Here is a 57,671-nt window from a genome sequence, read left to right as displayed (position 1 = left end):
GGCAGCGGATTGGCAAAACCTGCTTTCCGGAGGCGAGCAACAACGATTGGCGATCGCGCGCGTATTGTTGCAGCAACCAAAATTGGTTTTCTTTGATGAGGCTACCAGCGGCCTTGATCCGGACACGGAGAGGTATATTTATCAGCTGTTATTCGCGCGTCTTTCTGAAAGCGCCATCATCAGCATCAGTCATAACCGCGAGTTGGATCCTCTCTTTTCACACACGCTGGACATCACACCCGCGCATGACATTGGTCCTGCTGCCGACGCGACGACTCATATGTCGGTGCGCCCATGAGCCGGCCGTTGAGCGGTGCCCATTTGCCTGAACAGCGCCCTTCGATAGGAAGGGTTTTCAGCGCGTTCTGGCTGTCCGAGGAAAAATGGCTGGCGGCGGCTTTGTTTGCCGTCTGTGTTTCGATCACATTGGGCATGGTTTATGTTGCGGTCTGGGCAAACCAGGCGGCCGGTAACTTGGTTGATGCGCTGGTCTCAAAGGACTGGCATACATTGCTACCCGTCTTATTGATGAATTTTGCGCTGGCGCTGACCTCGCCATTGCTGATTATCGTCAACCTTGCTGTACGTCAGGTGCTGGAGTTGCGTTGGCGTACTTGGCTTACGCGCAATTATGTAGAGCGATGGACTCAGGGGGATCGCTACCTTGAACTGGAGCGTGAGGGGTCGTTGACCAACGCCGACCAGCGAATCTCCCAGGATATTGCTGAATTCGTCGAAATCACGCTGACCAATGTGCTGAACCTTATTTACATGCTAGTGAGCGCAGTGTCGTTCGGCGCTGTGCTGTGGAGTTTGTCGGGAGAGTTGTCTTTCAGTATTGCCGGTGCAGCCATCGTTATTCCCGGCTATCTGTTGTTCGCTGCGTTGGGCTACACGGTTGGGCAACTGGCAGTTGTGCATTGGGCTGGCAAGGCGCTGGTAGGCCTTAATAGTCATAAGCAAACCGTGGAGGCAGACTTTCGTTTCCTCGGCATGCGCTTGCGTGAAAACGCTGAGCAGATTGCGTTCTATCGCGGCGGAGCAATCGAGCGTGGTCGCTTGTTGGCGGCCTTCGCACGGGTGCGCAGCAACTGGGCAGCCATCATCAAACGCACGTCCAAGCTGATGTTCGCCCGCGATGCGTACCAAGAAACCTTTTCCTTGTTGCCGATGCTACTGGCGGTTCCTCGCTACATGAGCGGGGATATCAGCCTCGGCGATGTGGCGCGTATCCAGGGTGGGCTCGGTGGCCCGGCGGGCGGCGCCTTCGGCGCGATGACCGCAACGTTGAATCTGTTTGTGCAGGTCTACCCGACCTACACCCGCTGGCTGGCGCTGGTGAATCGGCTGCGCGACTTCAGTTGGGCCATGAACAAGCTCGACGCCCGACCTCGTGAGATCCAGTTGCATGCCGGGGGAGATCAACTGGTCTGTACCGATTTGGACTTGCGCAAGCCGTCAGGTGAGGCGCTGGTCCAGGTGCCATTGCTGCAGATTGAAGCTGGGCAACGCTGGGTGATCAAAGGTGCATCCGGACGCGGTAAGAGTACGTTGCTGCGTGCCATTGCCGGTCTGTGGCCCTACGGCAGCGGGACCATTGCGATCCCTGAGGGGTGGAAGGTGATGTTTGTACCCCAACGTAGCTATGTCCCTACCGGCTCTTTGAAGGCAGCGCTGTGCTACCCCTACCAACCGGAAACTGTGACTGACGAGCACTGCCGGCAGGCTTTAATCGATTGCCATATGGATAAATTCGCATTCGATCTGACGCAGGAAGCGGTCTGGCAGCGCAAGCTTTCAGGAGGCGAGCAACAACGTCTCGCGCTCGCCCGGCTGCTGATTCATCGGCCTGACCTAGTGTTTCTGGACGAGGCCACCAGCGCTCTCGATGGCGAGACCGAACAGTCCATTTACCGGCACCTTTTAACCGAATTGGCCACCAGTGCAATGGTCAGTGTGACCCACCGAACGGCACTGGACAGCCTGCACGATCGCGTCCTGGACTTGGACGCTGTGTCGCAGCCCCCCTACCCCGATCCTCATCGCAAAAGCGCTTCGAGATGCCCTTCCTGAAATTGGAGTTATAGATGAATCAGCAGTTCGCTTATACCGGGAAACAACTGGCGGAGATCGCGCAGGACCTCGTCGCCAAGGCAAGACACTTGGGTGCCAGTGACGCCAAAGTTTCCATTTCAGAGATGTCCGGGCTAAGTGTCGAGGTATTGGATGGGCGGGTCACAACCCGCACGGTACATACGCAAAGCAGCATCTCTCTCACGGTGTTCAGAGGCCAGCGTCAAGGCTTCACGAGTTCCACCGATTTCAGCCCCGCCAATGTGCAGCGAATGGTGAGTGCTGCGTTGGACATCGCTCGCTACGCCAGCGAAGACCCCGACGCGTGCCTGGTCGACAGCGCGCAACTGAGCACTGTCGAGCTGGATTTGCAAACGGACAACCCTTGGTCTCTGGATATAGAGCAAGCGGTGCAACACGTCAGACAGGTCGAAGACGGTATTCACCGGTTGGGTGCCGAAGTTCGCAGCGATGGTGCAAGTCTTGAAACCGCTCGCTCGCAAATGCTCCTGGCGACATCTCAAGGCTTTTGCCGTCGTTCACAGCGCACCGATCACAGTGTCACCGCGAGGGTGATTGGCAGCCGCGATGACCAACGCAAAACTGATTCCTGGACTGATTACCGCACCGCACCGCAGTTGCTCATGGCGCCTGAGCAGGTGGGTGAAATAGCCGCACGTAGCGCTATTGAATCGCTGGGCAGCCGCTCAATCAGCTCTCGCAGCTGCCCGGTCTTGCTGGCGCCGCAGGCCGCCCACAGCCTTGTTCATCATTTCCATCAAGCGGTCAGTGGAGGCGAACTCTCAAGAGATGCGTCGTTTCTACGTGACAGCCTCGGACAAAGAATTTTTGCCGAGCATCTGGACGTCTTCGAAAATCCTTTCCAGTTGTACGGGACGGCAAGCGGTTGTTTCGATTCAGACGGTGTAGTAGGCCAGCAACGAGCGGTTGTTGATCAGGGCGTAGTTCGCGGCTACTTCCTTTCTGCCTATACGGCCCGACGTCTTGGCATGGTAAGCACGGGAAATGCCAAAGGCGCATATAACCTTAGCTTGAAAAGCCGCCTTACCAAGGACAGTGATGATCTCACCGCAATGCTCGGAAAATTGAATAACGGACTGTATATCACTCATCTGATCGGGGATGGCGTGCGCCTGGCGACCGGCGATTACTCACGTGCCGCGCAAGGATTTTGGGTGGAAAACGGCGAGATCCAATTTCCGGTCGACCACGTCACGGTGGCGGGAAATCTGCGTGACATTTACGCCGGTATTTTAGCCGTTGGTAGCGACAGCATGACGCTGGGAAAAGTCAGCGGTGGTTCGATTTTGATTAATGACCTGCGCATCGGCGGGCAGTGACTTCTAACGCATTAACACTGGAGTAGCACTAATGAGTGAATTAATTCAAGACCTTTCCCTGAGCACTTTCGACGCACAAGTCACTGACGCTGATCTGCCTGTACTGGTCGATTTCTGGGCGCCTTGGTGTGGTCCCTGCAAAATGCTTGCACCCATTATCGAGCAGTTGGCCGAGGAATACAGAGGTCGCCTGAAAGTCATGAAATGCAATATGGATGAGGTCAATGCCGAAGATCCCGAAGCGGCTAAGACGCGTTTTCAGGTTTCAGGTATCCCGGCGCTGGTTATCTACCAAAACGGCAAGGAAGTCGCACGTCATGTGGGCATTCAGTCCCGACTGCGGTTGCGCGGTTTTATCGACAAAGGGTTGGCGTCCAACGCTGACTGATCATTCATCGCATCTGACGCTTTCAGTCCGGACCTTCAATGAACGCACCTCATAGTAACGTCGATAATTTGCAAGCCGCCAAGAAGCTGTTGCTGGAGCCTTATGGCCTGAATGAACAACACCTGACGCGAGTGCTGGACACAGTCATGGAGCACCGTGTCGACTTCGCCGACCTGTTTCTGCAATCCGTCAAACGCGAGAACTGGAGCATTGAAAGTGGTCTCATCAAGTTCGGCTCCTTCAGTGTCGATCAAGGTTTCGGCTTGAGGGCGCTGGAACACGATCAAAGCGCTTTCGCGTATTCACAGCAGATCACCGAGCGCTTTCTGATGGACGCTGCTCGGTCGGTGCGCACCATAGCAAGCCCGGGTGGATCTCGGGTTCAAGTTGGAACTCCGCAGACCTCACCGCAGAGTGCCTACTCCAGCGCTGACTCCATCGATTCGGTGGGTACCGAGACCAAGATCGCTATCTTGCAAAGCGTTGATCGTATCGCGCGAGCTATGGATCCGCGGGTGGTCGATGTGTTCGCAATGATAGAAATAGAGCACGAGACCGTTCTGGTCATGCGCCATGACGGTCGGCTAGCCGCGGACGTGCGTCCGATGATTATTGTCCAGATGACCGTCATGGTTGCGAATGGCGATCACCGTGAAACGGCCGGTACCGGGCTGGGTGGACGGTATGCATTTGAGTTTCTTGATGAGGACCGTATTCGCGAAGAGCTCAAAAAGCTTGTCGAGGGGGCATTACTTAATTTGGACGCTATCCCAAGCCCATCCGGCAGCATGCCTGTCGTGCTGGGGCCAGGATGGACCGGCATATTGCTGCACGAAGCCATGGGCCATGGGTTTGAAGGGGACTTCAACCGTCTGGGTACATCCGCCTACACGGGACGCCTGGGTGAACGTGTCGCGCCAAAGGGCGTGAACATCGTCGACGATGGTTCGCTGCCAGGCTATCGCGGCTCGCTGAATATTGACGATGAGGGCGAGGCCGGGCAATGCACGACTCTGATCGAGGACGGTGTGTTGTGCGGTTACATGCACGACAGCCTCAGCGCCAGGTTGATGGGCATGTCGCCTACCGGGAACGGTCGGCGACAGTCGTATGCGCATCTGCCAATGCCGCGGATGACCAACACCTTCATGCGCAATGGAAATCTTGGGCCCGAAGAAATTATCGCTTCCGTCAAGCGTGGCTTGTACCTCGCGTTGCCAGAGAGCGGTCAGGTCGACATCGTCAGCGGTCAGTTTACCTTTCAGAGTGCGTTGGCCTATCTGATCGAGGACGGCAAGTTAGTAGCTCCGGTACGGGGTGCCACCCTGACCGGCAATGGTCCGCAGACGCTGAGTCAAATCAGTATGGTCGGCAACGATATGGCGCTGGACCCAGGCATGGCGGTATGCGGCAAAAAAGGCCAGACCGTTCCAGTCAGCGTTGGCCAGCCGACACTAAAAATCGACAACCTTATTGTGGGTGGAACGGCCTGAGCCGTATCCGGAGGAACTAAGTAATGTCACTTGTCAGTTATGAGCGCCGTGGCGCAGTCGCGATCCTGCAACTCAATAACCCTCCGTTCAACGCATTCAGCGAAACGTTGCTGGAGGACTTTTCGCGGGTTCTTGAACGCTACAGCCAAGATCCTCACGCGTTGATCGCGATTGTGTGTGGGCAAGGGGATGATTTCTCAATTGGCGCCTTGAGAAATGAACTAGGGGTGGTTTACAACAGTGATGCCGCAAGGCCCTTGGTCGAAGCGGTGGAAGCCAGTCGCAAGCCGTTGGTTGCGGTAATGCATGGACGTGTCTTCGGCGCGGCATTGGAGCTGGTCTTGGCATGCCAATGGCGCCTGGCAACCGCCGATGCGTTGATCGGCGCTCCCGAGATTCACGTTAGCCTCCCACCGGGTGCCGGCGCGACTCAACGCTTGCCACGATTAATTGGTGTGGCGCCAGCGCTCGATTTGTTGATGTCCGGAAACCCGATCAATGCTGATCGCGCGCTTGAACTCGGTCTTGTAGACGGCCTGCTGAATCGCAATTGGCAAGAGCGGCCGCAAGATATTTTGTCCTGGACAGCCGCTCATCCCAACCCCGTTCCTTGCCGCGATCGTAATTCGTTACATGCGCATACCCCTGTCGATTATTTAAAAGACTTCAAGGCCCTACAGGCTCCAGATTTTTTTGCCTATAAAGGTAAAGCCGCGATTTTGCAGTTGTTGGAGGCCGCACTTGACGGTGACTTCGATAGCGGATACGCACTGGAAGCAGACCTTTATCTGGATGCTGAGCAATCCGGTCAGAGCATGGCGTTGATGGCCGCCGACGATAATGACGACGCAGCCGCATGGGGACCTTTACAGCAGCCGGATGCAAAACCTGTTGAGCTGAACCGCATCACATTTACCGGCGAGAGCTTACCACCGGGTTGTCGCCTCGATGGCCCGGGGCCCCAGCGGCTCTGGGTGCATCAAAATGCTAAATCGGACGACTTCCTGGACAACGTTTCTGCCAGTGACGTATGGCTGGATTTAAGCACCGACAGCCAGCTCTGCCGATTGAAGAAGTACGCCGAACTCGCGGGACAAATGAGAGAGGGAGGCGTCATCGTTTATGGTGTTTGCGACGGTCAATCCGTAGATCTGGATGCACTGCCCGAACAGATAGAGGGCCATCCAATAATAGCCGCGTTCTCCTACGGAGAAGGACCGCAGAGCCTGTTGCAGTTTGTTAAACGGGAAACTAACACCCTTGACTCTGTTCGTATGGCTGTCAAGGGGGCAAGCACCATGGGTTACGCATGCTTGCACTCAACGGGCAAAACTCCCTTGGGCCGGGCATTAATCAACCTCTGGACGGCCGACTTGGAAAGCCTGTGGGCCGGCGGCGTCAGTCACGACGATACAGTTCGTGTGTTAAATAACTTTGGGTTGCCTCTGCCCCCTGACGAGCAGCTTGCAAGATCGTCGATCAAAGGCGTCTCGACCGTGCCGATACTCGACGACGAGTCATTGTTACAGGCAGTACTGGCGTCAATGGCTAACCAGGGATGCAGGCTGTTGGACGAAAGACTGGCAATGCACCCGGATGATATCGATATGATTTTCACTCGAGGTTACGGCTACCCTCCCTATCAGTTCGGGCCGATGGCGCATTGGTCACCGAGCGTGGTGCAACTGCACGACTCATTATTGGAGTTCGCTGAGCGATTTGGTCCCACTTGGGAACCCGCCTCAATGCTGAAACGCATGGCAGCCGAACAGCGTTAAGCAGTTACACCATCCCTCCCATGAGCCCTCCAAAGCCTGACTTTTGAGGGCTTTTTCAATTCTGCCCTCTTCTCTCGAGCGGTTGGCACCGAGCGCTGTTGGTAAACATAAAGAAAATGACTACCCTCTGCGCGAACATCCAACAATGGGTCACGGTGCAACATGATCAGAGAGCTGAAGACATTTATCTGCGTTACGCAGCGGGGTACCTTCGCAGCGGCTGGCCAGCAGGTTGGGCTGACGCAGTCTGCCGTCAGCGCCCAGATCAAAAGCCTTGAGGACAGCTTGGGGGTCAAATTGTTTGATCGTACCGGACGCTCAGCCACGCTCAATTCAGCAGGCCAGCGCGCCATTCCCCTGGCCGAGGAAATTCTGCGGCTTTTCGGTCGAATGGGTGCCGCAGACAGCGGCAATGACTTCCACGGCGCACTGCGAATCGGCGCGATCGGCACGGTTCAGACCGGGATCCTGCCGCAGGCTCTGGTGGCTTTGAAGTCACAGGCGCCTTTCATCGAAACCAACCTAGTGCCGGGTGTGTCGTTGAACCTGCTCAGCCAGGTGGACGCCGGCGAGTTGGACCTGGCCATCATGATCAGACCGCCGTTTTCCCTGCCCAAGGACCTGCATGCCGAAGTCATCGCGCGCGAGGCTTTCGTATTGATCACGTCCAAAGAGGTGGTAGGTGACGACCCGCTGGCGATTCTGGCGGAACAGCCCTTTGTGCGGTATGACCGAGGCTCGTTTGGCGGGCGGCTGGTCACCCAGTTTCTCAAGCAGCAAAAAATCCATGTGCATCAGGCACTGGAGCTGGATGAACTGGATGCCATTGTCAAAATGGTACGCAGTGGGCTCGGCGTTTCGCTGGTACCCAAGGCGGGTTTATGGCTCGAACATGCGGATGATGTCAGGGTGCTGGAGCTGCGCAAGCTCACGTTTTTCAGGGAGATCGTACTGGTCTCGAAATACCGGCAAAAACATTCACCGCTGTTCAACATCTTCCGCACCTGCGTCCTTGATGCAGTGTGATGCCTTTCGAATGCATAGGGGCAGTAGAAAATCAACCGCGGTCACGCAAGCTTTTCAGCCTTTGCACGAACCATCGTGGTGCAGCACGAACAACAATGGTGCAAAATCCTGTGTTACCGATTTACTCATCGAAATTATTCGTGCTCATGACACAGAATTTGCGCTTTTCCCCACCGTGTTTCCGGATAAGAATTGATTCAGATCAAAACAAATCAATAGGAAACCACCGTGAGCCTCTCTCCTTTCCATCTGGCAATTCCCGTCTACGATCTGGCCGCCACACGTCACTTCTACGGTGAGGTGTTCGGTCTTTCCGAAGGTCGCTCGAGCAACCAGTGGGTCGACTTCGATTTCTACGGCCATCAGTTGGTCATCCATGAGCACCCAAAGACTGCTTCGCAAGAAAGCGTGCACAGCAACCCCGTAGACGGCCACGACGTGCCGGTTCCGCACTTCGGCATCATCCTGGAGTGGGCGCAATGGGAGGCCCTGGCCGAACGTTTGAAAGCGCGCGAGACCCAGTTTGTGATCGAACCCTACATTCGCTTCCAAGGCCAGGTCGGCGAACAGGCCACCATGTTCCTGTTCGACCCGTGTGGCAACGCGCTGGAGTTCAAGGCGTTCAAGGATATGAGCCAGCTGTTCGCCAAGTAATACGTTGTTCAAGCGACCGTCGCCATTAGAGCGACGGCGCGCTATCAAGCCGTGAAGCCTTGCTGTGTTGCGCCGGATACCTGTGAGAGCCCGCGCTTTCTCTGTCTCGCTGCACGCGCCTGGTCGATGTTTAGCCTGCCGCATGAGGATAGAGAACACTATGTCCGACCTCAGTCGCATTTTGGATGAGCCGCCAAGGGCGCCTCTCTCCACCGTTAAATGGCACTTTGAGCCGTGCGGTGATCGCTGCGTGGTCCTGATATTTGGCAGCGTATTTTCCATTGAGCTAAACCGCCAGGCCGCCTCGGTCGGCAGTCAATTACGCACCTTGGTCGCGCAGGGACAATTGCCGTGCGTCACCGATGTTGTCTCTGCGATGGTAACCGTCGGCGTTCATTACTCTCCTGAGTCAATTGCCAACCTGTTCCCCGGCGTGTCTCCCTACGAATCGATGTGCACACTGGTGACCGAGCGTCTCATGGATTCGCACAGCGCTGCCGCAACGATCGGCACCCGCCTCGATATTCCGGTGTGCTACGACCCCGAATATGCCCCGGATCTTGAAGACATCGCGCAGGCCTGCGGCCTGACCACCAACGAGGTCATCTCCGCTCACTCGGCCGACTGGCTGGATGTGTTGATGGTCGGTTTCGCGCCAGGCCACCCCTACATCGGCATGCACGACAGCGCTCTGTCGCTGCCGCGTCGCGCCACACCACGCACGCTGGTCAAGCAAGGCAGCATCGGCATCGCCAACCGACAAAGTGTGATTTACCCGGCTGATCTCCCCGGCGGCTGGAATCTCATAGGGCGCACACCGTTGCCCATGTTTTCCCCCTTGAGTGAGCCGCCGTGCCTTTTACAGGGCGGCGACCAGATTCGATTTGTACCCATTACCCGCCATGAATTTGATCTGCTGGCTCGGGAGAACACGAAGTGACCATCAAGGTAATCAAACCCGGCATGCTCTCAACCTTCCAGGACACCGGGCGGCATGGGTTCCAGCATTGGGGCGTACCCGTGACCGGCGTGATGGATGAAGATGCGCATGCCCTGTGTAACTTGCTGGTCGGCAACCCTCGTACTTTCAGCACGTTGGAAATGACCCTGCAGGGCCCGACGCTGCTCTTTCAGGCCAAAGCCGTGATTGCGCTCGCCGGCGCGGACCTCGGCGCCGAGTTGGATGCGATTCCGCTCAAGCCCGGCGTGGCAGCCCTGGTGTCTCCCGGCAGTACCTTGAGTTTCGGCAAACGGCGACAGGGCGCCCGCAGTTACCTCGCGGTAGGTGGCGGCTTTTTGCTGCACCCGTTGATGAACAGCACCAGCACGTACTCCCGGGGCGGGTTCGGCGGGCTGCGCGGCCGTGCGCTGCAAGCCGGGGATTTGATCCCCATCTGTTCATCGTTTGCCAACCCGCCTCGCCTAAGCCCCCGCTCCAACTTTGGGCTCTATGAAGCCGCCGCCTGCGGACCGATCAGAGTGATCGCGGGGCGGGAGTGGAAGGACTTTTCCGCGGAGTCCCAGGAGCACTTCATAAACAATGATTACACCCTGACCGGTGACTCGGACCGTATGGGCTACCGGCTCGACGGCACGTCCTTGACGCTGTCTTCGCCCAAAGAACTGTTATCGGAAAGTGTTGCATTCGGCACCGTCCAAGTGCCACCCAGCGGCAAGCCGCTGATCTTGATGGCTGACCGCCAAACAACCGGTGGCTACCCACGCATAGCCCAGGTGGCCAGCGTCGACTTACCTCGGTTGGCGCAGTTACTGCCGGGCGATAAGTTGCGATTCTCTCTTATAGATTTGAGCGCCGCCGAAGCCTTGCTGCTCACCCGCGCTCGCACGCTCAAAGCGATGGAGGTCTTCAATGCCTGAAATAGATTTCAACAGCGACCTTGGCGAAGGCTTCAGCATTTATCGCGCAGGCGACGATGCGGCGATTCTTCCACACCTCACCTCAGCCAATATCGCCTGCGGGTTTCACGCCGGGGATTCGCGCTCCATGCGCTCAATCGTGGCGCTGGCAGCCAAGTTAGGTGTGGCAATCGGCGCCCATCCTGGCTTTGACGACCTGCAAGGTTTCGGTCGCCGAATGATGACGCTGTCCGAGGACGAAGTGTACGAACTCGTCGTATACCAGGTCGGTGCGTTGCTGGGCTTTACCAAAGCCGCCAAGGTCGAACTGCGCCACGTCAAACCCCACGGTGCGCTTTACAACTTCGCGGCGGTGCACCGGCCCACTGCCGATGCGATCTGCCGGGCAGTCAAAGACATTGATCCGAGCCTGATTCTTTTCGGCTTGTCAGGGAGTGCCTTGGTCACCGCCGGCCAAGCCTGTGGCTTGAGCGTGGCACAAGAAGTGTTTGCCGATCGCAGCTACCAGGCTGACGGTACGCTGACGCCGCGCAGCCAGCCTGGCGCAATGATCGAAAACCTCCACGAGGCCATCGATCAAGTCATGAACATGCTGCATTTAGGCGAAGTGCGCACCACCCAAGGGACCTGGGTACCGGTGACGGCACACACACTTTGCCTGCACGGCGACCAGCCCGGCGCTGCAGCGTTTGCCAGTGCGATCAGGCAAGCCCTGCTCAAAGAAGGCATCACCATTCAAAAACCCGCGCGTGCGCGTATTTGAGTGACACCCACAACGTTTACCCATAATAAAAAGGAAACAACCATGCCTCGTGAATCAACCCCCTCGTTTTAACTGCCGAGCTTAAAACCTCGTCTGAGAGCTGAATAGTCAATGACGGATGCGTCTGGGCGCCTGAATGCCCGGATGAACTGTGCACTGTCGGTTTTCAGTACGTCACTTTCAAGGCAGGCCCCTCTGCCACTTAACTCTTTTGGCCATTGGCCAGAGTGGAAGGTATTTATGTCTCGTGTTCTCTCTGAAAATACGCACTCGCCGCACATCGACGTCGAGGCACACGCCACCGGCGGCACAACGCAGTCGGCCGTGATTGCCAAGCGCGCAGCCATGGCCTCGGCCACCGGCACCGCCGTTGAATACTATGAGTTCAGTATCTACGGGTATATGGCGACCATCATCGCGCCGCTGTTCTTTCCCGGGGACAACCCCGCCGCCGCCCTCCTCGCCACGTTGGCGGTGTTCGGCATTGCCTTTGTTATCCGCCCGATCGGCGGCGTGCTGCTCGGCCGCCTTGCCGACCGCATCGGCCGACGTCGAGTGCTGCTCAGCACCGTGATCGGCATGGGCACCGCCACCGCTCTTATTGGGGTGCTGCCGACCACCGCCCAGATCGGCCTGGCCGCGCCTATCCTACTGGTGCTGTTGCGACTGTCCCAAGGCTTCTTCGCCGGCGGCGAAGTGGTAGGCGCCGCAGCGTTTGTGGCGGAATCTTCTCCCAACGGCCGACGCGGGTTCTTCGGTTCATTCACACCGCTGGGCGTTGCCGTGGGTGGCGCCACCGGCGCGATTGTCTGCGGTATCACCACCGGGTTGCTCAGTGCCGAGCAACTGCAGGCATGGGGCTGGCGTATCCCGTTTTTCTTGTCCATCCCGCTGGTTATGTTCTCGTTTTATATGCGGCACAACGTTGAAGAAACGCCGGAATTCAAAGCTTTCCTTGAGAAGGAAAAGCCACCGGTAGCGCCGGTCAAAGAGGTATTCAGCAAAAACCTGCCGGCATTGCTGCGGGTCATCGTATTCGCGTCGGCACAGAATTCGGGTTACTTCATCGGGATGGTGTTCATGAACATCTACCTCACGACGTACCTGCACTTCGACAAATCCAAAGTCTACTGGGTGATTGCAGTGATCAGCCTGTGCATGGCAGCGATGATGCCGTTCTGGGGTGGTTTGTCAGACCGTATCGGTCGTAGGAAGGCGCTGAGTATCGGCTTTCTGGGCTACGCGATTCTGGTGATACCCATGATGATCCTGATGGACAGCGGCAGCCTCTGGATCGCCGCACTGGCCATGTTCGTCGCGACCCTGCCTATGCCGATCGTTCAATCGGTTGGCTACCCGACTTACGCAGAACAATTCCCGACACGTGTGCGCTACACAGCCATGGCGATCAGCATCAACCTGGGCGCCATCCTGGGCGGCGGCATCACCCCCTACGTGGTCACCTCGATTATCACCAAGACCGGCAATTTACTGGTACCGGGATATTTCATGGCGGGCGCGGCAGTGTGTGCCTTATTAGCGATTCTCACCTTGCGTGAAACCTCCAAGGGCAACCTCCTTAGATAATTCGACGCCACGTTACGCCCCCAACCCAAGCATAAGGTTGCAGCAGCATGGACATTGAAAAAGTAAAAGAACTGGTCAAGTTGATCGAAGGATCAGGCTTGGTGGAGATTGACTTCAAAGAAGGCAGCAATCGGGTCCGTCTTCGTCGAGACAGTAAACCTGCCACTCAAGCTCCTGCGGGGATAACCCCACAAAGAGCCGAACCTCAGCAGGTTCAGGTTCAGCTTGAGCCGGAACCCACCGGCACGATTATCTCGGCGCCGATGGTGGGGGTTTTCTACCGCAAGGCCTCCGCGACTTCGGCAGCGTTCGTTGAGATTGGCCAGTTCGTGGCAAGGGGTGATGTGCTGTGCATTGTGGAAGCCATGAAAATGATGAACAACGTGGAAGCGACCTGCAGTGGCGTCATTGAGGCAATCATGGTCGAGGACGGTCAGCCCGTTGAGTATGACCAGCCGCTGTTCAATATCGTTTGAGCTGCCACGAGGCCACAATGAACTCAATATCCAAACTGCAAAAAGTGTTGATCGCCAATCGCGGTGAAATAGCTTTGCGTATCCTACGTGCCTGCAAAGAATTGGGCATCAAAACCGTCGCTGTTTACTCGACGGCCGATACCGAATTGATGCACGTGAAACTGGCGGACGAAAGCATCTGCATCGGCCCGCCACTGGCCACGAACTCGTACCTGAAAGTCTCGAACATCATCGCCGCTGCTGGAGTGACCGGCGCTGATGGCATCCACCCGGGCTACGGCTTCCTCGCGGAAAACGCCGATTTCGCCGAACAGGTGGAAAAATCCGGGTTTGCCTTCATCGGCCCGAAAGCCGAAACCATTCGCCTGATGGGCGACAAGGTCTCGGCCAAGGACGCCATGATCGCGGCCGGCGTGCCAACCGTTCCTGGCTCCGACGGCCCACTGCCGGAAGACGAGGAAACCGCGCTGCGCATTGGTCGCGAAGTCGGGTACCCGGTGATCATCAAGGCCGCCGGTGGCGGTGGTGGTCGCGGCATGCGTGTGGTGCACAAGGAAGAAGACCTGATCGAAGCCGCCAAGCAGACCCGCTCCGAAGCGGGCGCCTGGTTCGGCAACCCGATGGTCTACCTGGAGAAGTACCTGACCAACCCACGTCACGTGGAAGTCCAGGTACTGTCCGACGGCCAGGGCCACGCCATCCACCTGGGCGACCGCGATTGCTCGCTGCAACGTCGTCACCAGAAGGTACTGGAAGAAGCACCGGCACCGGGCCTCGATGAGAAAGCCCGCGAAGAAGTGCTGGCTCGCTGCGTCAAGGCATGCATCGATATCAACTATCGTGGCGCCGGCACCTTCGAGTTCCTCTACGAAAACGGCCGCTTCTACTTCATCGAGATGAACACTCGCGTGCAGGTAGAGCACCCGGTTTCGGAGATGGTCACCGGTATCGACATAGTCAAGGAGATGCTCAGCATCGCTGCTGGCAACGTGCTGTCGTTCACCCAGGCCGACGTGAAGATCCATGGCCACTCCCTGGAGTGCCGGATCAACGCCGAAGACCCGAAAACCTTTATGCCGAGTCCCGGCCTGGTCAAGCATTTCCACGCGCCCGGCGGCAACGGCGTACGTGTGGATTCGCACCTGTACAGCGGCTACAAGGTTCCGTCCAACTATGACTCGTTGATCGGCAAGTTGATCACCTGGGGTTCCACCCGTGACGAGGCCATGGCCCGCATGCGTAACGCTCTGGACGAGATCGTGGTCGATGGCATCAACACCAACATCGCGCTGCATCGGGATCTGGTGCGTGATGAAGGCTTCTGCGAAGGTGGTGTGAACATTCACTACCTGGAACACAAGCTGGCTAACCAGCATTGATATCGGTGGCCGGGGCCAGTCTGATGATCGCCAGCCCCGACCGTATTCATGTCCTCGTTGCGGTATTTAAAGCCATCCAATCCGTGCTCGGGTATAGTGCTAAAAGGCCATCATCTGTTGTCGCTTTATGGCGGACTAGCCCTATGCCAAATCTTCACTCTTTTCCCACTACACGGTTTATCCGCTGGTTTGTGAAAGACAACCAAAGCATGGATCGGAACATACGCCTAAAGCTACTTGAAGGTCCCTTTACCTCTCGCGCCGCGCTAGTCGTAGCAGGGATGAACACGCTGCTCATATGCAGCGTTGCAGTCATACTTCACCCCACGCCGTTCTTCATCAGTTGGTTAGCCACCGACGTTGTGATTTGGATCACCCGCTGGTTTGTGCTTCAGAGATTTATTGCCGGCGGCAAATCCAGGCCTCGCTACGCAACGGACCTTTCTCTGCTCTTGGGTTTGGTCTGGGCCGCCGAAATAGGCATTGGTACCGCAGAATGCATCATCAGCCAGGACCCGGTACTTCAAGTCCTCGCATGCACATCGACGGTCAGCATGAATGGGGCGATAGCCATGAGAAACCAAGGCATACCCCGCTATGCATTTACACAAATCCTGCTCACGGACATACCAATGAAATTGGCCACGCTGTTCCAACCGGAACCGATGTTGCGGGTGCTGATTCTGCAAGCGCCCATGTACCTCACCGGCTTGTGGGTACTGTTGAACAACCTCAATGAAAACCTGACGAAAGCCTATATTTCAGAAGCACAGAGTACACATTCCGCCACCCATGACAAACTGACCGGCGTGCTGAACCGCTTAGGAATCCTGAATAGGATAACGGCGATATGTGATTCGAAAGCCAATGGCAACAGTGACGTTTGTGTACTTTGTCTGGATTTGGACGGGTTCAAAAAAATCAATGATGCTAATGGGCACGCCACCGGCGACAGTGTATTAGTTTCTTTCTCGGAAATGGTCACCCGGGTGGTACGCAAGGGTGACGCAGTGGCACGCATAGGCGGTGACGAGTTCGTCGTAGTGATGCCCGATACCGACAAGATATCCGCTTCACTCATTGCTGAACGCATTATAAAAAGCCTCGAAGATTACACGAGTAAAGACGCGAAATATCAAGGTCTCGGCGTCAGCATCGGCATTACCGCGACTTACACCTCAGAGCTTGGGTGTGTTGAACAGATTTTATCCAAAGCGGATGTCGCGATGTATAGTGCAAAATCTGCGGGCAAGAACTGTTTCCGATTTGGATGAGTCTCGGGTGGCTAGAGATGAACCGAACCCGTAGGCATTGATGAGTACATCCAGTATGACAATCTATCGCGCGTCAGACTGAAGCTAAGCGGCCTGAGCCTGTTGAATACAGGACTCAAGCCGCTCAGGCGTAGAGAGGCAATCGTCCAACTGTGCGGGGTCAGTTCAAACACAGAAAAAAGAATTCGACTCGGAGAGCACGAAGCTGTGCAGAACAGAATGCAGGCACGGCCGAGCAAACCACCGAAGTTAGTGAAACCGCCACCTACTGTGTCTTGATAAACTCCAGCATCATTTCATTGCCATCGAGAATGTCCGTACAGATCGCCTGCCTGGCGGCAACCCCATCACGGTTCTTCAGGGCCGCCAACACTTCCCAGTGGTGCTCGATCGCCATCTGCTCCGAAAAGTGATCGTAGGCCAGTGCGAGCAGTGGCCCAGTGCGCATCCATAGACTGTCCAGAAAGCCTCGCAACAGCGGCATTTGAGCGATGTCGGCAAAGAAGAAGTGGAACGTCTGGTTGAGGTTCAACGCTTCGCTCATGTCTTCACGATGAATTGCGTCAAGGTTGGCCTTGATGTTGGCCTCAATACGCTCCAAATCCTCATCGGTGACAAGGCTCGCCGCCGTCTCCGCAGCCAACCCCTCAAGGGCAAGCCGCACAGCGCGAATTTCCAAATATTGTTGGCTTGTCAAGATCGGAACGCGTATGTCCTTAGGCGTCTTCATGACTAACGCTTGCTCTTTCGCAAGCTGAAGAATCGCATCGCGCACAGGGGTGACGCTGGTGCCCAACTGCATGGCCAGGTCACGAATGCGAAGTTTGTCATCGGGCTTGAGCTTTCCCGTGACCAACGCTTCCCGTAGAGATGAATAGACGCTGGTGCCGAGATACGCGTGTTTTATTTCACCGATGGGGTAGCTCATATCAGATCCGAATGGAGGGAGAGGCTCTATTTGGCGGGAAACAAGGCCCCGACAGCACAGGGCTGCATCATCGCGGTTTTATGGAGAAAAAACCAGCTACACAACATGATGCATCATGCATTATGCTTCAGTTAGCGGTCCCATAAAACAGCGAGATCATCATGACCACGACACGTTCCTCTCTAGCCGACAAAGACATGCGTCATCAATTGCACCCCTACACAAACGCCAGGGCTCACGAGGAACAGGGGCCATTGGTGATTGATCGAGGGGACGGGGTGTTCGTCATCGACGAAAACGGCAAACGTTACATCGAGGCCATGGCCGGGCTATGGAGCGCGGCCCTGGGCTTCAGCAACAAGCGACTGGTGGCGGCGGCTGAAAAACAGATGTCTACGCTTCCCTTCTACCACCTGTTTGGTCATAAAGCCCACGCCCCCAGCATCGAGCTGGCGGAGAAGCTGATCAACATGGCACCGGTGCCCATGAGCAAGGTGTTCTTCACCAACTCCGGCTCCGAGGCCAACGACACCGTGATCAAGTTGGTCTGGTATCTCAATAATGCCCAGGGCAAACCGACCCGCAAAAAATTCATCAGCCGAATCGGCGGCTACCACGGCATTACGCTTGCCAGTGCCAGCCTCACGGGCCTGCCGGCCAACCAGCGCGGCTTCGACGTCCCGTTGCCAGGCTTCCTGCACGTCGGCTGCCCGCACCATTACCGCCATGCGCTGCCGCATGAGACCGAGGAGCAATTTGCTGATCGACTTGCGGCTGAATTGGAGGCGTTGATCCTGAAAGAGGGTCCGGAAACCATCGCGGCATTCGTCGGAGAACCCTTGATGGGGGCCGGTGGCGTGATTGTGCCACCACGTACGTACTGGGAAAAAATCCAGCGTGTGTGCCGCAAGCACGACATTCTGATTGTCGCCGACGAGGTGATCTGTGGCTTCGGCCGTACCGGTACTATGTTCGGCAGCCAGACCTTCGGCATTGAGCCGGACATCATGATTCTGTCCAAACAACTGTCGTCGTCCTACCAGCCGATATCGGCCATTCTGCTCAATGAGCGGGTGTATCAAGGCATCGCTGACCAGACCAAGTCCTTCGGCGCACTGGGCCATGGTTTTACCGGCGGCGGACATCCCGTGGCGGCAGCCGTCGCGCTGGAAAACCTGAAAATCATTGATGAAGAAAATCTCGTGGCGCATGCCGCGCAGGTGGGTGAACTCCTGCACAGAGAGTTGCAACGTTTCGGCGATCATCCGTTGGTCGGTGAGATCAGGGGGGCGGGCCTGATCGCAGCCGTCGAACTGGTCGCTGACCGCGCCACCAAGGCCCCCTTGGACGCGCCAGGCACGCTGGGACGCTATCTGGCAGGGCGTGCCCAGGCGCATGGCATGATCACGCGCAACATGGGCGACGCCATCGCTTTCTGCCCTCCGCTGATCATCAGTGAGGATGAGGTGCGGTCAATCGTGGATCGGTTCGGCATGGCATTGGACGACACCAGCAAATGGGTCAATGGCTAAGTGAGCATGTCTAGTCCTGAAATAGGTTTACAACTGTTTCAGTCTCAAAACGCCCGATGCATCGCATCGGGCGTTTTGTATTTCAAGGCCACATGCGGCCGCTCTTTGTTGTAGATCAGCACCGACTCGCCCACCATCTTCACTCCTTCTGCCAGATTTTAGGCCGACGGAGTAAAAACTCGGTTTTCAAAATCCCATTTATTCGCTCGCCATAGCGTTCTGATAGCAATCATAGCCATCGGTCATTGAGCACCTGATTCCGTGTTTCGTATGTAGCCGCTGATACAAGTCGGAGCAGTACTGGGCTCCACGATCTGAGTGATGAACCAGCATTTGTTCGGTATCTCGCTCACTCACCGCTTTTTCCAGCGCCTTAATCACTGACTCGGTATGCAGGCTTTCATGCAGATGGTGGCCAACGATTTTGCGTGAGTACGCGTCGGTTACAAGGCTTACGTAGGCCACGCTTTCCTGCGTTGGCAGATAGGTTATGTCTGCAACCCAGACCTGCTCGGGCCCGTTGGCTACAACTTGTTCCGAGCCTGCTTTAAGCAGGTTGGGATGGCGGCGAAAGCGATGATGGCTATGAGTGGCCTTGTGATAAGCCCGCTTGCCCGGGACCAGCTCGCGCGCGTCACGCAGGATGGAAAATAGACGATCTCTGCCCACGCACAATGATGCAGGTGCTTCGGCGCTCATCAAATAGTGCAGCTTGCGCCTGCCCAGCTTGGCTGGCGACGCCGCTTCTCCAAGACGAAATCCACCACCTCCTGATCTTGGATGGCTCGCGCGTCAAAGGCGCGATTACGCTTGTAGTACGCCTGACGCGAAATACCCATGAACAGGCAAACCCTACTGATACTCAGGTCTTGGATTTACCCTTGCGAGAGGACTTGCCGGGTCGCTTTCTTACGACAGAAACACCGCAGTCATTTTCAAAATGTTAACGACGGCTTCAAAGAACTGAGCCTTTTGGTTGCTCAGTGCTAGCTGTTCTTCAAGCTCTTTGATTCGCTGCTCGGGTGTCAGCGGGAGGGTCGGTTCGGTCATGGACCTGCTCCTCGACTCTCGAATTGATGCGCCTTGGATCCAATCCTGCCGACCCTGCTTGCGTAACCACACCAGTACTGTCGACCGGCCCTGGATTCCATAGCGCCGTTGGGCTTATTTATGACCCAACTCGCCTGTTTCAACCTTGTCCACTGATAATTTAAAGGCTAATGTGTAGTCGCGCTGACTGCGCCTTTTGCCCGAATCCATTGAATCCTCCTGACGAAAGGTCAGAAGGTGTAAACCTTATTCAGGACGGGACAAAATCCCATTTACCCGCTTTGCCATCGCGTTCTGATAGCAATCGTAGCCGTCAGTCATTGAGCACTTGATCCCATGCTTGGCGTGCATTCGCTGGTACAGGTCGGAGCAGTATTGGGCCCCGCGATCCGAGTGATGGATCAGCGACTGCATGGATTTTCGCTGGCTAACAGCTTTCTGCAATGCTTTGACCAACGACTCCATATGCAGACTGTCATGCACATGATGACCCACGATCTTGCGTGAGTACGCGTCTGTTATCAGGCTGACGTAAACAACACTTTCCCGCGTGGGCAGATAGGTAATATCTGCAACCCAAACCTGCTCGGGCCTGCCAGCGACAACTTGTTCCGGGCCTGCTTTGAGCAGGTTGGGATGGCGGCGGAACTGATGATGGCTATGCGTAGTTTTATGATAAGCACGCTTTCGAGGAACCAGCTCTCGCGCTTCGCGCAAGATGGAAAAAAGACGGTCTCGACCAACAATTACCTGCGCTTCAGCCTCAGTGCTCATCAGATAATGCAGCTTGCGCGTGCCTAACCTCGGCTGGCGACGCCGCTTTTCCAGAACAAAGTCCACTACTTGCTGGTCTTGGTGAGCTCTCGCATCAACGGCTCGGTTACGTTTGTAATACGCTTGGCGCGAAATTCCCATGAACAGGCAAGCCCTGGTAATCCTCAGGTCTTGGATTTGCCCTTGCGAGAGGAGTTGCCGGGTCGCTTTTTTACGATGGACACACCGTAATCATTTTTCAAGACGTTCACGACAGCTTCAAAGAACTGGGCCTTTTGATTGCTCAGCGCCAACTGTTCTTCAAGCTCTTTAATCCGCTGCTCGGGTGTCAGCGGGAGGTTGGGGTCGGTCATCGGCCTGCTCCGCGGCGCTCGGATTGAGGCGCATTGGCTCCAGTCCTGTCGGCCATGCTTGCGTAGCCAAACCAGTACCGTGGACCGGCCCTGAATGCCAAAGCGCCGTTGAGCCTCTTTATAACTCAACTCGCCTTTTTCGACTTTGTCTACGACCGACAATTTAAAAGCTATCGTGTAATCGCGTTGGCTGCGCCTTTTTCTCGTATCCATTGAGTCCTCCTGAAGAAAGGTCAGAAGGTGTAAACCTTATTCGGGACGGGACAGCACCATGAAAAAGGCCTGGTGTGAACCCGGCCTTTTTTTGCTTCGACAACCCGTCTTCAGTTCAGCTCAGCCAGAAACGCCGGCACCGCGTCAAACAAGTCCGCCACTAGGCCGTAATCAGCCACCTGGAAGATCGGCGCTTCTTCGTCCTTGTTGATCGCAACGATCACTTTGGAGTCTTTCATACCGGCCAAGTGCTGGATCGCGCCGGAGATACCGACCGCGATGTACAGCTGTGGCGCGACGATCTTGCCGGTCTGGCCGACCTGCATGTCGTTGGGTACGAAACCTGCGTCGACGGCAGCGCGGGAAGCGCCGACCGCAGCGCCCAGCTTGTCGGCCAGGGCGTACAGGTGCTTGAAGTTGTCACCGTTCTGCATGCCACGTCCGCCCGAAACGACGATCTTGGCAGCGGTCAGCTCAGGACGGTCCGACTTGGCCAGCTCTTCGCCGACAAAGCTGGAGGTACCAGCGTCGTGGGCAGCGGAGACGGCTTCAACGGCAGCCGAACCACCTTCAGCGGCAACCGGGTCGAAACCGGTGGCGCGCACGGTGATGACTTTGATGGCAGCGGTCGATTGCACGGTGGCAATGGCGTTACCGGCATAGATCGGGCGCTTGAAGGTGTCGGCGCTTTCAACCGAAACGATCTCGGATATCTGGTCAACGTCCAGCTGCGCGGCAACGCGTGGCAGGATGTTTTTGCCGTTGGAGGTGGCGGCGGCCAGGATGTGGCTGTAGCCAGCGCCGAGCTCTGCAACCAATGGCGCAACATTCTCCGGCAGCTGATGCGCGTAAGCGGCGTTGTCAGCGTTCAGGACTTTGCTCACACCAGCAATCTTCGCAGCGGCTTCAGCCACGGCGCCAGCGCCTTGGCCTGCAACCAGAACGTGGATGTCGCCGCCGATTTTGGCAGCAGCAGCCACGGTGTTCAGCGTGGCCGGGGCCAGCACTTTGTTGTCGTGTTCGGCGATTACCAAGATAGTCATGATCAGATTACCTTCGCTTCGTTTTTCAGTTTCTCGACCAGTTCAGCCACCGACTTGACCTTGATGCCCGCGCTGCGTGCAGCCGGCGCTTCGACTTTGACGGTCTTGTTGGTAGAGGCGGTGGAAACGCCCAAAGCGTACGGAGTCAGCACTTCAAGAGGCTTCTTCTTGGCTTTCATGATGTTTGGCAGGGACGCGTAGCGCGGCTCGTTCAAACGCAGGTCGGTGGTGACGATGGCCGGCAGTTTCAGGGAAACCGTCTGTGCACCGCCGTCGATTTCGCGGGTCACGGCAACGCTGTCGCCGCTCACTTCCACTTTGGAAGCGAAGGTGCCCTGGCCGTAACCGGTCAGTGCAGCCAGCATCTGGCCAGTCTGGTTGTTGTCGCTGTCGATGGCTTGTTTGCCGAGGATCACCAGCGAAGGCTGTTCCTTGTCGACAACGGCCTTGAGCAACTTGGCCACGGCCAGGGAGGTCAGCTCTTCAGCGGACTCAACCAGCACGGCGCGGTCGGCGCCCAGTGCCAGAGCGGTACGCAGTTGCTCCTGGGCAGTGGTCGGGCCGATGGAAACCACGACGATTTCAGTCGCCACGCCTTTCTCTTTCAGGCGTACGGCTTCTTCCACGGCGATTTCACAGAAAGGGTTCATCGACATTTTTACGTTTGCGAGGTCGACGCCAGAGTTGTCCGCTTTGACGCGAACCTTGACGTTATAGTCGATCACTCGCTTTACAGAGACCAGGACCTTCATCAATTACCTCAGTAAGCATAGCCAGGGTGGGTCGGGATAACGTGTCAAACGGTACTGCTGCCGCGAAGTTTTTCGTTGCGCCGACGCAACCACTCCATCAGCAGTAACAGCACGGCTGACGCACCTACCATCAAGGTCGCCGCCGCAGCGATGGTGGGATTGAGGTTCTCGCGAATGCCTCCAAACATTTGCATCGGCAACGTGCGTTGGGCGGGGCTGGCCAAAAAAAGCGTCACCACCACCTCATCGAAAGAGGTGGCAAACGCGAACAAGGCCCCACTGATCACGCCGGGCGCAATCAGCGGCAGCATGACCTTGCGAAACGCCAACAACGGCGGTGCCCCCAAACTGGCGGCTGCACGGGAAAAATTCCGATCATAGCCCTGTAACGTCGCCGCCACGGTGATCACTACGAAGGGCACTCCGAGCGCAGCGTGAGCCAGCACGAGGCCAAGGTAGCTGTTGAGCAAATTCAATTGGGCGAAAAAAAAGTAGAGCGCCACCGCAATAATCACCACGGGCGCGATCATCGGCGAAATCAATACGGCCATCACCAGCCCCTTACCACGGAACTCGCCGCGGGCGAGGCCCACGGCGGCCAGGGTGCCGAGCGCGGTGGCCAGCAACGTGGCTGCCGGTGCGATAATCAAGCTATTGCGCAGTGCCCGCATCCACTCCTGGGAACCGAGAAACTCCTGATACCAGCGCAATGAGAAACCGCTCAACGGATAACTGAGAAACGACCCTTCGTTGAAAGACAGCGGTACGATTACCAGGATCGGCACCACCAGAAAAACCAGCAGGCTGAAGCTGAATACACTGAAGATCGGCGACCAGAGGCGCTCGACCACTGTAGAATGATGATTCATCAAACACCTCATGCACGTTGGGCGGGGTTGGCTGAACGGGTGATGCGCGAATACACCCAATACAACAGCAAGACGATGATCAGCAACTGGCTCCCCAGCGCCGCGGCCATCCCCCAATTGATGGTGCTGTTGGTGTAGAACGCGACGAAATAACTCAGCATCTGATCACCCGGCCCCCCCAGCAACGCGGGCGTGATGTAGTACCCAATAGCCATGATGAAGACCAGCAACGCACCTGCCGTAACCCCCGCGAAGGTCTGCGGCACGTAGGCCGACCAGAACGCGCGGAACGGATGCGCCCCGAGTGAAACGGCTGCGCGGACGTAGTTGGGAGAGATGCCTTTCATCACTGCATAGAGCGGCAGGATCACAAAGGGCAGCAGTATGTGGGTCATGGAGATGTAGACCCCCCCTCGGTTAAATACTAGCTGCAAGGGGTGCTCGATGAGCCCGAGACCGATCAGTGAACTGTTGATCAACCCGCCGTTCTGTAGCAGCACGATCCAGCCCGCCGTACGCACCAGCAAAGAGGTCCAGAACGGTAGCAGCACCATGATCAGAAGAAGGTTGGCGCGGCTGCTCGGTTGCTTGGCCAGCCAATAGGCCACCGGGTAACCGAACAGTACGCACAGCAGCGTGACCACGCTGGCCATCCAAAGTGTGCGCATCAGCACTGACAGATACAGCGCCTGCCCCTTGGGCAGCTCGACAATATCACCGCTTTGGGCATCCACCTGATGATCGAACGCAGCCAGCACGTAATACGCCGTGAGCGGGCGCCCTGCGCGCTGGATACTGCGCCAAGTACTCGGCTCCGCCCAAAGCGTCGATTGAGCGATGAGCGCCCGACTGATCGATTCGGCGTCGTTATTCGGCAACTTGCGCAAGGCCATGTTGAGGAGCGTGCGATAACGACCGTCTTCATAACCCAGCCGCTTGATCAAGCCTGGGGTCTGCCCCTCGGCCTTGGCGGTTTTCAGGTCCATCACCAACGACGAAAAGACTTTCTCATCCGGCCGGCTTTCGCCGTCCCAGTCTTGCAACGCCTGCAGCGTCGTGGGTAATGCCCGTTTGACTTCCGGGTTGTCGAGGCTCTTCCACAGTATGTTGCCGATCGGGAACACGAAGCTGATCAGTAGAAATATCAAAAGCGGCGCGATCAGCAGTACGGATCGCTTACGGTAGGCACGTTCGGCATGCAGCAATCGCTGCTTGAGAGAGGCGCCCTTATCGGTTGAATGATCGATAGCCGTCAGGCTGACTTCTGACATGCTGGTCTCCAAGTATAAGGCTGAACCGGCTTCAAACAGATGAGGCCGGTGGTGGCTGATTAGTTCGCCGCCCAGGCGTTGAAGCGTTGCTCCAGCTCTTCACCGTGTTCGATCCAGAAATCGGTATCTACCCCGCGTGCGCCTTTGAGGTTAGCGGGAGCGGTTGGCAAATCGGGGCGCACCGTGGCGTCGATCTGCGCAATGGCCAGCGTGTTGGTCGGCCCGTAGGGAATGGTTTCGGCGAAGACTTTCTGGTTCTCGGGACGGTTGGCGAATGCGATGAACTGCTCGGCCAACGCCTTGTTCTTCGACCCCTTGACGATCGCCCAGCTATCCAGGTCGTAAAGACTGCCATTCCAGACGATCGAGAACGGGTGCCCTTCTTTCTGCGCTGCGGTGACGCGCCCGTTATAGGCGGAGGTCATGACCACGTCGCCGGAAACCAGCCACTGCATCGGTTGAGCGCCGGCTTCCCACCACTGGATACTCGACTTGATTTCATCGAGCTTTTTAAAGGCCCGGTCGACGCCCTCGGGCGTGGCCAGCACGTTGTAGAGTTGGCCCTGGGAAACGCCATCGGCCAACAATGCAATTTCAAGGGTAAACTTCGCGCTTTTGCGTAGCGCACGTTTGCCTGGATAGGTCTTCAAATCCCAAAAATCCGCCCAACCGATGGGGGCCCTGGCGAGTTTTTTGGAATCGTAAGCCAACACCGTGGACCAGATGAAAATGCCTGCCCCGCACTCACTCACCGCCGAATCGACCAGCTGTCTCTTGTCGCCCAGCTTTGCCCAGTCCAAGGGTTCGAACAGCCCCTCGCTGCACCCGCGCACCAACTCCGGACTTTCAACCTCGACCACATCCCAGCCGACCTGACCGGTCTCCACCATGGCTTTGATCTTAGCCATCTCGCCGTTGAACTCACCCGCCTCAATGTTGACGTCGTTCGCCTTGGAAAACGGTTGGTAAAACGCTTTCTCCTGGGCTTGCTTATTAAGCCCTCCGAACGACACAACCGTGAGCTGTTGAGCCTGCACCTGGCTTGCTACGCCAGCCATCAACGCCAATACCGCGATTTTCTTGAACATGGGAACGCTCCTCAGCAGTGTTTTGGGCAACGCTTTTTTCAGTAATGGGCCAATGGATCGAGCGCACTGGCGTCGTGACTGAACCAGCCGACAGGCAACGTATGACCGGTCAGCCAGTCATCGTGCATTTCAGCGATAGGGACTTTTGCGGTGAACGCCTGGTGCCCGACAACGTTGAGCCGCACCCGAACGTGATCGCCCAGATAAATCAGCTCCTCAATGCGTCCCGGCAGGCTATTGGCGGACGGTTTGTTCAGCCCGACCCGTTCAGGACGGATCGACAACGATGTGGAATCACCGGCAGACAGAACAGTCGTAGCGCGGGCGCCGACCTCGGAACCATCCGCCAGGCGCACGCGACACTCTGCACCGGAAACCGAAACAACCGTCCCCGGCAGCGCGTTGTTTTCACCGATGAAGTGAGCCACGAAAGAATTGTTGGGGTGCTCATAGAGCGCTTTGGGCGTGTCGATTTGCTGAATCACACCATCATTGAAAACCGCGACACGGTCAGAGAGTGTCAAGGCTTCCGCCTGATCATGGGTGACGAACACTACGGTCAAGCCCAACTGGCGATGCAAGCGTCGGATTTCCAACTGCATCTGTTCACGCAGCTGTTTATCCAGCGCCCCCAAGGGCTCATCCATCAGCACCAGACTGGGCTCGAACACCAGCGCACGCGCCAGTGCGATGCGTTGCTGTTGCCCACCGGATAACTGCGCCGGGTAGCGTTGCGCGAGGTGACCGAGCTGGACCATTTCCAAAGCACGCTTGACCTTCACGTCGATATCGACGGCACTCATTCGCCTAACTTTAAGAGGGAATGCGAGGTTGCCCGCCACCGTCATGTGGGGAAACAGTGCGTAGTTTTGAAACACCATGCCGATCCCACGCTGATGCGGCGCCACCGTATGTAACGGCTTGCCGTCGAGCAGAATTTCGCCTTCGGTGGGCGTTTCGAAGCCTGCCAGCATCATCAGGCTGGTGGTTTTTCCAGAGCCCGAAGGCCCGAGCAAGGTAAGGAACTCACCCCGCTGGATGTCGAGGTCAAGCTTTTTGACCACCAACTGTTCGCCGTCATAGCTCTTCTGCACGCCTCTGAAGCGTACATAAGGGGGGGCAATGCTCATGGCTGCACCTGCTTATTATTGTTTTGGATATGTCGTTCAGGGTTACACGGCTTCATTTTAAGCACATCTTCAATGATGATGCATCATGTTTTATATTTCAGGATTTCAGCATAAAGAGTGCCAACGTGGCCACAGATGTTAGGTGCGAAAAACACTTGAACGCTGCCGTAACATCCAAGGGGCCTGGCACTCGCACGTGCAATGAAAGGCGTGTACGCACCGCTTAGGCGCGCCGTGCGAAGCATAGAAGAACCGGTTGACAGTACAGATTTTTTTAAACATGATGCATCAAACATCAACAACCCGCACCGATTGAGGACGTCCCATGAGTGAGAAAAAAACCCTGCTGCTGACAGGCGCCAGCAGAGGCATCGGGCATGCAACGGTCAAACACTTCAATGCAGCGGGCTGGCGCGTTTTCACCGCCTCCCGCCAAAGCTGGGCGACCGAATGTCCCTGGGCGGACGGTCAGGAGAACCACATCCATCTGGATCTCGAGGACATTGGCAGCATTGAAGCCAGCATCGACCTGATCAAAGAAAAACTCGGTGACGGCAAGCTGCATGCACTAGTCGATAACGCCGGCATGAGCCCTAAAGGACCGCAAGGCGGCCGACTCGGCGTGTTGGAAACCGACTATGCCACCTGGCTGCAGGTCTTCAACGTCAACCTGTTTTCCACCGCGCTGCTCGCTCGGGGTTTGTTCGCTGAGCTGAAAGCGGCGCAAGGCACCATCATCAACGTCACCTCGATTGCAGGCTCAAGAGTCCACCCGTTCGCCGGGGTCGCTTATGCGACGTCGAAAGCAGCCTTATCCGCGTTGACTCGAGAAATGGCTTACGACTATGGGCAGCACGGCATTCGGGTGAATGCTATCGCCCCTGGGGAAATCGATACGTCGATCCTCTCCCCCGGCACCCAGGACATTGTTGAACGCAACATTCCAATGCATCGGCTTGGCAAGCCGGAAGAAGTGGCGTCTCTCATTCATTTCCTGTGTACCTCAGGTGCCTCCTACATCAATGGCGCAGAGATCCAGGTCAACGGTGGCCAGCACGTTTGAGCGGGTCATTCCTTTCCCTTTTGCAAAACGTCCAACCGGAGTTTTTATGAAATTGCGTGATAGCCGTCTGTTCCGCCAACAAGCCTATATAGCCGGCGTCTGGACCGACGCGGACAATGAACAGCACGTGGACGTAAACAATCCGGCGACGGGCGAAATACTCGGCCAGGTACCCAAAATGGGCGCCGCCGAAACACGCCGCGCCATCGAAGCCGCCGAACAGGCACTGCCGGCCTGGCGCGCACGCACCGCCAAGGACCGCGCCACCGTACTGCGCCGCTGGTTCGACCTGATCATCGCCAACCAGGACGACCTGGCCTGCCTGATGACGCTGGAACAGGGTAAACCCCTGGCCGAAGCCAAAGGCGAAATCGCCTACGCCGCATCCTTCATCGAATGGTTTGCCGAGGAAGGCAAACGCGTCTATGGCGACATCATTCCAGGCCACCAACCGGACAAACGCCTGCTGGTGATCAAGCAGCCTATCGGCGTGACGGCCGCGATTACACCGTGGAATTTCCCATGCGCCATGATCACGCGCAAAGCGGGCCCGGCGTTGGCCGCGGGCTGTACCATGGTGATCAAACCGGCGAGCCAGACGCCTTTCTCCGCTTTGGCCCTGGCAGAACTGGCCTCCCGCGCCGGCATTCCTGACGGCGTGCTCAGCGTGGTGACCGGTTCTGCGGCGCAAATCGGCGCAGAACTGACCAGCAACCCGATTGTTCGCAAACTGTCATTCACCGGCTCGACCGAGATTGGTCGTCAGTTGATGGCCGAATGCGCCCAGGACATCAAGAAGGTTTCGCTTGAGCTCGGCGGAAACTCGCCGTTCATAGTGTTTGAAGACGCGGACCTGGATGCGGCCGTCGAAGGCGCCATGTCGTCCAAATACCGCAATGCCGGGCAAACCTGCGTGTGCGCCAACCGCCTGTATATCCACGACAGCATCTACGATGCCTTCGCCGAAAAACTGCAGGCTGCCGTCGCCAGGCTGCGTCTGGGCAATGGCCTGGACGAAGGCACCACGACCGGCCCGCTGATCGATGAAAAAGCGGTGCAGAAGCTTCAGGAACATATTGCCGATGCAATCACCCAGGGTGCACGTGTGATCCAGGGCGGCAAACCCCATGCGTTGGGCGGCAACTTCTTCGAACCGACCATCATGGTGGACGTGCCCAAGACCGCCCTGGTTGCACGCGAAGAAACCTTTGGCCCCTTGGCACCGCTGTTTCGCTTCACCAGCGAAGCGGATGTTGTTGCACAGGCCAATGACACCGAGTTCGGCCTGGCGGCGTATTTCTTCGCTCGCGACCTGTCGCGGGTGTTCTGCGTGGCCGAAGCGCTTGAATACGGGATCATCGGCATCAACACCGGGATTATCTCGACTGAAACCGCGCCTTTCGGCGGTATGAAAGCGTCCGGCCTGGGTCGTGAAGGTTCCAAATACGGCATCGATGATTATCTGGAAATCAAATACATGTGCCTGGGCGGCATCTGAGAAGGAGTCGTGACGTGAGTGTCGATATTGATTGCGTAGTCGTAGGCGCTGGCGTGGTAGGGCTTGCCGTGGCACGCGAAATGGCCCGGGCCGGCCATGAAGTGCTGGTGATAGAAGCTGGCGAGGCAATCGGTATCGGCACGAGCTCGCGCAACTCGGAGGTTATCCACGCGGGCATCTACTACCCGCCCGGGAGCCTGAAAGCCCGATTCTGCGTCGAGGGCCGACATGCCCTCTACGCGTATTGTCTCAGTCATGGGGTCGATACGCGCAGAACCGGAAAGTTGATCGTTGCCAATACGGAAGCGCAAGTCGCTCAGCTGGAATGCTTGCTCAAGCGTGGGCTTGAAAACAGTGTGAATGATTTGCGCCTGCTTGATCGCAGCCAGGCCACTGCACTGGAGCCCGCGCTTGAATGCATCGCGGCGTTGTATTCGCCGTCCACCGGCATCGTCGACTCCCATGCGCTGATGCTGGCGCTGCAAGGAGATGCCGAAGCGGCCGGCACCAGTATCGCGTTTCACGCGCCACTGATCGGAGCCAAAGTCACAGCGGACGGTTTCTTGCTGGACATCGGTGGGGAGTCCCCCATACAGCTCTCCTGTCGCAGGCTGATCAATTCGGCGGGGCTTCATGCGCCGGCACTGGCAAGATCCATCGAAGGGTTGGCGCCAGACAAGGTGCCACGCGACTATTTGTGCAAGGGCAGCTACTTCAGCGTTTCAAAGCGCGTGCCCTTCACGCACCTGATCTACCCGGCACCGGAAGCAGATGGTCTCGGCGTGCACATGACGGTCGACCTGGGTGGCCAGGCGCGCTTCGGCCCGGACACCGAATGGGTCGACACCGAGGACTACCAGGTCGATCCGGCACGCGCGGACGGTTTCTATTCGGCCATCCGCAGCTACTGGCCCGATTTGCCGGATAACAGTCTGCAACCGGGCTACAGCGGGATTCGTCCAAAAATCTCGCCACCGGGCGAGCCGGCCAGCGATTTTGTGATCAGCAGCCAGCGCGAGCATGGTGTACCGGGGCTGATCAATTTGTTCGGCATTGAGTCACCGGGCCTGACGTCGTGCCTGGCGATTGCCGAGCATGTGCGCGAGCTAATTGATATTTAGTGCGTATTTCCCGAGAGTGGCTACAGTCGCACCACCATGTCGGCGAGGCCGCGTCCCCTCTCCTTGCAGGTGAGCATTGCCGATGAAATTCAGTCATAAGATACTGCTGGCCGCCGTCTCGGTCGTCACACTGGCGTTTGCAGCCTTTTCGACTTACAGCTTGCAGCTTCAAGAGCGCTACATCATGAACACCCTGCAGGCGCGCTTGAACGATAGCGGCCAAAGCACCGCCAACCATGTGCAAAGCTGGTTCGAAGGGCGCTTGCTGATGATTCAGAACCTGAGCCAGAACATCGCCCTGAATCCGCACCCGGAACATATCAAGGCGTTGATCTCGCAAAAGGCACTGGCGAGTGAATTCCTGCAGAACTTCATTGGCTTGGCCGACGGTAGCGTGGTCATGGAACCGGTGACCGCCCTGCCCGACCAATACGACCCACGCACCCGCCCCTGGTACAAAGATACGGCGACGAGTAATACCCTGAACCTGAGCGACCCCTACGTCAGCCAATCCACCCATCAACTGGTGCTTTCAATCAATACGCCGTTGAACAGCGATGGCAAACTGATTGGCGTCGCCAGCGGTGACCTTAGCCTGGATGCCTTGACCAAAATGATCGGCGGCCTGGACCTCAATGGGCTGGGCTATGCCTTTATGGTGAACGCCCAGGGCAAGATCCTGGTCAGCCCAAACCGCGACCATTTGATGAAAACCCTCCCTGAGGTGTTTGGCGACCACCCTCCCCGGTTGGAGCACCCCTTCAACACCGTCATGCTCGACGGCCATGAACAGATCATAGGCTTCACCCCGATTCGCGGGCTGTCGGGCGCGCAATGGTACATCGGCATTTCCATCGACCACGACAAGGCGTATGCGGCCCTGGGCGAGTTGCGCAGGTCCGCCGTGTTCGCGACGCTCATTACCGTCGCTATCATCGTGGGCTTGCTCGGCAGCCTGATGCACATCTTGATGAGGCCCCTGCGAACCCTGGGCAAAGCGATGCACACAGTCGCCGAGGGTGAAGGTGACCTGACCTTGCGCCTGTCCGCGCAAAGCCGCGACGAATTCGGTACCGTCGCCCAATCCTTCAATACCTTTGTCGAGCGAATCCATCGCTCGATGCTCGAAGTCGCCTCCACCATTCGACATTTGAAGCAGATGGTCGAACAGGTGCACAGCAGTTCCATCGTATCGCTGAGCAGTTGCGACGAACAGAACCAGCGCAGCAACAGCATCGCCACCTCGCTCAATGAGCTGGGCGCCACCGCCCAGGAAATCGCCAGGAATGCCTCCTCCGCCTCCGTGCAGGCGTCAACGGCGAAGTCCCAGGCGATGGAAGGCCAGATCGTCCTAAGTAAGACGCTTGCCGCGATCAACGAACTGTCTGAAAAAATACACACGTCCTCCGGCCGGCTCGAAGTCCTGAGTGGCAGGACTGTCGATATCGGCAAGATCCTCGAAGTCATCAAAAGCATCTCCCAGCAAACCAACCTGCTGGCTTTGAACGCAGCCATCGAAGCCGCCCGTGCGGGAGAAGCCGGCCGCGGTTTCGCCGTGGTCGCCGATGAAGTCCGAAGCCTTGCCCACAGGACACAGTCTTCGGCAGAGGAAATCCAGCAAATGATTGAAGAACTTCAATCGGACTCCCGTTCATCCGTGACCACCATGAATGAAAGCCAGCAGTACAGCGCGCAGAGTATTTCGATCGCTACGCAAGCCGGTGAACGTTTTGATGCGGTGACCCAGGGCATCACGCTCATCGATGGCGTGAACCAGTCAGTGGCGGCGGCGACCGAGGAGCAGACATCGGTGATCGAGTTGCTCAACGTCGACATCGTTGAAATCAATACGCTCAACGGCCAATCCGTCGACAGCCTGAATGCCACACTGACGGCCTGTGAACAACTGCGGTTGCAGTTCTCCGGTCTGTCTCAGCTCGTTGGTTCTTTTCGTGTCTGAACAATTCAGCCTTAGGAATTTCGGCTGCGACAATGATCACACCTAACGCCCAGATCCTGGTTAATTACTGGCAAGACGTTCATGTCACCTCAGGACTTGCCGTAGAACGATCATTTCAGTTGCACCTTGCATAGGCGTAATAATGCCAAAGAGCAACCCACCAATGGTGCAGATTATCTCTACTCGGACCCCAAACAAACATATTATCATTAACAAACCAAGCACCAGCAGATCTAATGCTGTTTCTTTCTGATGAAAAAATTAACCATTCGCTTAATTCCTCCACTCTAAATCACAACAGCGCCACGAGATTGAGCACAACAACGAAAATATTATATCAACCAAAAAGCGCGCTAGACACTACAGATACTCGAAGTAGCCCAATACTCAATGTAAAACGGTCTGCCCGCGCTTTAAAAACTTCCTTTTCCATTGTTGATCAGGGTGATTAGGTGCGAGTAGCACCTTTGAACTTGAGAGCTCAATATCATGCATCATGAATCTATGCATATTAAATCAGTACACTTATTCATTCATCCGAGACTAAATCTTCTTGACATGGCAGGCCTGATCGAGGTGTTTTCGGCAGCCAATCGCTTAGCCCGCCTAGGGCACGAACCGTATACAATTTCAATACTAGCATTAAACAAAAAAACTGACGTATGGAATCATACCTCAATGGAGACTGAAACTTTACAACCAGACACTTCCACTCCGCACACTTTAATCATACCCGGAGGACCGGGAATACAGAATTTCTGTAAAGACCCTAGGTTTCATACCCACTTTGTAAAGCATGCGAACAAAGCCGAGCGTTTGATATCCGTCGGCACAGGAGTACTCGCACTAGCCCGCGCGGGAAAAATAGATGGACGAAAAGTAACTACTCACTGGTCCGCCTATGACGAACTTGAGGAAATTTGCCCCTCAGCATTAATACAACGCGGACCTATATATATCAATGATGGCCCCATTTGGACATCCGCGGGTATTGCATCAGGAATTGACTTAGCGCTATCAATCGTCGAGGAGGACCTAGGGTATTCAGTCGCGCTTGAGATTGCACGCCATCTGGTAATTTTTCTCAAGCGCCCAGGAAATCAAAATCAATTTAGCTCTTTGCTTAATCTACAATCAAAAAGTAGTCAATTCTCAGATTTGCATGCATGGATTCATGGGAGTTTGAGCACTAACTTATCAGTGCCAGCACTCGCAAATTTTATGAAAATGAGTGAAAGAACCTTTACACGCAAATACACAGAGTCAACTGGTAAGACGCCAGGAAAAATGGTAGACATAATACGGCTAGAAGCAGCCCTTGACATACTTGCATACTCAAACAGCCCACTTAAAACAATAGCCCAACATTGCGGCCTGGGAAGCGAGTCGACGCTTATTCGAAAATTTGCAAGACGCTTTGGCATTACCCCTAAGAAATTTCGCTCACATTTAAAATCAACACAGTAACATTTTCAAATTTCAGAATCTCTCATATCGCCCTCTCTAAAACGACGAACTGAAAAACGACCAAAAAGATATACGTCCATACCAGGCGCTAAAAGATTGGTAGCCGTAGGCCAAGCCCAGTTATCCCCTTGGCTGAAACCATCAATATTTTGTCATTTCTCCTCGAGAATTTTCCTTATATTATCCATTGTTCTCACTAAATTTTTTTACCGGGAAATTCCCCGTTAGCACTTAGGCCCATGGTTGCCGAATGACGAATAATTTTCAGCAATATTGATGACGACATTCGCATTTAACTATCTACCTGCACGCGTAAAAGCAACGTACTCACTACTCATGGAGCAAAACAACCCAAGGGAGTGACTTTTCATGCATACAACCAACGACTACAACCCTGATGCAAAGCTATTTTACAGACCTGTAGAAGCTGCATTGCGCTGGTGTAACTTAATGAATTATGAAACTGAAATACTCGAGGCAATGCAGCAATTCCCGAACAAGCTCAAGGAAAAATTTCCGCAGTGGCCATGTCTACATATGAATATCGAAAAAATTCTTGATGCTATTCGACACGGCGAGCTCGCCTATGGTTGTTTCGGCGCACCTGTGATCATGGGCACTCCGGTTGAACTCGACCATATAACCGTTCGCCACATTGATCTAAAAATCTGGATGTCGCGGTTTTATCCCGAGCAACGACCAACGTTTCTTTTTGAGAGGATTCCCAATCAGCAAGAAGGTATCAGCATTAACACATACTTAGAATTGCAAGCGGATCGAGAAGCATTGCAAGTAAAGCTAAAGGCTTTGGAGGCAGCTCATGAGCAATTACTTAGCGATCTGGAAGCCATCGGACTAGAAAGAAAAAATATTCATAATTTGCTCAAGACCAATAGCAAAGTCAGCGATCGTAGCGAATCCATTTACCTACACATAATTGGAGCGATGGTCAATCTTTTTCTCAATGAATCCCCGTCTGGAAAACCGTTTTCAGTTTTCCGCTCGCAAGCAGCCATCGTTGACGCGCTAACCGCTCACCATAAAAATATTCCCGGAATAACCAAACGTACGTTGGACGAAAAGTTTGCTGCCGGTAAACGAAGCCTCCTTATGCAATGAGGCAATTGCACCGCAAGCATTCCTATTGCGGCGCAATGACTCGTGGCCATTTTTTGTTATTCAATTCTGATCACTTCCCACTACGCGCCAATCGGCGCCAGGAGTGACCAGCATGCCCAGCCAATCCTTACCCATCGTTGAAGCACCTCAACTGCAGGTGGAGCGTCACATCATGCGGCGTGACGAGGTGGAGCGAAAAACCGGCTTCAAGCGTGCGCACATTTACAACCTGATGAAGGAAGGAAAATTTCCTCAGGCTAAACGCATTGGATTGCGCGCTGTGGGCTGGGACTCGCTGGAGATAGAGCAGTGGGTCGTTGATCGCTTGGACCAACAGGCCTGATGCCATGCGCGTAGTCACGGTGGTTTCTACCAAAGGCGGAGTCGGAAAGACCACTGTTACAGCCAATCTCGGCGGTCTGCTGGCGGATGCGGGCTTACGCGTCCTGCTGCTCGATCTGGATAGCCAACCGACCCTCTCCAGCTATTACGCCTTGAATCACGAGGCTATCGCCGGTGCGTACGAACTCATCGCGCTCAACCAAACAGATCCCACGCAGATAATTTCCACGACGGCGGTCGCCGGACTCGACCTGATCTTCTCCAACGACGATCAAGGTCGACTAATCACTTTACTGCTCCACGCCGCGGATGGGCGATTACGGCTGAGAAATGTGCTCGACCATTTCCGCCCCCGTTACGACCTGTTGTTGATCGACACCCAAGGCGCACGTAGCGTGCTGCTTGAAATGGCCATCCTAGCCTCCGATCTTGCCGTTTCTCCCATTACCCCGGAAATGCTCGCCGCCCGCGAACTGCACCGTGGGACCTTGAAGCTGCTCAGCGAACTCGAACCGTTCCGCCACATGGGCATTCCACCACCCTCCTTGCGACTGCTACTGAATCAGGTGAACGCCATTAGAATTGACACCAGGATGATCATGAGCGGTCTGCGCGATACCTTCGCTGGAGCTACCAATATCTCGGTGCTAGATACCGTAGTTCCAGACGCAGTGGCGTATCTCAATGCTGCCTCCCTCGGTCTGCCAGCCCACCGGATCGAGACGCGCCGGTCCCATAAACGACGCTCGCCATCGGCATTGGAAACCATGCAAGCACTGGCCATCGAATTGTTCCCGGAATGGCACACAGCAATCTCTACTGTAAGCAAGCGCGCGGAGGCTCAATGAAATGAATCACCAAGCCGTAGTTCTCGAGAGGAGATTCTGTTCGATCAACATTGAGGGCCAACAGCGTTTGGCGAGGAGTCTTTTGTTGGATCAGTTTCCCACCATCGTTCAGCCCGCCAGTCGACAAGATCATCTACCTAGCGAGGAATACTGCACCGTGGTCTTTCGCCTAGAGCGCGGGCGCTCGGCCATGAGTCGTTTTCTCGCGGAACTTTCTGGGCACGTCGAAGGTTCGGGTACAGCCGAGATCGTTAAGTTCGAGGTCGGTGACCATTTGCGTAACCGGCGTTAACTGAGGCTATTCAAATGAAGAAGCTCAGCCAGGAGGAGATCACCGACAAACTTCACCAGGACCACTTCCCTCGTGGGCCGGAGTTGGAGCGGCTGTCCGATCCACTTACAGACACGCCTATGTTGGTCACGCTGGAGGAACTGCGGCCCTACGAACACAACCCGCGCTTCATCCGTAATCCGCTCTACGACGATATCAAGGCTTCGATCCGTGAACGGGGGCTGGATCAACCGCCACCGATTACCCGCCGCCCGGGTGAAACCCACTTCATCATCCGCAACGGCGGCAATACACGATTGGCGATTCTCGGCGAGCTGTGGCAGGAAACCCGCGACGAGCGTTTCTTCCGCATCCATTGCCTGTTCCGTCCCTGGACCGATGAAATCAGCGCCCTCCTCGGCCATCTGGCCGAAAGCGATCTGCACGGTCAGCTCACCTTCATCGAGCGTGCTCAGGCAGTGGCCAAACTCAAGACCATGCTTGAATCAGATGGCGCAACACTCTCACAACGTGAGCTGGCGCGACGCCTAGCTGGTGGGGGCTACCCCATTTCACAGTCGCACATCAGCCGGATGCTGGACACTCTTCAACATTTATTGCCCGCCATTCCACAAACCCTGTATGCCGGGTTGGGGAAACCAAAAATTGAACGCCTGATTGGTCTGCGTGGCCAGGCTGAAAGAACCTGGAATCGTTATCCAACCGACGCCATCGCTTTTCCCGAGCTTTGGCTCGACACCTTGGGCCAATTTGATACCGACGCCGAGTCATTTGATCTTGAGCGAGTCCAAGATGAACTGCTCGAACGCATGAGCCGCTTACTCGGAAAGTCCTACCGCATGTTGGCCCTCGAGCTGGGCGATACCCAACGGGTTATCCAGACGCCCGGCGTGGTCGTCACGCCCCCGCAGAACAACCTTCTGACGACCGTCGTTGAGCCCGCGGCCGAGCCTCCCCCTTCCAAGCCGCATTCCAAATCAACTGATACCAGGACGCAGATCGGAACAGAGCGAGAGGAGCAGCTCACGCTGCCCGAAACGACCCTGGTATCAGCAGCCAGCCCTCCGTCACGTGTCCAGCAGATCCGCGAACAGATTGATCGCGCCACTGCCTCCGAACCAGCACAGACCGTCGCAACCTGCCCGATCGAAGACATCTGGATCATCGCACCAACACTGGATACCCCCGAACAACTGCGTTTAGCCATTGCCGGCCTGACTAGGGAAATGGCGGCCTATGCTGGACATCCCGAGAGCATCATCGACCAGAAAAATGGCCTGGGCTTTGACCTGAACATCGAGCAACTTGATCTTTCAGAGCCTCGTGCGGCCGGCGTTCACCTATTGCTCTTGGCCCTGCTGCGTGCCCAAGACGAAGTGAACTGGGAGGATCGCAAGCAATTTCCCTCAGCTCTGTTCGGGCAGCTGTTATTGGGGGTCTATCAACTCCCGCTGACAGATCGTCCCGCCATGGACGTAGGGCTGGAGCGACTGCCGGACGGTCTGCTAATCAAACTGTATCGCCTCATTCGCTTAGCCCGGCGCCTGATCGACTTGACGCTCCCCCCTGAAGACGATTCACCAAGGGAGCTGCCATGAACCTGTCCTTCAACGTGCTCAATCAGGCCATGCTGACCCAGGTCCTTCACGAGTTGCGTTTGGGTAATCTGCAGCGCTGCAAAGCACTCGGACTGGGTGAAGAGGACATCTACCTGCTGCAATCATTACCACCGACCACATTGTCACGCCTGGCCCATGCCACCGTCCCCTGGGTTGAGGTCAAGATTGATTCGCCGGTGTTGCATCGGTTGATCGACCAGGCCGAACGTGACGAACAGAACGAGCGCCTGATCAACCGAGCGCTCAAGCTCGGTGCCAGCAGTACCATCATGTATCAGTACTTCGGCTTGGCGCATTCGGAAACCGCCCTGCGCCGACGTCTGCTCAAGATAGAAACCCGTAAGGGCCGCCCTCAGAACTTGAGCGAAGCGCAGGAACATGCGCTCTGGCAGCGTTGGTGCCAACTACGCGCTGAGGACGGTGCTGAGGATCAGCTCGACGCCATGATGATGTTGGCAGAGGAGCAACAGATCAGCTTGACCATCGTTTGGCAGCAGATCGACCATTACAGCAACGGAACATGAACACTGCCCCTTCCAGTCGCTGGCAGCGTGTTCTGCTGCAATGCACCCAGCAACTAAGTGAACGTTGGCCCGCACGCCCCACCACTGAACATCCTTCCAACCAGGCCCTGCAGGCGGGCTTTTTGTTCAGTGGCCAATCACACGAAGTCGTGCCGCGTCGCTTGCTGCTGGATTGTCGGCTGACGCCATTGGAGCGTAATGCATGGCAAGTATTTCGACTCATGCTGCAAGGCCAGGGTGTGGTCACGCCGCGCTATGAAGATCTGCAACCTTACTTGTCGAGCGTGCCCTACGGTGCGTCAGCCTCTCGTGAAACCATCGCTCGCGTTTTGACGATGCTCCGGCTGACCCGCTGGCTCAGCTTGGTAAGTCGTGGCCGCGATCAGCTCAGCGGGCGCCTGCAAGGTTCTCTGTACGTACTGCACGATGAACCGTTAACCCCCGCCGAAGCCATGGAGCTGGATCAGGATTACCTGGAGCTGGTCGGACACGCCCTCGATCATGCAACCAAGGCTGTGCGAATTGTCGCTCGGCATGTTTTGGAAGAAATTCGTCAGGACACCAATATCGATTTGGGTCGGCTCCCCACCCGGCTCGACAGTTGGGGCGACCACTGGACAAAACAACGATTGGATAAGGCGCCCGATGAAGCGCTGCACGATTCCGAACTGGGTGGCGACCACCCCGTTCGGAATCGTGCGGGACCTCGTTCGGATTCCGAACCGGGTCTGAACCCCCATGTTTCCGGCACCGTTCGGAATCCGAATGCCGCCTGTACTGTATTAAAAGAAAGTATTTGTACGGTACCGCGCGCGACCCCAGCGGTGGATAACCTGCACTGGCCTGATCCGCTGCACCTGAGTCCGAGCGAGCGGCAGGCCGTCACCGTGACGCTAAACAAGCTAAAACCAGCAGATCGGCAGGCGGTGCTCAACGAAGCGGGGGCGCGGTGTGCGGCAGGCAGCGTCCGCAAACCGGCGGCGTATCTGATGGGCCTGATCCAGCGGGCGCTCAAAGGCGATTTCCACCTTTGGGCAGGTCAGGCTGAATCGTTACCCATGGCAGAATCGCTACCCACCCCTTCACGCCCACCTAGGAAAAAGGGTGAACCCGCCTCTGCCCTCGCCCAAGCGTGCCTGGATGAGTTGCGCCAGCTGCGCAGCAAACGCCCTGGACGTCAGTAAATTTGATGCCACTGGCATCACTGTCGAGCGTGTCGAAAATCAACCGTCTCGAACCAAACCGAACACACCGCATTCAACTTTTCGGCTGTCCTTGACCTTCATCTGTCGCAACGTTCCCGTCCAAGCCTATGCGAGGACGACACCGTGGCCGATCACTATCAGCTCAACCTGGGCTCATTACGCAGCAGCATCACCCTGACACTGCATACCCACCACGCCGCCCGAATCTGGCAGGGTCGAACCGCACGCGAAGGCGTCCACTCGATCATGGGCATGGCGGGCTACATCAGCGTCACTAACCTGATCAAACAGGCCGCAGCGCAGGACGATCCTTATGCCGACTGGGCGATCGTGCAGCTCGAAGAAAAATTGATGCAGGCCAAGGCTGGGATGCTGGAACTGACCCAGCAGTTGGACCGGATCAGACAAGAGCTGCCGACGCAGATCGACATGGGCGATAACCTCAACATTCACCCCGTCACCTTACCCTTGTACATCGGCAGCCAGCTGGGCTTCCTCGCCGTCTACCTGCTGACTGACTACGACACCTTGGTGCGCCATACCCTGTTGGCCCATCACACCGCTTTGATCGGTCGCCGGGACATGGAAGCCTGGATCGACGACGGCGCCCATTTGCTGCGTAGCCTGTTCGGCCAGGCCCAGCGCTATCGGCATGCTGGCGTCACCCGTGATGACATGGCGGCGAACAACGCTCGTGCTCTGGCGGCCATGGAGAAGTTTGGATTACCCCCTATGGACATCCTTGAGGGGCATCGCCGCTCCCAGTTCGCGCCACCCATCGTTCGTCATGGTGCTGTGGCGGTGGATGATGCTGAAGCGTTGGCGGAGAACGCGGTAGAGCCATCTGCGACAGTCGATGAGTCGGAAGACGAAGCATGAAGCCCTTTATCTCGACTCAGCCAATCCCCCTCGAAACACTCACACCGGAAGCCTATCGCCAGCTCGAACATTCTGCCTCCCTAAAAGGCCTTTTAAAACCTTTTAAAGGTAAGGGGGAGCTGGACTACCTGGCGCAGGTGGCGAGGGAAACCGAGGCGCAGTTACGTCGCCTGATGGACGCTGTGGCGCAGCAGGCCGGACAACCGCCTTACTCGCTGCTGGATATTCGATTGGTGCTGCAGAACGCCAGTGCGGGCAGCACCTTTTTGCGATGGCGCACCCGTGACTTCGCCCGCATGGGCGTTGCGGTCTGGGAGCGCCAGGCCCACAACAACGCCCTGCCGCAGGCCGTACGCGAGGGATTGCACCGTTTCGAATGCGAGCGCATTGCACTGAACCTGCAGATGAGCGTGGTGCATTCGCTCTACCGCCAGGCCAAGACCTGCGCGATCAAAATGGCCAGCGCCGAACAACTGCTGCGCCAGTTCACACCCGCAGTGGAGGTATCACCATGAGTACTTTTTTCGTTGGCGAAGGCAATATCGGCAGTGCGCCAGAGTTCCAGGAGTTCGCCTCAGGTAATGACGAGCCACGGCGCTTGCTGCGGCTGAATGTGTACTTCGACAACCCCATCCCACGCGATGGCAGCTACGAAGATCGAGGCGGCTATTGGGCGCCGGTCGAACTCTGGCACCGCGAGGCTGAACACTGGAGCACGCTCTACCAGAAAGGCATGCGCGTGTTGGTCGAAGGCCGCACCGTGCGCGATGAGTGGGAGGACAGTGAGGACAATGCACGGGTGACCTTCAAGATCGAGGCACGTCGTGTCGGCATTCTGCCTCATCGCGTGCAGAACGTGATCATGCGGGAGCGCTCCAGTGAATCAGCCTCGTCTGCGGCTCCCGTCGGGCAGGCTACAGACCAGGCCAGCTTGCCTGCGTCGAAGTCCAAAAAGCGCAGAGGGCAGCCACCATCGGCATGACGGACATGAGGCATAAAAAATGCGCGTTTGCGCGAAGTTCCTGGCCTGTCATTACTCGCTGCTCGTGAAGCACTGTCGTCCACATGACTGCAACCTAGCAGCCTCGCCCCCATTCAAGACTGCCCTCACCGACTAATATGAGAGACCTGCCATTCAGGTTTCTCATAGCTCGCCATTGCTGTTTCCAACAACGCTGCTCCGAACTCAACACGGAGCAGTTCTATGCGTCTCTTTCTCTGCGAGAAACCCTCCCAAGGTCGTGACATCGCCAAGGTTCTCGGAGCCAGCCGACGTGGCGATGGTTGCTTGATTGGTCCCGAGACAACCGTCACCTGGTGTATCGGTCACCTGCTGGAAACGGCCCAACCTGAAGCCTATGGCGATCAGTACAAAACCTGGTCGTTGGACCATCTACCGATCATTCCCGCGCAGTGGAGAGTTGAGGTCAAACCCAAGACTGTCGCGCAGTTCAAAATCATCAAACACCTGCTCAGCGAAGCTACCACCGTCGTCATCGCCACCGACGCCGATCGCGAAGGTGAAATGATTGCCCGCGAGTTACTAGAGCTCTGCAACTACCGTGGTTCTGTTGAGCGCCTCTGGTTATCCGCACTCAACGAGGCGTCGATTCGCAAAGCACTGTCGTCGCTGAAGTCTAGTCAGCAGACCTTCCCGCTCTATCACTCAGCCCTCGCCCGCAGCCGCGCCGATTGGCTGATTGGTATGAATCTCAGTCGTTTGTTTACCCTCCTAGGACGGCGGGCGGGCTATGACGGCGTGCTGTCGGTTGGACGCGTCCAAACACCCACTTTGCGCTTGGTGGTTGAACGAGACCGCGCGATTGCCAGCTTCGTCTCTGTGCCGTACTGGGTGGTGGAGGTGCGCCTGTCTTCAATGGGGCAACCTTTCATCGCGTCGTGGATACCGCCAAGCTCAGGACGTGACGAAGCCGGTCGCTGCCTGCATCAGGCGCTTGCCAGTCAGACCGTCCAAGCGATTTTTAGCAGCAACACCGCCACCGTAGTCTCGCTGCAGACTGAGCATTTGCGCGAAGCGCCACCCCTGCCCTTCGACCTGAGCACACTGCAAGAAGTCTGTTCACGCAAGTTGGGACTCGGCGCTCAGGAAACCCTGAACATCGCCCAAGCCTTGTATGAAACCCACAAAGCCACCAGCTATCCGCGCAGCGATTGCCGCTATTTGCCAGAGAGCATGTTCAACGAGGTCGGTGCGGTATTCGATGCCCTGCTCAGAATGGATCCCGCGTTACGCTCAGCGCTCGGAAGCATCGATCGATCATTGCGCTCACGAGCATGGAATGATGCGAAGATTACCGCGCACCACGCCATCATCCCCACCACCGAGCCGGCGAACCTTGGGCGGATGTCTGAACAAGAGCGCCAAGTCTACGAACTGATTCGTAGCCACTACCTCGCGCAATTCCTACCGCATCACGAGTTTGATCGAACCGAGGTCGAACTGGAGTGTGGCGCCGAGCGTTTGACTGCTGCTGGCAAACAGATCCTTGTCCAAGGCTGGAAAAGCTTGCTCTCCGACAACGCCGAAGACGATGAACCCAGTCAAAAGTCCCAGGTGTTGCCCGCCCTACAACAGGGTATGCAGTGCGCAGTGGACGACGTCGGACTCAAGTCGAAGCGCACCGCTGCGCCCAAACCGCTCACCGAGGGTGATCTGATCAGGGCGATGAAAAATGTGGCCAAGCTGGTCAACGACCCGCGTCTGAAACAGAAACTTCGGGACACCACCGGTATCGGCACCGAAGCCACACGTGCCGGTATCATTAAGGGGTTGATTGATCGCGGTTATTTGTTGAAGAAAAAACGAGCTTTGATGGCCTCCGCAGCGGCCCATACCCTGATCGAGGCGGTGCCTGCTGCAGTCGCGGATCCGGGTATGACCGCGATCTGGGAGCAAGCTCTGGACGAGATCGAAGCGGGACGTCTGACCCTGGATGCGTTCGTCGCCAAGCAGGCGAATTGGATTGCGCAGTTGGTTGCACGCTGCAGCTCTCTTACTTTAGCCATGCCTATCGAAGCCGGTCCGGCCTGCCCCATTTGCAACGCCTTAATGCTCAGGCGAAAGGGGAAATCAGGGCCGTTCTGGTCATGCTCCCACTACCCGGGCTGCAAGTGCACTGTGCCAATCAGAAAAGATGCGCGTAGCCTATGACGCGCCATTGGAGATCAATATGAGATTGGGGACGATGTACTGGTCAGTGCATCATCAACGGCGACTGATCCCTCTCCAAGTCGCTTAGCGGTTGTCCGATTTCACGGGCCAAGGCGATGCCTGTCGAAATCCATATCTGCCCCAGTTCGTTGAACGCTTTCAGGTGAGCAGGATCTTCGTTGAGCCAATGGACAAGATTGTCGAAGTGCTCGGGATTCTCCGGGCAATCATGAATCTTGATGAACAGCTCCAGTGTTCGATCCCAAATCAGATCCATGACGTTCTCGCTCTCCTCTTCCATGCTCAACCGTTCCTCAGCTTTATCCTATCAGACCATTCATTCTCACTGACCATCTCGGACTCTGATTCCTGGGGGGAATAGAAGCCACGTCGCATTACACAGCGATTTCAGTCAATATAACAACCCAGTCAGTCGATACTCAACCGTAAAGGATGTTCATGTCAATGGGTCTTTGCTCAACCATTCGGGTTGAACTGGAGAACCCATCACTTGGCACATAAACATCCAACCCAAGCCCAAATCGGGCGCATGATCGCGAAACACCGCACTCAGCGTAATCTGACCCAGGAAGAGGTGGCTGAACGCCTGGGAATCGGCAGTGAAGCCATCTCGCGCCTGGAGCGGGGTGTGGTGGAGCTTTCCGTGGTCAAGCTGATGCAACTGGCGGACATTTTCGACTGCCGGATGGATGAACTGCTGACGGAGTCGAGCAATCGCCCCCATGACCAAGGCCAGATGATTGCGGGCTTGCTGATCGGACTGAAAGAAAACGACCGTGCCTTTATCTTGGCAACCGTCGAACAATTGGCGGCTCATCTCAGCAGTAAGTAACCTCTTTCATCGCGCTCACGTAGCGTCCTATGCGGGGTGGCCCGCTGGCTTGACGTGCCCCACCCTCTCTGCTGTAGTGCCTCAGGATCATCGCCAACAGCGACCCAAGACCGATTCGCTCCGGGCAGCTCGGTCGAACTCCTTGAGTTCGGAGCCTTCTCTTCTGCGGGATTTCATTCCCGTTTTGTGCTCGACTTGATCGTGGTGGCGGATGACCACTGTTGCCTCTGCCAGGCAATAGCGGTCATCCGCCTCGGCGATCGTATTCAGCCCCGGAGCCCACCGGGGAAACACTGGGCACCCTTTGTGCGCGGATGCGTGCCAGCATGTTCCGATCCAGGCCACGACAAGGGTCGGTTGGCGAATCAAAATGCAGTTAAACCAAGTTTTGCGAGAGCTTGTCGACTGCGTACGACCGTCAAAGGTGGCTTTTCTCTTCTTCGCCTGGCACCCCGTCAGGCCCACTCTTCACTTTCTTCAGTCCAGTGACCACCACTATATTCCGGCCATAAAAAATCGGGTCGCAGCGTCTTGACGCTCCCCTATGACAGGCTTATACAAAGGGCGTGGTTCGCTGTCGTTGACAGCCCAGCCCAGGTAGCCAGAACCTTCAAGGCTACGCCACGTTCGTGGTGGTTTACCCAAGTGCGATCAGCGTTCGGAGGCTCGCACGATTACCGCTTCAGCGGTGATGAATGCCCACTACCCTAGGTCCGCAGATATGCTGCGGATTTCTCCTCTGCTGCCTCCCTATTCTCCAGGCGCATCGTTCTGATCATCATCGGCTTGCCGGTGCCGAGTCGTTTATCGCTCGCCTTCACCTTACCCACCCTGACGGGGGCTCACTTCCCCGTCAGGGGCTGTGCGTCGCCGTTTTCCCTTGAAACAGGAGAACCACCATGGCCCACCCCAACCAATCCCAAGAAGCGACCACTTACTTCAATCTGCACACCGTCGGTATCGGCTACCTCAACCGTGTTCGTGAAGTACAAGTCCGCCGCGGCCAGCCGTTCATGGCCTGCGATATCGCGGCTCTGCACGGCGCCACTGATGCAGTCGAGTACACCCGCTTCGACTGCAAAGTCGCTGGGGGCGAAGCTGAGCGCTTGATCCGCCTCTATATGGATGCCGTCAATGCCGAGAAAAAGGTCTTGCTGTCATTCCGTATCGGCGACCTGTGGATTGACCCATTTCTCTATGAGAAAGGCGCTAAACAAGGCCAACCGGGCGCCAGCCTGAAAGGTCGTTTGCTCTTCATCGACTGGATCAAGGTCAACGGCGTATTCGAGTACAAAGCGCCTGCCAGGCAGGAGGCAACAGCACCTGCTGAGCCAGCGCCAAACAGTGAGCCACCCCCAACGTCGGCTGATGCCGAAGCTGAGGATACCCACAACCCAACAGAGACCAGGATCAAATCTGAATCTGCACCCACTCCCCGCATGGCCCGCCGTGTTGCCACACGTACTGTTCAGTCCGCCTGAATACAATCCACGATGTTTACATCAAGGCGCTCAATCGAGCGCCTTTCTTCAATCCGCACAGGAGAACCTACATGGAATTCTTCTGGCTTTGCGACGACTGTCTGTTCGCTGCGGCTTACGAGGACTACAGCACGTTATCGCTCTACTACACGACGGATGAAATCGAGAAATGCATCGCCGGCCTCCATCGCGGGCTGGTTCGGCTAATGCCCATCAGTGCCGACTTCGACCCCGAAACTGGCCGTGGAATACGAACCTGCTCCCCATTGACCTGCGACGGTTGTGATTCACACCTGCACGGACAACGACACCGATTCACTCGGCTGTAAACAGCGCGTCATCGGGCAATGTCCCTGACTCTATATCCATCTCGGGGACACCACTCCCCTGGGTGTGTACCCCGGATTGTTCCCTTCGGAGGTATCCCATGAGCACCCCACTCACCCTGATCGAAACCTCGGATGGCGAGGCTGATCGTATCGCCCAGGAAAACCAGCTGATCGACGAAGCGTTGCACATTCTGGATCGCCGGCTATTCACCCGCGGCCCGAATCTGACGTCACCTGACGCCGTGGCCTCATATCTGAAACTTCATCTTGCGCAACAAGAGCATGAAGTTTTCGGTGTAATTTTTCTCGATGCCCGCCATCGCGTTCTAGCGTTCGAGATCCTCTTTCACGGCAGCATCGATGGCGCCAGTGTTTATCCCCGCCAGGTCGTCAAGCGCTCCCTAGCGCACAACGCAGCAGCCGCCATTTTTGTTCATAACCACCCCTCGGGATGTACGGAACCCAGCCAGGCAGATCGCGTCTTGACCGCACGCTTGAAGGAGGCCTTGGCGTTGATCGAGGTTCACGTACTGGATCACTTCATCGTGGGTGAAGGTCGCCCACTTTCTCTTGCCGAGTACGGTTGGCTTTAACCCTTACAGGCGCCTTCGGGCGCCTTGTTCATTTTCATCCTGGAGAATACTCATGAACTCCACTACCCAAACCCCAGCCATGCTAGGGGCCTCAAACCCATTCGTTCGCGGCTATGACAATCTATCTATCGAACGGCTGCTGCTGATCACCTACGCGAACGACTGCCCTCCCTGCTTTCGCTCCGTACACGACTCTCAAGCTTATCTGCCCGACGATGCGCTAGAACTGTTCCCCTGCCTGTTCTGCGATGATTTCGCCATAATCAGCGAAGACCAATTGATTCCGGATGAGTTGGATGAACGTTGCCAATTCACCGGGCTGGTGCGCCAAGTGATCTACGCCGTGAATGGTGAAATGCTCAGCGAGCTGCATCACGTCGGCGATCTGTACTCCCTCGAAGAAGCCCAAGCCATGGTCCATCGCTTGAACTTCGAAACGGGACACTACAGTCGAGCCTGGGAAATCAGTACCGCACACCTCACTGAAGATGCATTGCGCTACTTGGAACACCGAGCTGGCAGTTTCAACACTGGACCAACCGGTCTGCTGTTTGAACCCTTCGCCCTGAGAGACTGCAATGGCTTCGGATGTAAGCTGATCGGCACGCCCTGGACTGACGATAACTTGGTTAAGATCGAGGGCAATCCTTACTCGGCGTTGAGGCAAGAACAGCTCGACGCCGGTACGCCGGAGGCTTTGGTCAACGTACTGTATCTGGCGGCATTGGCGGATGTGAGGTTGTTGATTTTCGACCCCGACGCTGCCTTCTTGGATGGGCTCGCCATTTATGACGAAATAGCAACGCGTTCAACTTAAACACGACCCGTCTTGAATCAACTTACTCACTGAATCGCTCCTTCACCTCATGTCAGGTTCTGCACTGAATCTGACATGAGGTTTTTTTCCATGGAGCGTTTTTTCACGCCTGTCTGCCTGCTGGGTTTATTGAGCGCCTGCACGGCGCAGATCCCCACCCCATTGCCGACTAGTCCAGAGAATGCCGGTAGTTCCAATCGGGCCCAGCTTTCGAGGAGTACAGCCGAAGAGAGTCACCCGACAGAGCTCCGCTATGGCCGCTATACGCTGGTCAGCACCGAGCCCACGGCAGAGCAACGTAATCTTCTCGCTCAAATCATTGAGGTGAGCATTCCGTCCAACCTGAATCCTTCGGTACAGGAAGCGATGCACTACGTGCTGCAGCGCTCAGGTTATTCGCTCTGCCCTGCTGCCGAACCAGTAAAAATACTGTTTACCCGGCCTCTGCCCGCCGCCCATTACCGGCTCGGCCCGATCCCCTTGCGCAGCGCGCTACAAGTGCTGGCTGGCCCCGCCTGGCAACTCACAAGCGATGAAGTCAGTCGTTCGGTCTGCTTTGAACAGCAGAACAATGATGCAGGCATGGTACGGGTCACACCAACCTCGTCCCATCAGCCGGAGGCACGCCTATGAAAGCCTCGACGTTTCAAACCCTTATTGTTGGCTCACTTTGCCTGGCGGTCTCCGGGCTGAGCGGTGGTTTGTATAACCAGTATCAACGCGTGACCGAGCTACAAGACGCGAATGCCCAGCACCTCCAGACGCTAGACGCCCTGCAACGTGATTCGAGCGCTATCAAGGATGCACAGGAGAAGCTGCAGTACGCACTGAAAGATCTCAAGCAGATGGTCGATACCGGTGAGCAACAGGCCAATACCCTCGATCCGATGTTGGATCAATGGGCGCAAGAGTTACAGGAGCTACGTGACGGTCTGGCAGCCCGTGCCACCGAAGCCGACATGATCGCGCTACCCGCACGACTTGAGCACGTCGAGCAGCAACTCCTGGACCTCAAAAGCCAGCCACCACTCCCACCACCGACGCCTTCCTCGGCCAAGCCGAAAAAAAACGCTCAGCCCAAGCCTGCCCCGCTCCTGCCTCCATTTTCAGTGTTGAGCGTCGAGTACCGCGGTGGCGAGCGCTTTCTGGCGGTCGCACCTCCTGACAGTCGCTCGCTCAATGATATCCAGTTGCTGCACAACGGCGAGCAGTTCGGCACATGGCAACTGAAGGTGCTGGAGCCGAACGCGGCTATCTTCGCGGTGAACGCTCACCCAGATCAGACCGTGCACCTCCCTTGAGAAGCGATCATGAACAGAGCGCTGCTGAGCCCCATCGTCTGTTTCGTTTCATTGCTGAGCACGGGCGCTGCGCTGGGCAACCCCGTCACGACACCGTCACGGACCCAGGACACGCAGTCTGCTCCGCTGGAGCGTTCGCACTCCGAACAGGCGGCAAGCTGGGGTCTGACGGAGCAGGAGTGGACACGCTTCGAACAGATCCAGGCAGGCCCGCGTGGTTTTTGGAGCCCGAATCTCGATCCGCTGACTGCACTCGGCGTCGAAGCAGAGAACGACCAAGAGCGTCAGCGCTATGCCGAATTGCAGGTAGCGCTGGAAGCCAAACGTGCCCAGCGCGAGCTGGCTTACCAAAACGCCTACACCGCAGCTTGGGCCAAGCTGTTTCCGGGGCTGTTGCCGATTCAGGGTATGGCATCCCCGCCCGCTGCTAGCTCACCGGTAGAGCCGCGCCGTGCTCTGTTTGTCGAAGACCATTGCCCTGCGTGCACCGCTGAAGCGCAGCGTCTGCAAAGCAGTGATACGGCGTTCGATATCTATCTGGTGGGCAGCCAGGGCAAGGATGAACGTGTCCGTCGCTGGGCTCGGCAAGCAGACATCGATCCGGCCAAGGTCCAACGCCGGCAGATCACACTGAACCATGACCGTGGTCGCTGGTTCAGCCTGGGAGCCCCGAGACCGTTACCCGTCACATTTCAGCAGGTGAATGGACAATGGCAACGTCTCGATTGATTGCTATTGCGCTCCTGCTGACGGTGCACGCCGTCCGGGCAGACGAACTTCCGCCTCCGGCTTATCAACTGGCAGCGCATGACGCCAACGTCCCTTCCACGGTGTTGTTCGCGATTGCCCTGCAGGAGAGTGGCGCCCGCCTCCGTGGTCGACTGCTGCCCTGGCCCTGGACGCTGAATATTGCCGGTAGCTCTTACCGTTTCGCCAATCGTCAGACCGCCTGTCACGCCTTGCTTCAGGCGCTTGCTCGGTATGACGCCAAGCGGGTCGATGCCGGGCTTGGGCAAATCAACCTGGGTTATCACGGACAGCATTTTTCCAGTCCCTGCGAAGCCCTCGAACCCTACCGCAATCTGGCCGTAACTGCCGCGCTGCTGCAAGGGCATCACGCCGTCACCGGTGATTGGGTGTCAGCTGCTGGCCGATATCACCGCCCGGCAGGAGGAACGCCGGCCGCGCGTTACCGCGCCGGCTTTTCCCAACTACTCGACGGACTACAGGTTTCCTTTAAACAGGGCACACCACCATGAAGCATATTCCCAATGCGTACTACTTCGCCATGCTCTTGGCTGCGCTCGCCCAGCCTGGACTGTCATTTGCAGACGGTCAGCCTGGCGGTTTCACCCACCCCCAGTTTGAAGCTTCCAGGCCGCCAATAAACAACAAGACCCGGCCTGCTCGGGCCATACATGCAGACCTATCTGCATTTGCCGATGAAACCTGGATACTGCCCGTGCGCAGCTCTCACTTGAGCCCAGGCCAAATCACAACTCGCACTCTGGACATGCCGGGCTTGCAGCCATTTTTTCTTGTCGGGGAGGATCCCCAATCGTTGGCTTGGCTGCATCAGCGTGCGACTGAACTGCAAGAAATCGGGGCGGCCGGCCTCGCCGTCGAAGTGACCGATACTGAAGCCCTGGCCCGAATTCGAGCAGCCGCGCCGGGCATCACCATCCTGCCGGTCAACGGCAACGACATCGCCTCTCGCCTGAAAATTGAGCACTACCCTGTCTTAATCACAGCCACCTCACTGGAACAGTGAGTCTGGGTCATGGCCGAGCATGCGATGGAGTCCAAACTCCGGCCCGCAGTCGAGCTGTATACCGTGGCGATCTGCGTCGCCGCGGCGGTGTTATGCGTGTATTCGCCCTGGGCCGTGGCCCTATCACCCGAGATCGGTCTGATTGCGGCTCTGGCCTATGCCCTGTTCGGTTTGATCCGCCTCCGACAAGCCTGGGAGGTGTTGCGCTATCGGCGCAATATCCGCCGGCTGCCGCGCTACGAGCTGACCAGCCGGCAGATTTCGGTGAGCCGCAAACGTCTGTTCATGGGCCGCGGCTTTCGCTGGACCCGCCTGCACACCCAGCGCTTGGTCGAGGCCCAGGATCCGGCCGTCGCTCACTACGTCGACCAACCGACCCGTTACCGCCTGGCACGTGGACTCGAACGTCGCCTGGAACATGCGCCATTTCCGCTCTCGACACTGGCCCGTGTCACGGCCTGGGATAGCGTCTTTAATCCATTGCGCCCTTTACCCCCAGTCGGTGGCTCACCGCTGTTGCATGGGGTTGAGCCCGACGAAACGGAAGTCAGTCTGCCGCTGGGTGAACGAGTCGGGCATACCCTCGTGCTGGGCACGACCCGTGTTGGCAAGACGCGGCTCGCCGAGGTGTACATCACCCAAGACATTCATCGCGTTGAACACGAGGTGGTGATCGTCTTCGATCCGAAGGGCGATGCCGATTTGCTCAAACGCATGTACGTAGAAGCCAAACGCGCCGGTCGAGAAAATGAGTTCTATGTTTTCCATCTGGGCTGGCCGGAGATCTCCGCACGCTACAACGCAGTGGGACGTTTTGGACGCATTTCGGAAGTGGCGTCACGCATTGCTGGACAGCTCAGTGGCGAGGGAAACTCCGCGGCTTTCCGTGAATTCGCCTGGCGTTTCGTCAACATCATCGCCCGGGCGTTGATCGAGTTGGGACGACGTCCGGACTACCTCCAAATCCAGCGGCATGTGGTCAACATCGACGCATTGTTCATCGAATACGCGCAACAGTTTTTCGCCAGAACCGATCCGAAAGCGTGGGAAGTGATCGTACAGCTTGAAGGCAAGCTCACCGAGAAGAACATCCCCCGGCATATGGTGGGACGCGAAAAACGCGTGGTGGCCATCGAGCAGTACCTGGCGGTGAAGCGGGTATTTGATCCAGTAATGGACGGGCTGCGTTCGGCGGTACGCTACGACCGTACTTACTTCGACAAAATCGTTGCGTCGCTACTGCCGCTGCTGGAGAAACTCACCACCGGCAAGACCGCCCAGTTACTGGCTCCCAACTACACCGATTTAGATGACCCGCGGCCAATCTTCGACTGGATGCAAATCATCCGAAAACGCGGCATCGTTTACGTTGGCCTGGATGCGCTGACCGATGCCGAGGTGGCTGCCGCTGTGGGCAATTCCATGTTCGCCGACTTGGTCTCGGTGGCGGGACACATCTATAAACACGGCATTGACCATGGCCTGCCCCAATCGAGCAACAACAGTGACAAGTTGCCGATCAATCTGCACGCTGATGAGTTCAACGAGTTGATGGGCGACGAGTTCATCCCGCTGATCAACAAGGGTGGCGGTGCCGGCGTCCGGGTAACCGCCTACACCCAGACCCTTAGCGATATCGAGGCACGTATCGGCAACCGAGCTAAGGCTGGCCAAGTGATCGGCAACTTCAACACCCTGCAGATGCTCCGCGTGCGCGAAACCGCCACCGCTGAACTGCTCACCCAGCAGTTACCCAAGGTTAACGTGCTGACCAAGACCCTGGTGTCGGGCGCGACTGACACCTCCGATCCGGAGGCCAACACGGACTTCACCTCGTCCTCACAGGACCGTGTCAGCAGCACCAGTGTGCCGTTGATCGAGCCTGCTCATATCGTCAGTTTGCCCAAGGGGCAAATGTTCTCCTTCCAGGCCGGTGGGCAGCTCTGGAAAGTCCGCATGCCTTTACCCAAACCCTCCAACGACGACGCCATGCCCAAGGACCTGCAGGAACTCACTCAACGGATGCGGGCGGCATACAACGCGCAGGCGGGACAGTGGTGGAGCGCAAGCGGTGGCGGCCCAACTACCAACTTCGATTTGGATCAGGTGGGTAGCCCTACCCCACCACAGGTTTCGATTCACCAAACACGTATTCGGTGGGCGCCGTGGCGGCATCCACTTGACGGCGCGCGATGGAGTAAACGATGGCAACTTCCGTACAGAACACGCCGCCACAACCGATCCAGCGCCCGGGATTAATCGTCTCGGCGATTGGTTTGGTTTTACGCATCATCGGCTTGCTGATCGCCTCATTGCTGTTTTCCATCCTCATCGAGTTCGCTGGTTTGCTGCTGTTCTGGGGCGATCAGGGTTGGCGGCACAGCCAAGCCATGTTGAATAGCGAATTGGGATGGCTCAGCGAGCACTTCAAAGCTTCACTCATTCTTCGACAACCTGAAAAGGCGATTATCCAGTGGCTGGACGTCCTCAATCAGTGGTTGGTGGTCAAGACTGGCTTTGCGGATTTTGCCCAGCAGGCACGCGCGTCGAGCCAGAGTAACGGCTTCTGGAGTTGGACCAATCAGCTCTACGTAAGCATTGAGGATTTCATGCTGGCAGCGGTGTATGTCACCTTCACCTTCGTGGTGCGCCTGACCATTCTGGTTCTGGCGACACCCTTGTTTCTGTTGGCCATGTTCACTGGTTTTGTAGATGGTTTGATGCGCCGTGACCTGCGCAAATTCGGCGCGGGGCGTGAAAGCAGTTTTGTCTATCACCGCGCCAAGCGCGCAGTGATACCACTGCTGATCGTGCCCTGGATCATTTACCTGTCACTGCCCTTTTCGCTCAATCCGATGGCCGTTTTTTTGCCTTGCGCGGTGTTGCTCGGAGTAACGACAGCTATCACCGCAGCGACGTTCAAAAAATATATTTAAGTGCAACACAAGTGCTGATTTTTTATTTCAGTCGATACGATGATACGCGTGCTTGATGGCCGCAGCCCTCCTAGCTAAGCGTACCGCACATCTTGCGAGGCCACGACCTGATTGACCCCATAACCGGTTCGAGCATCGGATGTGCTGATCAAGCGCTCGACGGCCTTTGCCAGATCAGGATTTACCGTTGCACTCTGGCTATCCCTGAAGTAGCGCATCACCGCCCCCGCCACGACATCCGCTATCTGCAGGCCAATGCCCTCGTGCGACTGCGCAAACGTGAAAGTAGCCATCTCTTCGAAAATAAAGTCCGAGTGTGGAGTGTATGGAACCTGGCTTTGGTCCTTCTGGGCTTCCACGGTCGCTTTCCCCAGATGCAGGATATCCTCGAGTTCCAACTGCTGATCGTGAACGATGTGGACACCTTGCAGATTTCGTCTGAAGTAGAGATTCAGGCGCGCGTAGATGTTGGCAAACGAGGTCAGATTGGGAAGCATCCAAACACGCTTGCTGCGCTTGTTGTGATCAGGTGGCGGAAGGAACTGGAGAAATGCGTCAGGATCCTGCTCCTTGAGTTCCAGATACTCGTTACGGGCATCTTCCACCATCATGACTACGCCTCGGGCAATATCTTTCTTCCCTGGGATGTCCAGAAGGCGCACGCCCAGATCCTGAAGCAATGAAAGAGACTGCAGCAGGTGCGCCTCAGAAGGCTCTAGGCAGGCTTGGACAAATGCGTGGAGCACCTGATCCGGAGCTTCAGCATTCAGAAAGTCCGCAACAGTATTCCTAAGGAAGGCCATGGGTGCGCCTTTGGGGAACCCCATGCAAGATGGTAGCAACTGAAAACTCGTGATATGCACGCAAATGAAATAGCGTTTATCCACGAGTTCGACAAACAGAGGCGCACCGATAGACTCCAGATAGTCTATAACCTCCAAAACAAATTTGGGCTTGGCCATCAGAGACTTGGACTTAAGTTCACCAGGTGAAATCCTGTGCAATACGCGCAGCTCGTCGATTCGAGTGACAACTGCCGACTCGTCACTCACCCCCACCGCAGCCAGTACGAAGTACGGTTGCCCTTTGAAGTCGAAGCCGTCGCCGCTGTTGACTATGTCACCGCTATGACCACTCTCGTCGAGATAGAACGTCATGCTCAAGGTTGGTCTCCCCACATTGTAAAATGCCTCCAGGCCCTGCCACATCATGCGCGTGCCAGAATACGGCCCAGGGGACTATTGATTGCCGTGAAGGCGTCGATGACGCCATCTAGGACAAAGTCGAGCGCACGACCATAACCTTGATGCAATGTAGCCGTGTCGAAGTCTTGATCCTGCAACCTCTCGATCTTGCTCACGGCGTCATGGGCATCGGCAATGCGAAGATCGTAGGTGACGAACAGCATTGCAATGTCGCTGTTTTTCGCATTCCAGCCTTCTGGTTCATCCTTGCTTTTTAGTGCGTCCGATGCCTCGCAGTTTTCGTCGAACCTGGTCAGGATGTTCAGTAAGCACTGCAGAAGCTTTAGCTTCCCCAAAGTTGCGATCAACTTTCTCGGGACCCCCATAGCTTCCAGAAGCTGTTTGAGGAAACCGTCGGGCAGCTTCTGCCAAATTTCATGGATGGATTTGCATCGAGCGAGAAAGGCCTGCTGGGTCATGTCCAAGGGCGCGAACTGAGCGAGTTTTGCAACCTGCGGATAATGTAGCCAGCCATCGGCTGCAACTTCTTCCCGTGAGAACCCGAGCAGTTCGACAGCCGGTTTTTCGATGCCCAGCGCGGTCCCAAGCCGAGAAAGGTTTTCTCCCAAGGACAGCATTTGCGTGAGGAACCGATCAACTTTGGAAACGATGTGTTCTTCAGTCAGGTCGCACTGTTTCACGATCGCAGGATCCAGGGCGTGGACATGAGCATGCAATGTTTCCCGCTCCGGGACGCCTTTATACAGATCCCGTAGATCCACCTCGATTAGGTTTCGCCCGATTCGCCGGCACCGAGTGAAAGACCACTGCCCAAGATAAGATGGACTGCAATACCAGCCACCATGCGCGTCTACAGGTGTGCTTCCGTACAAGCTGTTTTGTTCATAGCGTTCGAGAAATCTGTCGTCGAGATAGACCGTCGTATCATTTCTCATGATGTCATTGGCACTAGCGTGCGTAACCTTTCCAGCAACACCTGGCCAAGTCAGCCCATCAGCTGTCTGCTGAGGGCAGAGGTTGCAGGAAACTGCCACTACTGTCGCCCATACCTGGAGCAGTAAGCCGTTCTCTGTTTCCCGAAGATCGCCATCAAGCCAGCTTCCCGGCTCGCCAAGAGAATGAAAACGTTCCCCGTTCATCAGCTTGCGCAGTTGCGGGCTGTCTGCGAGCGTCGCCTGATAGAAGAAATGGCGAACGCCGCGTCCCCCCCTCAACCACAGATACTTGCGCAGATACTCGTTTGACATGAACCAATTAACATCCCGGGACGGCTTGAAGTGGTATTGCAGCGAAACCTCACCTTCAGCGACTCCGAACTCTGGAAGGCTCAAATCGTCGTAAACCAAACGCTGATGCTCATTGCCAATGCATCGTGGCGTTAAACCCAACGCCATCCATACCTTCTCGGCCAAGGTGTATGTGAAGAACAAGCTGCTGCCCCAGGAGGCAACGATGTAGTCATACCCACTCACATTCGGTGTGAAGTCTTTCACGCTCCCTTTCTCACTTGGAGTCGGAACCCCGTGCGCCACCGCACCCTGACTATGTAGAACGGGTATCGCGTTACCGTCATCGGGAACGACAGCCATCAACATATGAACCGTCTCGCGGTTCGACTCTGAGCGTTCGGTTTCCGTGAAACTACTCACCTCGACTCTCTGCAACGGATCAGTCCCCACTGGCTCTAGCAGTGAGCGCAACCGCTGCGGTAGCAAGTCGGCCGGAATAGGAAATCTTCCCACGTAATCAAACATCGGTCCTTCTCCTTGAGTGTCGCAAACAGCCTATCAGTCCACTCCCCGAAAAAGCGATTGATCACACCTCAAGTTTCTTAATGAACAATTCGACCTCTGACTTGATTCTGTTCCCAGATCCATATGGGCCAGCATCATGCCAACTACCCCCTTTCGCTGCTTGTTACTGTTCTCGCTTGCTATCGTCGATGACAACAGTTATGCCGCATCTGCTCATGAGCAGGAACAGCTCAGCCTAGTGCAGCAGCAACTCGACACTCTAGAACGTCTAGCGGCACGAGCCGAGACAACCAACAGGTCTGAACCCGACGAACGCTATCGCTTCGACTATCCCCGGCTGACTCGAGACATCCAGCGCATCCGCCACGGAGTTCGGGACTACCTGTCCC

Annotated in this window: 53 protein-coding genes and 4 pseudogenes (2 of these 57 cut by a window edge); 45 read left to right on the top strand and 12 right to left on the bottom strand. The window is 56.4% G+C overall.

The genetic code is table 11. The annotated features are described in order from the left end of the window. The 15 genes from KUA23_RS14475 to KUA23_RS14405 form a co-directional block, all read left to right on the top strand. Positions 1-298 carry the final stretch of an ABC transporter ATP-binding protein/permease gene (locus KUA23_RS14475; RefSeq protein ID WP_052211109.1) on the top strand. It extends 1,448 nt beyond the left edge of the window, so only the last 298 of its 1,746 coding nucleotides appear in the window; its start codon lies beyond the left edge, outside the window; it ends in the stop codon at positions 296-298. Next, entirely contained in the window at positions 295-2,073 is a 1,779-nt protein-coding gene (locus tag KUA23_RS14470) for an ABC transporter ATP-binding protein/permease (protein ID WP_080758282.1), read from the top strand. The genes KUA23_RS14475 and KUA23_RS14470 overlap by 4 nt, the downstream gene beginning before the upstream one ends. A 14-nt stretch (positions 2,074-2,087) precedes the next feature. Beyond that, positions 2,088-3,434, top strand: coding sequence for a TldD/PmbA family protein (locus KUA23_RS14465; protein ID WP_252994206.1), 1,347 nt, complete (start codon positions 2,088-2,090; stop codon positions 3,432-3,434). 31 nt (positions 3,435-3,465) lie between these two features. Continuing rightward, positions 3,466-3,822: a thioredoxin gene (gene trxA, locus KUA23_RS14460; RefSeq protein WP_252994205.1), complete on the top strand. Its 357-nt coding sequence runs from the start codon at positions 3,466-3,468 to the stop codon at positions 3,820-3,822. Positions 3,823-3,860: 38 nt separating this feature from the next. Continuing rightward, a complete protein-coding gene (gene tldD / locus KUA23_RS14455) occupies positions 3,861-5,315 on the top strand; it encodes a metalloprotease TldD (protein WP_252994204.1) in 1,455 nt (484 codons plus the stop codon). A gap of 23 nt (positions 5,316-5,338) precedes the next feature. Then, on the top strand, positions 5,339-7,093 hold the full coding sequence (locus tag KUA23_RS14450; protein ID WP_034105546.1) for an enoyl-CoA hydratase/isomerase family protein: 1,755 nt from the start codon (positions 5,339-5,341) through the stop codon (positions 7,091-7,093). Positions 7,094-7,255: 162 nt separating this feature from the next. Continuing rightward, on the top strand, positions 7,256-8,119 hold the full coding sequence (locus tag KUA23_RS14445) for a LysR family transcriptional regulator (protein WP_252994203.1): 864 nt from the start codon (positions 7,256-7,258) through the stop codon (positions 8,117-8,119). A 228-nt stretch (positions 8,120-8,347) separates the two neighbouring features. Beyond that, a complete protein-coding gene (locus KUA23_RS14440; protein ID WP_034105497.1) occupies positions 8,348-8,773 on the top strand; it encodes a VOC family protein in 426 nt (141 codons plus the stop codon). Positions 8,774-8,933: 160 nt separating this feature from the next. Then, positions 8,934-9,713 (top strand): 5-oxoprolinase subunit B family protein, encoded by a 780-nt coding sequence (locus KUA23_RS14435; protein ID WP_252994202.1) that lies wholly within the window; start codon positions 8,934-8,936, stop codon positions 9,711-9,713. Next, positions 9,710-10,651, top strand: coding sequence for a 5-oxoprolinase subunit C family protein (locus tag KUA23_RS14430; protein WP_252994201.1), 942 nt, complete (start codon positions 9,710-9,712; stop codon positions 10,649-10,651). Before KUA23_RS14435 ends, KUA23_RS14430 begins: the two co-directional genes overlap by 4 nt. Further along, positions 10,644-11,414, top strand: coding sequence for a LamB/YcsF family protein (locus KUA23_RS14425; protein ID WP_252994200.1), 771 nt, complete (start codon positions 10,644-10,646; stop codon positions 11,412-11,414). The genes KUA23_RS14430 and KUA23_RS14425 overlap by 8 nt, the downstream gene beginning before the upstream one ends. A 240-nt stretch (positions 11,415-11,654) precedes the next feature. Beyond that, positions 11,655-13,001, top strand: coding sequence for an MFS transporter (locus tag KUA23_RS14420; RefSeq protein ID WP_034105559.1), 1,347 nt, complete (start codon positions 11,655-11,657; stop codon positions 12,999-13,001). A gap of 47 nt (positions 13,002-13,048) precedes the next feature. After that, positions 13,049-13,477, top strand: a complete 429-nt coding sequence (accB, locus tag KUA23_RS14415) for an acetyl-CoA carboxylase biotin carboxyl carrier protein (protein WP_252994199.1) — start codon at positions 13,049-13,051, stop codon at positions 13,475-13,477. Between the two features lie 17 nt (positions 13,478-13,494). Next, a complete protein-coding gene (accC, locus tag KUA23_RS14410; RefSeq protein ID WP_252994198.1) occupies positions 13,495-14,856 on the top strand; it encodes an acetyl-CoA carboxylase biotin carboxylase subunit in 1,362 nt (453 codons plus the stop codon). 23 nt (positions 14,857-14,879) lie between these two features. Beyond that, positions 14,880-16,130 (top strand): GGDEF domain-containing protein, encoded by a 1,251-nt coding sequence (locus KUA23_RS14405; protein WP_241770412.1) that lies wholly within the window; start codon positions 14,880-14,882, stop codon positions 16,128-16,130. 265 nt (positions 16,131-16,395) lie between these two features. Here KUA23_RS14405 and KUA23_RS14400 read toward each other — a convergent pair whose 3' ends face one another. Beyond that, positions 16,396-17,058 carry a GntR family transcriptional regulator gene (locus KUA23_RS14400; RefSeq protein ID WP_034103253.1) on the bottom strand — a complete coding sequence of 221 codons (663 nt, stop codon included), beginning with the start codon at positions 17,056-17,058 and terminating at the stop codon, positions 16,396-16,398. Positions 17,059-17,219: 161 nt separating this feature from the next. Between KUA23_RS14400 and KUA23_RS14395 the strand changes: the two genes are divergently transcribed. Continuing rightward, a complete protein-coding gene (locus tag KUA23_RS14395; RefSeq protein ID WP_034103255.1) occupies positions 17,220-18,590 on the top strand; it encodes an aspartate aminotransferase family protein in 1,371 nt (456 codons plus the stop codon). A 44-nt stretch (positions 18,591-18,634) separates the two neighbouring features. On the opposite strand, the pseudogene KUA23_RS14390 reads toward KUA23_RS14395, so the two are convergent. The 8 genes and pseudogenes from KUA23_RS14390 to KUA23_RS14355 all read right to left on the bottom strand — a co-directional run bounded on the left by KUA23_RS14390 (position 18,635) and on the right by KUA23_RS14355 (position 27,133). Continuing rightward, positions 18,635-19,850: pseudogene (locus KUA23_RS14390) on the bottom strand (IS3 family transposase). A 51-nt stretch (positions 19,851-19,901) separates the two neighbouring features. Further along, positions 19,902-20,980 (bottom strand): annotated as a pseudogene (locus KUA23_RS14385) (IS3 family transposase); the annotation flags it as partial. A gap of 110 nt (positions 20,981-21,090) precedes the next feature. Then, positions 21,091-22,023, bottom strand: a complete 933-nt coding sequence (locus tag KUA23_RS14380; protein WP_034103259.1) for an electron transfer flavoprotein subunit alpha/FixB family protein — start codon at positions 22,021-22,023, stop codon at positions 21,091-21,093. Between the two features lie 2 nt (positions 22,024-22,025). Continuing rightward, positions 22,026-22,775, bottom strand: coding sequence for an electron transfer flavoprotein subunit beta/FixA family protein (locus tag KUA23_RS14375; RefSeq protein ID WP_252994197.1), 750 nt, complete (start codon positions 22,773-22,775; stop codon positions 22,026-22,028). Positions 22,776-22,819: 44 nt separating this feature from the next. Then, entirely contained in the window at positions 22,820-23,647 is an 828-nt protein-coding gene (locus KUA23_RS14370) for an ABC transporter permease (RefSeq protein WP_241770413.1), read from the bottom strand. Positions 23,648-23,652: 5 nt separating this feature from the next. After that, complete coding sequence (locus KUA23_RS14365) at positions 23,653-24,915, bottom strand: ABC transporter permease (protein ID WP_346356409.1); 1,263 nt, start codon at positions 24,913-24,915, stop codon at positions 23,653-23,655. Between the two features lie 59 nt (positions 24,916-24,974). After that, positions 24,975-26,003 (bottom strand): ABC transporter substrate-binding protein, encoded by a 1,029-nt coding sequence (locus KUA23_RS14360; RefSeq protein WP_052211074.1) that lies wholly within the window; start codon positions 26,001-26,003, stop codon positions 24,975-24,977. Between the two features lie 38 nt (positions 26,004-26,041). Next, on the bottom strand, positions 26,042-27,133 hold the full coding sequence (locus tag KUA23_RS14355; protein WP_034103268.1) for an ABC transporter ATP-binding protein: 1,092 nt from the start codon (positions 27,131-27,133) through the stop codon (positions 26,042-26,044). A 325-nt stretch (positions 27,134-27,458) separates the two neighbouring features. Here KUA23_RS14355 and KUA23_RS14350 point away from each other — a divergent pair, with 325 nt between their 5' ends. The 16 genes and pseudogenes from KUA23_RS14350 to KUA23_RS14280 all read left to right on the top strand — a co-directional run bounded on the left by KUA23_RS14350 (position 27,459) and on the right by KUA23_RS14280 (position 44,242). Next, positions 27,459-28,196, top strand: coding sequence for an SDR family NAD(P)-dependent oxidoreductase (locus KUA23_RS14350; RefSeq protein WP_034103269.1), 738 nt, complete (start codon positions 27,459-27,461; stop codon positions 28,194-28,196). A 46-nt stretch (positions 28,197-28,242) separates the two neighbouring features. Then, the gene (gene gabD / locus KUA23_RS14345) at positions 28,243-29,694 is read left to right on the top strand and encodes an NADP-dependent succinate-semialdehyde dehydrogenase (RefSeq protein WP_252994196.1); all 1,452 of its coding nucleotides are present in this window, start codon (positions 28,243-28,245) and stop codon (positions 29,692-29,694) included. 14 nt (positions 29,695-29,708) lie between these two features. Next, positions 29,709-30,815, top strand: coding sequence for an NAD(P)/FAD-dependent oxidoreductase (locus tag KUA23_RS14340; RefSeq protein ID WP_034103271.1), 1,107 nt, complete (start codon positions 29,709-29,711; stop codon positions 30,813-30,815). 82 nt (positions 30,816-30,897) lie between these two features. After that, positions 30,898-31,917, top strand: a pseudogene (locus KUA23_RS30320) (HAMP domain-containing protein); the annotation flags it as partial. 18 nt (positions 31,918-31,935) lie between these two features. Next, positions 31,936-32,775 (top strand): methyl-accepting chemotaxis protein, encoded by an 840-nt coding sequence (locus tag KUA23_RS30315; RefSeq protein WP_428847460.1) that lies wholly within the window; start codon positions 31,936-31,938, stop codon positions 32,773-32,775. A gap of 489 nt (positions 32,776-33,264) precedes the next feature. Next, positions 33,265-34,242, top strand: a complete 978-nt coding sequence (locus KUA23_RS14330; protein ID WP_252994194.1) for a GlxA family transcriptional regulator — start codon at positions 33,265-33,267, stop codon at positions 34,240-34,242. Positions 34,243-34,611: 369 nt separating this feature from the next. Continuing rightward, on the top strand, positions 34,612-35,361 hold the full coding sequence (locus KUA23_RS14325) for a hypothetical protein (RefSeq protein WP_034103275.1): 750 nt from the start codon (positions 34,612-34,614) through the stop codon (positions 35,359-35,361). Positions 35,362-35,473: 112 nt separating this feature from the next. Next, positions 35,474-35,704, top strand: a complete 231-nt coding sequence (locus tag KUA23_RS14320; protein WP_034103277.1) for an AlpA family transcriptional regulator — start codon at positions 35,474-35,476, stop codon at positions 35,702-35,704. A 4-nt stretch (positions 35,705-35,708) separates the two neighbouring features. After that, positions 35,709-36,551 carry a ParA family protein gene (locus KUA23_RS14315; RefSeq protein WP_034103278.1) on the top strand — a complete coding sequence of 281 codons (843 nt, stop codon included), beginning with the start codon at positions 35,709-35,711 and terminating at the stop codon, positions 36,549-36,551. Positions 36,552-36,857: 306 nt separating this feature from the next. After that, complete coding sequence (locus KUA23_RS14310; RefSeq protein WP_252994193.1) at positions 36,858-38,441, top strand: ParB family protein; 1,584 nt, start codon at positions 36,858-36,860, stop codon at positions 38,439-38,441. Then, complete coding sequence (locus tag KUA23_RS14305; protein ID WP_068934431.1) at positions 38,438-38,986, top strand: DUF2857 domain-containing protein; 549 nt, start codon at positions 38,438-38,440, stop codon at positions 38,984-38,986. Before KUA23_RS14310 ends, KUA23_RS14305 begins: the two co-directional genes overlap by 4 nt. Next, positions 38,983-40,170 (top strand): STY4528 family pathogenicity island replication protein, encoded by a 1,188-nt coding sequence (locus KUA23_RS14300; RefSeq protein ID WP_080758239.1) that lies wholly within the window; start codon positions 38,983-38,985, stop codon positions 40,168-40,170. The genes KUA23_RS14305 and KUA23_RS14300 overlap by 4 nt, the downstream gene beginning before the upstream one ends. A 144-nt stretch (positions 40,171-40,314) precedes the next feature. Beyond that, on the top strand, positions 40,315-41,070 hold the full coding sequence (locus KUA23_RS14295; RefSeq protein WP_034103286.1) for a PFL_4669 family integrating conjugative element protein: 756 nt from the start codon (positions 40,315-40,317) through the stop codon (positions 41,068-41,070). Next, on the top strand, positions 41,067-41,585 hold the full coding sequence (locus KUA23_RS14290) for a DUF3158 family protein (protein WP_034103288.1): 519 nt from the start codon (positions 41,067-41,069) through the stop codon (positions 41,583-41,585). Before KUA23_RS14295 ends, KUA23_RS14290 begins: the two co-directional genes overlap by 4 nt. Next, positions 41,582-42,052, top strand: coding sequence for a single-stranded DNA-binding protein (locus KUA23_RS14285; RefSeq protein ID WP_034103290.1), 471 nt, complete (start codon positions 41,582-41,584; stop codon positions 42,050-42,052). Before KUA23_RS14290 ends, KUA23_RS14285 begins: the two co-directional genes overlap by 4 nt. 222 nt (positions 42,053-42,274) lie before the next feature. Then, positions 42,275-44,242, top strand: coding sequence for a DNA topoisomerase III (locus KUA23_RS14280; RefSeq protein WP_252994192.1), 1,968 nt, complete (start codon positions 42,275-42,277; stop codon positions 44,240-44,242). Between the two features lie 43 nt (positions 44,243-44,285). On the opposite strand, the gene KUA23_RS14275 is transcribed toward KUA23_RS14280, so the two are convergent. Next, positions 44,286-44,543: a hypothetical protein gene (locus KUA23_RS14275; RefSeq protein ID WP_034103294.1), complete on the bottom strand. Its 258-nt coding sequence runs from the start codon at positions 44,541-44,543 to the stop codon at positions 44,286-44,288. 210 nt (positions 44,544-44,753) lie between these two features. Here KUA23_RS14275 and KUA23_RS14270 point away from each other — a divergent pair, with 210 nt between their 5' ends. The 12 genes and pseudogenes from KUA23_RS14270 to KUA23_RS14215 all read left to right on the top strand — a co-directional run bounded on the left by KUA23_RS14270 (position 44,754) and on the right by KUA23_RS14215 (position 54,323). Beyond that, complete coding sequence (locus tag KUA23_RS14270) at positions 44,754-45,095, top strand: helix-turn-helix domain-containing protein (protein ID WP_034103296.1); 342 nt, start codon at positions 44,754-44,756, stop codon at positions 45,093-45,095. Positions 45,096-45,994: 899 nt separating this feature from the next. Continuing rightward, on the top strand, positions 45,995-46,576 hold the full coding sequence (locus KUA23_RS14265) for an STY4534 family ICE replication protein (protein ID WP_034103298.1): 582 nt from the start codon (positions 45,995-45,997) through the stop codon (positions 46,574-46,576). Between the two features lie 71 nt (positions 46,577-46,647). Continuing rightward, entirely contained in the window at positions 46,648-46,905 is a 258-nt protein-coding gene (locus KUA23_RS14260; RefSeq protein ID WP_252994191.1) for a hypothetical protein, read from the top strand. Positions 46,906-47,003: 98 nt separating this feature from the next. Further along, positions 47,004-47,498 (top strand): RadC family protein, encoded by a 495-nt coding sequence (gene radC, locus KUA23_RS14255; protein WP_034103303.1) that lies wholly within the window; start codon positions 47,004-47,006, stop codon positions 47,496-47,498. Between the two features lie 52 nt (positions 47,499-47,550). Beyond that, entirely contained in the window at positions 47,551-48,315 is a 765-nt protein-coding gene (locus tag KUA23_RS14250; protein WP_252994190.1) for a DUF5983 family protein, read from the top strand. A gap of 90 nt (positions 48,316-48,405) precedes the next feature. Then, positions 48,406-48,948 carry a PFGI-1 class ICE element type IV pilus protein PilL2 gene (gene pilL2 / locus KUA23_RS14245; RefSeq protein WP_034104192.1) on the top strand — a complete coding sequence of 181 codons (543 nt, stop codon included), beginning with the start codon at positions 48,406-48,408 and terminating at the stop codon, positions 48,946-48,948. Next, positions 48,945-49,616, top strand: a complete 672-nt coding sequence (locus KUA23_RS14240) for a chemotaxis protein (RefSeq protein WP_252994189.1) — start codon at positions 48,945-48,947, stop codon at positions 49,614-49,616. The genes pilL2 and KUA23_RS14240 overlap by 4 nt, the downstream gene beginning before the upstream one ends. A gap of 9 nt (positions 49,617-49,625) precedes the next feature. Next, entirely contained in the window at positions 49,626-50,345 is a 720-nt protein-coding gene (locus tag KUA23_RS14235) for a TIGR03759 family integrating conjugative element protein (protein WP_252994188.1), read from the top strand. Then, positions 50,327-50,875 (top strand): lysozyme family protein, encoded by a 549-nt coding sequence (locus KUA23_RS14230; RefSeq protein WP_252994187.1) that lies wholly within the window; start codon positions 50,327-50,329, stop codon positions 50,873-50,875. Before KUA23_RS14235 ends, KUA23_RS14230 begins: the two co-directional genes overlap by 19 nt. Further along, positions 50,872-51,387, top strand: a complete 516-nt coding sequence (locus KUA23_RS14225) for an integrating conjugative element protein (RefSeq protein ID WP_034103314.1) — start codon at positions 50,872-50,874, stop codon at positions 51,385-51,387. Before KUA23_RS14230 ends, KUA23_RS14225 begins: the two co-directional genes overlap by 4 nt. 9 nt (positions 51,388-51,396) lie before the next feature. After that, positions 51,397-53,499 (top strand): annotated as a pseudogene (traD, locus tag KUA23_RS14220) (type IV conjugative transfer system coupling protein TraD); the annotation flags it as partial. A 92-nt stretch (positions 53,500-53,591) separates the two neighbouring features. After that, positions 53,592-54,323 (top strand): TIGR03747 family integrating conjugative element membrane protein, encoded by a 732-nt coding sequence (locus KUA23_RS14215; RefSeq protein WP_213569597.1) that lies wholly within the window; start codon positions 53,592-53,594, stop codon positions 54,321-54,323. Between the two features lie 74 nt (positions 54,324-54,397). Here the strand turns inward: KUA23_RS14215 and KUA23_RS14210 are convergent, their stop codons facing one another. Together KUA23_RS14210 and KUA23_RS14205 are read right to left on the bottom strand one after the other, a co-directional pair. Beyond that, positions 54,398-55,480, bottom strand: a complete 1,083-nt coding sequence (locus tag KUA23_RS14210) for a DUF3800 domain-containing protein (RefSeq protein WP_252994281.1) — start codon at positions 55,478-55,480, stop codon at positions 54,398-54,400. 50 nt (positions 55,481-55,530) lie between these two features. Further along, a complete protein-coding gene (locus KUA23_RS14205; RefSeq protein ID WP_252994186.1) occupies positions 55,531-57,282 on the bottom strand; it encodes a hypothetical protein in 1,752 nt (583 codons plus the stop codon). A 136-nt stretch (positions 57,283-57,418) separates the two neighbouring features. Here KUA23_RS14205 and KUA23_RS14200 point away from each other — a divergent pair, with 136 nt between their 5' ends. Continuing rightward, positions 57,419-57,671 carry the 5' portion of an integrative conjugative element protein, RAQPRD family gene (locus KUA23_RS14200; RefSeq protein ID WP_080758240.1) on the top strand. It continues 83 nt past the right edge of the window, so 253 of the gene's 336 nt are visible here — the first part of the coding sequence; it begins with the start codon at positions 57,419-57,421; the stop codon falls past the right edge of the window.

The sequence above is a fragment of the Pseudomonas pergaminensis genome, assembly GCF_024112395.2.
GTDB lineage: Bacteria > Pseudomonadota > Gammaproteobacteria > Pseudomonadales > Pseudomonadaceae > Aquipseudomonas > Aquipseudomonas pergaminensis.
This window is presented reverse-complemented; position numbering and strand designations above follow the sequence as displayed.

Bases quoted from the DNA above. Each gene is read 5' to 3' on its own strand.
- KUA23_RS14470 (WP_080758282.1), top strand. From the start codon at position 295: ATGAGCCGGCCGTTGAGCGGTGCCCATTTGCCTGAACAGCGCCCTTCG.
- KUA23_RS14465 (WP_252994206.1), top strand. From the start codon at position 2,088: ATGAATCAGCAGTTCGCTTATACCGGGAAACAACTGGCGGAGATCGCG.
- trxA (WP_252994205.1), top strand. From the start codon at position 3,466: ATGAGTGAATTAATTCAAGACCTTTCCCTGAGCACTTTCGACGCACAA.
- tldD (WP_252994204.1), top strand. From the start codon at position 3,861: ATGAACGCACCTCATAGTAACGTCGATAATTTGCAAGCCGCCAAGAAG.
- KUA23_RS14450 (WP_034105546.1), top strand. From the start codon at position 5,339: ATGTCACTTGTCAGTTATGAGCGCCGTGGCGCAGTCGCGATCCTGCAA.
- KUA23_RS14445 (WP_252994203.1), top strand. From the start codon at position 7,256: ATGATCAGAGAGCTGAAGACATTTATCTGCGTTACGCAGCGGGGTACC.
- KUA23_RS14435 (WP_252994202.1), top strand. From the start codon at position 8,934: ATGTCCGACCTCAGTCGCATTTTGGATGAGCCGCCAAGGGCGCCTCTC.
- KUA23_RS14425 (WP_252994200.1), top strand. From the start codon at position 10,644: ATGCCTGAAATAGATTTCAACAGCGACCTTGGCGAAGGCTTCAGCATT.
- KUA23_RS14420 (WP_034105559.1), top strand. From the start codon at position 11,655: ATGTCTCGTGTTCTCTCTGAAAATACGCACTCGCCGCACATCGACGTC.
- accB (WP_252994199.1), top strand. From the start codon at position 13,049: ATGGACATTGAAAAAGTAAAAGAACTGGTCAAGTTGATCGAAGGATCA.
- accC (WP_252994198.1), top strand. From the start codon at position 13,495: ATGAACTCAATATCCAAACTGCAAAAAGTGTTGATCGCCAATCGCGGT.
- KUA23_RS14405 (WP_241770412.1), top strand. From the start codon at position 14,880: ATGATCGCCAGCCCCGACCGTATTCATGTCCTCGTTGCGGTATTTAAA.
- KUA23_RS14400 (WP_034103253.1), bottom strand. From the start codon at position 17,058: ATGAGCTACCCCATCGGTGAAATAAAACACGCGTATCTCGGCACCAGC.
- KUA23_RS14395 (WP_034103255.1), top strand. From the start codon at position 17,220: ATGACCACGACACGTTCCTCTCTAGCCGACAAAGACATGCGTCATCAA.
- KUA23_RS14380 (WP_034103259.1), bottom strand. From the start codon at position 22,023: ATGACTATCTTGGTAATCGCCGAACACGACAACAAAGTGCTGGCCCCG.
- KUA23_RS14375 (WP_252994197.1), bottom strand. From the start codon at position 22,775: ATGAAGGTCCTGGTCTCTGTAAAGCGAGTGATCGACTATAACGTCAAG.
- KUA23_RS14365 (WP_346356409.1), bottom strand. From the start codon at position 24,915: ATGTCAGAAGTCAGCCTGACGGCTATCGATCATTCAACCGATAAGGGC.
- KUA23_RS14360 (WP_052211074.1), bottom strand. From the start codon at position 26,003: ATGTTCAAGAAAATCGCGGTATTGGCGTTGATGGCTGGCGTAGCAAGC.
- KUA23_RS14355 (WP_034103268.1), bottom strand. From the start codon at position 27,133: ATGAGCATTGCCCCCCCTTATGTACGCTTCAGAGGCGTGCAGAAGAGC.
- KUA23_RS14350 (WP_034103269.1), top strand. From the start codon at position 27,459: ATGAGTGAGAAAAAAACCCTGCTGCTGACAGGCGCCAGCAGAGGCATC.
- gabD (WP_252994196.1), top strand. From the start codon at position 28,243: ATGAAATTGCGTGATAGCCGTCTGTTCCGCCAACAAGCCTATATAGCC.
- KUA23_RS30315 (WP_428847460.1), top strand. From the start codon at position 31,936: ATGCTCGAAGTCGCCTCCACCATTCGACATTTGAAGCAGATGGTCGAA.
- KUA23_RS14330 (WP_252994194.1), top strand. From the start codon at position 33,265: ATGCATCATGAATCTATGCATATTAAATCAGTACACTTATTCATTCAT.
- KUA23_RS14325 (WP_034103275.1), top strand. From the start codon at position 34,612: ATGCATACAACCAACGACTACAACCCTGATGCAAAGCTATTTTACAGA.
- KUA23_RS14320 (WP_034103277.1), top strand. From the start codon at position 35,474: ATGCCCAGCCAATCCTTACCCATCGTTGAAGCACCTCAACTGCAGGTG.
- KUA23_RS14315 (WP_034103278.1), top strand. From the start codon at position 35,709: ATGCGCGTAGTCACGGTGGTTTCTACCAAAGGCGGAGTCGGAAAGACC.
- KUA23_RS14310 (WP_252994193.1), top strand. From the start codon at position 36,858: ATGAAGAAGCTCAGCCAGGAGGAGATCACCGACAAACTTCACCAGGAC.
- KUA23_RS14305 (WP_068934431.1), top strand. From the start codon at position 38,438: ATGAACCTGTCCTTCAACGTGCTCAATCAGGCCATGCTGACCCAGGTC.
- KUA23_RS14300 (WP_080758239.1), top strand. From the start codon at position 38,983: ATGAACACTGCCCCTTCCAGTCGCTGGCAGCGTGTTCTGCTGCAATGC.
- KUA23_RS14290 (WP_034103288.1), top strand. From the start codon at position 41,067: ATGAAGCCCTTTATCTCGACTCAGCCAATCCCCCTCGAAACACTCACA.
- KUA23_RS14285 (WP_034103290.1), top strand. From the start codon at position 41,582: ATGAGTACTTTTTTCGTTGGCGAAGGCAATATCGGCAGTGCGCCAGAG.
- KUA23_RS14280 (WP_252994192.1), top strand. From the start codon at position 42,275: ATGCGTCTCTTTCTCTGCGAGAAACCCTCCCAAGGTCGTGACATCGCC.
- KUA23_RS14275 (WP_034103294.1), bottom strand. From the start codon at position 44,543: ATGGAAGAGGAGAGCGAGAACGTCATGGATCTGATTTGGGATCGAACA.
- KUA23_RS14265 (WP_034103298.1), top strand. From the start codon at position 45,995: ATGGCCCACCCCAACCAATCCCAAGAAGCGACCACTTACTTCAATCTG.
- KUA23_RS14260 (WP_252994191.1), top strand. From the start codon at position 46,648: ATGGAATTCTTCTGGCTTTGCGACGACTGTCTGTTCGCTGCGGCTTAC.
- radC (WP_034103303.1), top strand. From the start codon at position 47,004: ATGAGCACCCCACTCACCCTGATCGAAACCTCGGATGGCGAGGCTGAT.
- KUA23_RS14250 (WP_252994190.1), top strand. From the start codon at position 47,551: ATGAACTCCACTACCCAAACCCCAGCCATGCTAGGGGCCTCAAACCCA.
- pilL2 (WP_034104192.1), top strand. From the start codon at position 48,406: ATGGAGCGTTTTTTCACGCCTGTCTGCCTGCTGGGTTTATTGAGCGCC.
- KUA23_RS14240 (WP_252994189.1), top strand. From the start codon at position 48,945: ATGAAAGCCTCGACGTTTCAAACCCTTATTGTTGGCTCACTTTGCCTG.
- KUA23_RS14235 (WP_252994188.1), top strand. From the start codon at position 49,626: ATGAACAGAGCGCTGCTGAGCCCCATCGTCTGTTTCGTTTCATTGCTG.
- KUA23_RS14230 (WP_252994187.1), top strand. From the start codon at position 50,327: ATGGCAACGTCTCGATTGATTGCTATTGCGCTCCTGCTGACGGTGCAC.
- KUA23_RS14225 (WP_034103314.1), top strand. From the start codon at position 50,872: ATGAAGCATATTCCCAATGCGTACTACTTCGCCATGCTCTTGGCTGCG.
- KUA23_RS14215 (WP_213569597.1), top strand. From the start codon at position 53,592: ATGGCAACTTCCGTACAGAACACGCCGCCACAACCGATCCAGCGCCCG.
- KUA23_RS14210 (WP_252994281.1), bottom strand. From the start codon at position 55,480: ATGACGTTCTATCTCGACGAGAGTGGTCATAGCGGTGACATAGTCAAC.
- KUA23_RS14205 (WP_252994186.1), bottom strand. From the start codon at position 57,282: ATGTTTGATTACGTGGGAAGATTTCCTATTCCGGCCGACTTGCTACCG.